This window comes from Enterobacter sp. FW301-JW81 (genome assembly GCF_058788735.1).
In genome coordinates this window covers 1-57,671 of record NZ_JBYTBA010000010.1, presented here as the reverse complement: position 1 = coordinate 57,671, position 57,671 = coordinate 1, and the positions used below count along the sequence as shown (strand labels likewise).

The window sequence follows — 57,671 nt, the reverse complement described above, 5'->3', positions numbered from 1 at the left end:
AGAACTCGTTTGAGCCGACGGTGTAGCTCTCCGCGCCGATGCCGAACAGCTTGCTCTCCACCGCGTCGATGTGGTGCGCCGGATCCAGTTTTTCGCTGATGGCCTCATCCAGCGCGGCCAGCAGGCGCTGACGCGGGGCCAGGCGGTCGACGGTGATGTCCTTCATGCCGTCCGGGATCCAGATGTTCATTACCGACGGCGTGCCAAGCTGCTCGCCAAACCAGGCCGAGACGCGGCGGCTGGCTTTTACGTGATCGATCCAGAACTGACGGATTTCGTCGTTGGCATGCGCGAGGGTAAAACCGTCCGCGCTCAGCGGGTGCGAGAAGCAGGAGGGGTTAAAGTCCAGGCCCAGCTTGTTGGCTTTCGCCCATTCAACCCAGTTTTTGAAGTGTTCCGGTTTGATCTCGTTACGCGCCACCGGTTCGTCGGACTCCAGATAGATCGCGTGCAGGTTCAGGCGTTTTGGCCCCGGGATCAGGCTCAGGGCCAGCTCCAGGTCGGCACGCAGTTCGGTAGCGTTGCGCGCTTTGCCCGGGTAGTTACCCGTCGCCTGAATGCCGCCCGTCAGAGAGCCGCCTGGGTTCTCGAAACCGGCGACGTCATCGCCCTGCCAGCAGTGCATGGAGACCGGCAAACGGTCGAGCTGGCGCAGCGCCGCTTCGACATCTACGCCGACGGCGGCGAAACGCTGTTTAGCCAGTTCCCAGGCTTGTTGAAGTTGAGTGGTCATGCGCAAAGCTCCTTAGTCAGTCGTTTTTGCTGAAACTGCGCCCGGTAGCGGGCAATTTCATGGCAGGGATTAGGGATGAAGGTGGTCAGGCGGGTATTCGCGGTGACCACCGAACGGAATTCGTCGACGTCTGCAAGTTCGTCCAGGGTCATTAGCTGAATACCGATGTTGCCGAGCGTCGAGGCCTCCACCGGACCCGCCACCACGGTGATACCGCAGGCATCGGCGCAGAGCTGGTTCAGCAGATGGTTCTGGCAGCCGCCGCCCACGATATGCAGCTGGCTGAACGGTTTGCCGCGAAGGCTCGCCAGCTCGCTCAGGACATCCGCGTAGAGCAGGGCGAGGCTGTCAAAAATGCAGCGCGCCAGCTCGGCAGGACTGGAGGGCACCGGCTGCCCGGCTTCGAAACAGGCGGCCTGGATTTCGGCGCTCATATTCACCGGGTTAATAAAGCGGTCGTCGTTCGGGTTGATCAGGAACGTACAGGCCTTCAGCTTTTCGGTTTCTGCGATAAGCGCAGGCAGGTCGGAAATGTGCTGCTCTTTCAGTATCCGCTGGAGCAGCCAGAGACCCATGATGTTCTTCAGCACACGGTAGCGTCCTTCGGCACCGCCTTCGTTAGTGATGTTCGCCGCCAGCGCGGCGTCGCTGGTGTACGGCGTTTTGCTCTCAAAGCCCATCAGCGACCAGGTGCCGGAAGAGAGGTAGGCCGCGTCTTTACTGGCCAGCGGGGATGCAATCACCGCGCTGGCGGTATCGTGACTGGCGACGGCAACCACCGGGATTTCATTCCCCTGCGGGCAAATCCAGTAACCGATCACATTTCCCGGATGGGTCGGCGCGCCGAACCAGGAAGGCGAGGCGCCCGTCCAGGCCAGCAGGTGTTCATCCCAGCTATCGGTGTTGATGTTGACCAGCTGCGTGGTGGTGGCGTTGGTGTATTCCCAGTTCATGTTGCCGGTCAACCTATAGCTTAAGTAGTCCGGGATCAGCAGCGCGTGCGCCACCTTTTTGACCAGCTCCGGCTGCTGCTTAACCAGCGCACGCAGCTGATACAGCGTGTTAAACGGCAGAAACTGTATGCCGCTGCGGCCATAGATATTGTCCTTGCCAAGCTGTGCGATGGCGTGCGCCATCAGCCCATCGGTGCGGCTGTCGCGATACGAGACGGGCAGGCCAATGCGTTCGCCATGGCTGTCGAGCAGAACGTAGTCCACACCCCAGGTATCAATACCGATGCTGTCGATGCGTATGCCGTTATTGCAGACGTTGTTCAGCCCGGTGCGGATCTCCGCTTCCAGGGCATCAATATCCCAGGTATCAAAACCGTCCTGTTTTTGCAGGCAATTGGCGAAACGGTGCATTTCGCGAAGCGTAAATGTGCGCTCGCTGCAGTCCCAGGTGGCGAGCATTACGCGGCCGCTGGATGCGCCTAAATCGACAGCCACACAATGGCGAAAAGTCATGGTCAGGTCCCTTCTTAAGTCATTGGTACTGAGTGTAAAAAAGGGAAAAAAAGACCACCTTCTCATCACTGACAGCACGAATCTCGCGCTGGCAAGAAAGCAAAGATGAACGTGAGGGAGTTCACAATTTCCAGTCATGGCGGGGTTTTAGGGCAATGTGACGCTGACCGCATTTCCCGATTTTTTCGTCTGTTTCTTGAAAAACGGACAGCTTTTGCGACGTTTGCTGTCAAAAATTTAAGGTGAGTACGGAAGGCCTTAATTACTATTTTGAGAACTTTTCTCATTGGTGGGAGCCGTTATGACCGTACTGCACAGCGTCGATTTTTTCCCGTCGGGAACGTCTCCGGTGGCGATTGAGCCACGGCTCCCGCAGGCTGCGTTTCCTGAACATCATCATGATTTTCATGAAATTGTGATTGTCGAGCATGGAACGGGCATTCATGTCTTCAACGGCCAGCCGTACACCATCAGCGGCGGTATGGTGTGCTTCGTGCGCGACCACGACAGGCATTTGTATGAACATACCGATAACCTGTGCCTCACCAACGTGCTCTATCGTTCGCCGGACGCGTTCCAGTTTCTGTCGGGGTTAAACAAGCTACTGCCCCAGGAGCAGGATGGACACTACCCGTCTCACTGGCGGGTGAATCAGTCCACGTTGCAGCAGGTGCGCCAGCTGGTGAATCAAATGGAGCAGAGCGAGGACGGGCAGGAGACCCATGCCATTGCCACCCGCGAGCTGCTGTTTATGCAGCTGCTGGTTCTGCTGCGTCGCAGCAGCCTGGTGGAAGGGCTGGCAAATAACGACGCGCGGCTGAACCAGTTGATGGCCTGGCTGGAGGACCATTTCGCTGAGGACGTATGCTGGGAAGCGCTGGCGGATGATTTTTCGCTGTCGTTACGCACGCTCCATCGTCAGCTGAAGCAGTACACCGGGCTCACGCCGCAGCGCTACCTCAACCGCCTGCGCCTGATCAAAGCGCGTCACCTTTTACGTCACACCGACGAAAGCGTCACGGATATCGCCTATCGCTGCGGTTTCGGCGACAGTAATCACTTTTCGACACTTTTTCGCCGCGAGTTTTGCTGGTCGCCGCGCGATATCCGTCAGGGGAAGGATGCTTCGCTCCAGTAACGCGAAGGCAATCACCGTTTTATTGCCGTAAAAAGGCTAATAATGCCCGGTTATTCACCGTAGAGGTTGTGGTGTGGCCGCTCAGTTAATTCTTCGCAAAGATGACTTTTTTGCCTCCGCGAGCCAGGCCGTCGCGGTGGCCGACCGCTATCCGCAAAATGTCTTTGCCGAGCATACCCACGAGTTTTGCGAGCTGGTGCTGGTGTGGCGCGGCAACGGCCTGCACATCCTTAACGACCGGCCCTACCGCATCACGCGTGGCGATCTGTTTTACATCCGTGCCGAAGACAAACACGCTTACGCCTCGGTTAACGATCTGGTGTTGCAGAACGTTATCTACTGCCCGGACAGGCTCAAACTGAATGTCGACTGGGCGGCCCATATCCCCGGTTTTCTCAATACCAGAGGCGAACCCCACTGGCGCTTAAGCAGCAACGGCATGGCTCAGGTGCGCCAGACGATCTCCCAGATGGAGCAGGAGAGCCAGAAGCACGATCCGGTGGCAAACCCGATGGCGGAACTGCTGTTCGCCCAGCTGGTCATGACTCTCAAACGCCATCGTTACGCTACCGATAACCCCTCCGCAACCGTCCAGGAAGCGCTGCTGGACAAGCTGATCGCCCGGCTTGCGGGCAGCCTGAACAAAAGTTTCGTGCTGGAAAAGTTCTGCGAGCAGGAGCAGTGCAGCGAGCGCGCGCTGCGCCAGCAGTTTCGCACCCAGACGGGGATGACGGTGAACCACTACCTGCGCCAGCTGCGCATCTGCCACGCCCAGTACCTGTTGCAGCATACTGAGCTGATGGTGAGCGAAGTGGCGATGCGCTGCGGATTTGAGGACAGTAATTACTTTTCGGTGGTGTTTAACCGCGAGGTGGGGATGACGCCGGTTCAGTGGCGTCATCGCAGTCGAAAGGCGGCGTAGTCAGTTCGCCATGCCGAGGCCGACAATATTCGCGGCAATGATGATCACCACGCAGCCCAGGCTTAGAACGCCCACCGGACGACGCCCGGCGTTATTCCACTCCTTCAGTACCAGCCCAACCAGTCCGCCACACAGCACGTAGAAGCTCATGTGCAGCATCCAGCTTATGTAGTCGTACTGCGGTGGAATGCTGGCGTGGCCCCAGGCGTAGAAAAAGAACTGCAGATACCACATGAGGCCGCCCAGTATCGACAGCAGCACATTGGTGATGATTAAAGATTTTGCCAGTGAGAAATCGGCTTTTACCGACAAATCCTTCACTTTTGCCAGACGAATGAAGCAGAAGCCGAGGTTGACCAGCGCGCCGCCGCCCATGATGACAACGTAGCTTGGCAGTGCCACGTACAGCGGGTCGACGCCCAGCGCGGCGGCCGCTTCGTGCATGGGCTTCGCGGCGTTCATGGCGAACGACATGCCCGCCGAGAAGATGCCGCACATCACTGCCAGCAGCAGCCCTTTCTTCAGATTAAAGTCTTCGGCTTTGATGCCCATCTTGCGCTCTTTCAACTGACCCGCGCGGGTGACGATACCCACGCCGATCACCGCGACGAGCACGCCCAGCAGCGTCATCTGCCCGCCTTTGGTGTTGATCAATACGTCAACATTGCCGTTAAGAATGGGCGTCATCAGCGTGCCAACGATCAGCGTAATGCCAATCGCGATGCCGATACCCATCGACATCCCGAGGTAGCGCATGGTCAGGCCGTAGTTGATATTGCCGATACCCCACATCGCGCCGAACAGAAACACCGGCAGCAGGGTGGAGGCATTGAAGGAGGTGAAGTAGCCCCAGAAATCCGGGAGCAGCATGGCGCTAATGGTCCACGGCAAAATCAGCCAGGACACGGTACCGCCAACCGACCACATGGTTTCCCACGACCACCCTTTCACCTTTTTGAACGGGGCATAGAAACAGGCTGCACTGGCCGCGCCTATTAAATGCCAGAAGATACCCATCGTAATCGCATGATTCATTTTTACGTCCTCATCGTTTTTATAGCCGGTGGCTTCCCCCCGACTTGATGAGTGTAAAAATTAGGCGGTTCAGGAACCTTCAGAAGGTTGCCGCACTTTTGTTCTGGATGGCAATCAGCACGTTAACCGGGTGAGCAGACTCACAATTTTGTGATTAGACAAAACCTGAATAACCTTATTAAAACTACGGCATTGATAATCATTTTCAATATCATTTAATTAACTATAATGAACCAACTGCTTACGCGGCATTAACAGCTGTGCCGCCCGACAATAATGGAGAGGATTATGAGTTATACACTGCCATCCCTGCCGTATGCCTATGACGCACTGGAACCGCATTTCGACAAGCAGACGATGGAAATCCATCACACTAAACACCACCAGACCTATGTAAACAACGCGAACGCCGCGCTGGAAAGCTTGCCAGAGTTCGCTAACTTGTCTGCTGAAGAGCTGATCACCAAACTGGACCAGCTGCCAGCGGACAAGAAAACCGTTCTGCGCAACAACGCTGGCGGTCACGCTAACCACAGCCTGTTCTGGAAAGGCCTGAAAACCGGTACCACTCTGCAGGGCGACCTGAAAGCGGCTATCGAGCGCGACTTCGGTTCCGTTGACAACTTCAAAGCGGAATTCGAAAAAGCCGCTGCAACCCGTTTCGGCTCAGGCTGGGCGTGGCTGGTACTGAAAGGTGACAAACTGGCGGTGGTTTCTACCGCTAACCAGGACTCCCCGCTGATGGGTGAAGCGATCTCTGGCGCATCCGGTTTCCCAATTCTGGGTCTGGACGTGTGGGAACACGCTTACTACCTGAAATTCCAGAACCGTCGCCCGGACTACATCAAAGCCTTCTGGGACGTGGTGAACTGGGACGAAGCAGCAGCGCGTTTCGCCGCTAAAAAATAAGGTTGCATTGACGCCTGTGAGAAGCGAGTCTGATGACTCGCTTTTTTTGTATCTGCAGAAAGGAGCAGCGATGCATTATCCGGTGAATGTATTTACAGGCAAGGTAAGGGAATACGACGGCAGCCGCCCGAGCGCCATCGCCAAAATTCAGGTCGACGGTGAGCTGACGCTAACCGACCTCGGGCTTGCCGGTGACGAGCAGGCCGAAAAGAAAATCCACGGCGGGCCAGAGCGCGCGCTGTGCCACTACCCGCGCGAACACTATCAGCACTGGAGAACCGAGTTCCCCGAGCAGGCTGATCTCTTCGTCGCCCCCGCGTTTGGCGAGAACCTCTCCACCGAAGGGCTGACCGAAAAGAACGTGTTTATTGGTGATATCTACCGCTGGGGCGATGCCCTGATTCAGGTGACGCAGCCGCGCTCCCCGTGCTTCAAGCTCAACTTCCATTTCGGCATTCAGGATATGTCCGAGCAGCTGCAAAGCACGGGTAAAACAGGCTGGCTGTACCGCGTGGTGCTGGTAGGGCAGGTATCAGCGGATGCACCGCTGGTGCTGGCATCGCGCCTGAGCGATGTCTCCGTGTATGAGGCCTGCGCGATTGCCTGGCATATGCCGTTCGACGACGAGCAGTATCACCGCCTGCTGTCGGCGGCTGGATTGTCGACAAGCTGGACGAGAACGATGCAGAAGCGGCGCTTAAGCGGCAAGATTGAGGATAATTCGCGGAGATTGTGGGGGAAATAGTCCCCGTAGAGAGTAGGCCGGGTAAGGCGAAGCCGCCACCCGGCATTTTTGCCCCTGCGCCTGTTATTGCCCGGTGGCGCTGCGCTTACCGGGCCTACAATACAGTGCCAGAGGGAAACTACGAACGCTTATACAGCGGCAGCCACAGCGTTAACCGCAATCCGCCCAGCGGGCTGTCGTCGGCTTTGACCCAGCCGCGGTGCTGCTGCATGGCGGTTTCAACAATCGCCAGACCCAGCCCCGTACCGCCAGACTCGCGGTCGCGCGCCTCGTCGGTGCGGTAGAACGGACGGAAAATCTGCTCGCGATCTTCCGGGCTTACGCCAGGACCGTCGTCATCGACAATGACCGTAATCCCGTCTTTATCCACCGAAAACGCCACTTCAATCTTCGTATGCGAGTAGCGCAGGGCGTTACGCACGATATTCTCCAGCGCGCTTTCCAGCGTGTTGGGGTTACCGTACAGCGGCCATGGCCCCGGCGGGAAGTTGACGGTGAACGATTTGCCCATCTGTTCCGCTTCGAACGCCGCGTTATCCAGCACTTCATGCCACAGATGATTGGCTTTCACCGTTTCGCTGACCAGCGCGTTTTTCTGCTGGTTGCGCGACATGACGAGCAGGTCGTTGATCATGCTGTCCAGGCGGTGAGCTTCCGTTTCAATACGCTCCAGCTCCTTGCTCTCACCGCTGCGGCGACGCAGTAGCGCGGTGCCGAGCTGTAAGCGCGTGAGCGGGGTGCGCAGCTCGTGCGAGATATCCGACAGCAGGCGTTGCTGCGCCGTCATCATGCGATCGAGCGCGCTCACCATCTGGTTAAAACTGGTCCCGGCGGCCAGGAACTCCTGCGGTCCGGCTTCCAGTTCAGGATGCTGTCGCAAGTTACCCTGAGCCACCTCGTCAGCGGCGTTTTTCAGCTTACGCGCCGGTTTTGCCAGGCTCCACGCCAGCCATAACAGCAGCGGCGAGCTGACCAGCATGGTAACAATCAGCAGCAGAAGCGGACGGTCAAACAGCAGGTTGATAAAATCGGACTGGGAGTTGCTCGCCGGGCGGATCAGGTAGAGCTGATAATTATCCTCCCCGTCCCTGACGGAGAAAGGCCCCACCATCTCTACGCGGCCATATTTCTTCTTCTGGGGGTGATCGGCGTTATCCGCCTGGCCAATGAAGTTGCGGATGATTTGCATCTCGTTGCGATCGGCCCCAATCACGCGGCCTTCGCTGGTGACCAGCAAAAGACGTTGCCCGGGCGGAGCCCATTTGTCGATAGCGCGAAACAGCCTGCGCCACCACATCAAATCGTTCGGCGGATCGTTTGCCAGCTCGGCTTCCACGTGCTGCTCGATCATCACGCCCTGACGTTGCTCGCTGTCGAGAAGCTCCGTCATCTGGCGTGAGTCGAGTTTTGGCAACATCAGTACGAGCATTAAAACCAGTGCCAGCGTCAGCCAGAAGATGGCGAAGATGCGGGCGGTTAAGCTTCCTATCATGAAGCGGAAACCATCAGATAACCGCGACCACGCAGGGTTTTAAACCATGGGTGACCGTCTTTACGCTCCGGCAGCTTACGGCGCAGGTTAGAGATGTGCATGTCGATGGCGCGGTCAAACGGGGTGAGGCGTTTGCCCAGCACTTCCTGACTTAAATGTTCACGCGATACCACCTGGCCGAGATGCTGCGCCAGCAGATAAAGCAGGGTGAACTCCGTGCCGGTGAGTTCCAGCGTCTGACCATCGAAGCTCGCTTCCTGGCGGCCCGGGTTCAGGCTCAGGGAGTCAACTTCAAGGGTGGGTGAGCTGTTGTCGGTATTTTGCTGCTGCTCGCTCCAGTGGGAACGTCGCAGGATAGCGCGAATACGGGCAACCAGTTCACGGTCGTTAAACGGCTTGGGTAAATAGTCATCCGCGCCCAGCTCAAGGCCAAGTACGCGGTCAAGTTCGCTGCCGCGCGCGGTCAGCATGATAACGGGAGTCTGGTGTGTCTGGCGAAGCTCTTTCAACGTATCGATACCGTTCTTCTTTGGCATCATCACGTCGAGCAAAAGTAAATCGATGCTGTCGTCAAGGAGACTCAGCGCCTGCTCGCCATCATGGGCAACCAGAACGTTGAAACCTTCCATGTCGAGCAACTCCTTTAAAAGGGATGTGAGCTCTCGGTCATCATCAACTAACAGGATTTTATTCATTGTTTAAATACCTCCGAGGCAGAAATTACGACATCAAGGCTGTCTAATCCATGACTTTACGTTGTTTTACACCCCCTGACGCATGTTTGCAGCCTGAATCGTAGACTGTCTCTCGTTGAATCGCGACACGAAAGATTTTGGGAGCAAGTGATGCGCAAAGTTACCGCTGCCGTCATGGCCTCAACGCTGGCGTTCAGTGCGTTTAGCCAGGCTGCTGTAGCTATCATCAGCGATAACGGTTCCTCAAAAGAGGACACAACGCAGCACAGTAGCCAAAGCCATATGTTTGACGGCATAAGTTTAACCGAACATCAGCGTCAACAGATGCGAGATCTGATGCAGAGGGCAAGACATGACCAGCCCCCTGTTAATGTTAGCGAAATGGAGACAATGCATCGCCTTGTCACCGCAGAAAATTTTGACGAAAGCGCAGTTCGCGCTCAGGCCGAAAAAATGGCACAGGAACAGATTGCTCGCCAGGTAGAGATGGCGAAGGTCCGCAACCAGATGTTCCACCTGCTAACGCCCGAGCAGCAAGCGGTTTTGAATACCAAACATCAGCAGCGAATGGACCAGCTGCGTGAGGTTGCACGGATGCAGCGAAGCTCAGAAACGACGTTTTTCAGTAGCAATAGCAGTACCCGTAGTAACCAGTAAACCCTGTTTTCCTTGCCATAGACACCATCCCTGTCTTCCCCCACATGATGTGGGGGTTTTTTTTGCCCCGCATTCTGATTTGTTAACCGTTTATTCATCCTAAGACTCCCCGTGCTTCCGTTATACTAGCGGCATGACATGACAGGAGCGTTTATGAATCAATCCTATGGAAGACTGGTAAGCCGGGCTGCGATGGCCGCGACGATAATGGCGTCGTGCTTGCTGGTCATCAAGGTTTTCGCATGGTGGTATACCGGCTCGGTCAGTATTCTGGCTGCGCTGGTGGACTCGCTGGTGGACATTGCCGCCTCGTTGACCAACCTGCTGGTGGTGCGTTACTCGCTGCAGCCGGCAGATGAAGAGCACACGTTTGGGCACGGTAAAGCGGAGTCGCTGGCCGCGCTGGCGCAAAGTATGTTCATTTCCGGTTCTGCGCTGTTCCTGTTTTTAACCGGCATTCAGCATCTCGTCTCGCCGACTCCGATGAAGGATCCCGGCGTGGGTGTGATTGTGACCATCGTTGCACTTATATGCACACTTGTTCTGGTAACGTTCCAGCGCTGGGTTGTTCGCAAAACGCAAAGTCAGGCCGTACGGGCGGATATGCTTCATTATCAATCTGATGTTATGATGAATGGGGCTATTCTTATTGCGCTCGGTCTGGCCTGGTATGGATGGCATCGGGCCGATGCGTTGTTTGCGTTAGGGATTGGTATCTATATTTTATATAGCGCCCTGAGGATGGGGTACGAAGCGGTGCAATCACTGCTTGACCGCGCCCTCCCGGACTCGGAACGCAATGAAATTTTTTCTATCGTGACCTCCTGGCCCGGCGTCAGCGGTGCACACGATCTTCGAACGCGGCAGTCAGGGCCGACCCGCTTTATTCAGATTCATATTGAAATGGAAGACAACCTGCCACTGGTTCAGGCTCACGTTATTGCTGAGCAGGTCGAGCAGGCGATTTTGCAGCGTTTTCCTGGTTCAGACGTCATCATTCACCAGGATCCCTGCTCGGTTGTACCCGGACATGTTGGGCTTTCGTAATTCGTTGTAAAAAAGTGAGCCAGGCCAGCATTTTGTGTATAAATTACCGCCATTTGGTCTGACCTGAATCAATTCAGCTGGAAGGGATTGATATACTATTTGCAGTATTCGTTGGTCGATAAGTTTCTTCCGGCAACAGATTTCAATTTTGCATTCCTAAGTTCAGAGGTAGTCATGATTAAGAAAATCGGTGTGTTGACAAGCGGCGGTGATGCGCCGGGCATGAACGCGGCAATCCGTGGTGTTGTCCGTGCAGCGCTGACGGAAGGCCTGGAAGTTTTTGGCGTTTATGACGGTTATCTGGGCCTGTATGAAGATCGTATGGTTCAGCTAGACCGCTACAGCGTGTCTGACATGATCAACCGTGGCGGTACTTTCCTCGGTTCTGCGCGCTTCCCGGAATTCCGTGATGAACACGTTCGTGAAGTGGCTATCGAAAACATGAAAAAACGCGGCCTGGATGCCCTGGTGGTTATCGGTGGTGACGGCTCCTATATGGGCGCAAAACGTCTGACCGAAATGGGCTTCCCGTGCATCGGCCTGCCAGGTACTATCGACAACGACATCAAAGGCACTGACTACACGATCGGCTTCTTTACTGCGCTGGGTACCGTTGTTGAAGCGATTGACCGTCTGCGTGACACCTCGTCTTCTCACCAGCGTATCTCCATCGTAGAAGTGATGGGCCGTTACTGCGGCGACCTGACTCTGGCGGCAGCCATTGCGGGCGGCTGTGAGTTTATCGTCGTGCCAGAAGTCGAATTTAGCCGTGAAGATCTGGTGGCTGAAATCAAAGCGGGCATCGCGAAAGGTAAAAAACACGCGATCGTGGCTATCACCGAGCACATCTGTGACGTTGACGAACTGGCGAAGTACATCGAAGCGGAAACCAAGCGCGAAACCCGCGCAACCGTTCTGGGTCACATCCAGCGTGGCGGTTCCCCTGGCCCTTATGACCGTATCCTGGCATCCCGTATGGGCGCGTACGCTATCGATCTGCTGCTGCAGGGCCACGGTGGCCGCTGCGTCGGTATTCAAAACGAAAAACTGGTTCACCATGACATCATCGACGCCATTGAAAACATGAAGCGTCCGTTTAAAGGTGACTGGCTGGACTGCGCTAAAAAACTGTACTGATCGGCGTTTGTATTGTGCCGGGTGGCGGCTTCGCCTTACCCGGCCTACAAAAGCACGGTTCGTAGGCCCGGTAAGCGAAGCGCCACCGGGCTTTTTTGTTCGCAGAGTTTGTCTTTTTATTCCTCAAAGTTATAGCCAATCTTTTTTTATTCTTTAATCCTCGATTCGCTTTCTGGCACGCTGCATTCATCAAAACACTACATAAGAGAGCTGGGCGATGAATAAATGGGGCGTGGGTTTTACATTATTGCTGGCATCGACCAGCGTTCTGGCTAAGGACATCCAGTTACTGAACGTGTCATACGACCCGACGCGTGAACTGTACGAGCAATACAACAAAGCGTTTGCGGCACACTGGAAGCAGGAAACCGGCGATAATGTCGTGGTTCGCCAGTCTCACGGTGGTTCTGGCAAGCAGGCGACCTCCGTCATCAACGGTATTGAAGCCGACGTGGTGACCCTGGCGCTGGCCTACGATGTTGACGCTATCGCCGAGCGTGGCCGCATCGACAAAAACTGGATCAAACGCCTGCCGGATAACTCCGCGCCATACACCTCGACCATTGTTTTCCTGGTGCGTAAAGGCAACCCGAAACAGATCCATGACTGGAACGACCTGATTAAACCAGGCGTGTCAGTTATCACGCCTAACCCGAAAAGCTCGGGTGGCGCTCGCTGGAACTACCTGGGCGCGTGGGGCTACGCGCTGCATCACAACAACGGTGACCAGGCCAAAGCGCAGGAATTCGTGAAAGCGCTGTATAAAAACGTTGAGGTGCTGGACTCCGGCGCGCGTGGCGCCACCAACACCTTCGTCGAGCGCGGGATTGGCGACGTGCTGATCGCATGGGAAAACGAAGCCCTGCTGGCCACCAACGAGCTGGGTAAAGACAAGTTTGAGATCGTCACACCAAGCGAATCGATTCTGGCTGAGCCGACCGTCTCTGTAGTCGATAAAGTGGTTGAGAAGAAAGACACCAAAGCGGTAGCTGAAGCGTACCTGAAGTATCTCTACTCGCCAGAAGGCCAGGAAATTGCGGCGAAGAACTTCTATCGCCCACGCGATCCGGCAGTTGCGAAGAAATACGAAAGCGTCTTCCCTAAACTGAAGCTCTTCACCATTGATGACGAGTTCGGCGGCTGGACGAAAGCGCAGAAAGAGCACTTCTCTAACGGCGGCACTTTCGACCAGATTAGCCAGCGCTAACCATTAGCCAATGATACGGTAACCCGGCGTGAGAAATCCGCCGGGTTTTTTATTTGGTCATCATTTTGCGTTACTCTTTTGCCTCTATTGAAAACAGGGAACGCGTTGTGAAAAAAATTATCGTATTGATCCTGATTGTCATCGCCCTTGCCGCTGGCGGCGTGTACTGGATGAAGGCGGGTAATCCGAATGCGTTGCGACATATCGTTCTCGACCAGTGTGTGCCGAATCAAATCCAGAACCGTAACCCGGCGCCGTGTGCGCAGGTGAAAACGGATGCAGGCTACGTGGTGTTTAAAGACCGCAACGGGCCGCTGCAGTATCTGCTGATGCCAACCTACCGCATCAACGGCACCGAAAGCCCGCTTTTGACCGATTCACATACGCCGAATTTTTTCTGGCTGGCCTGGCAGTCGCGAAGCTTTATGACGTTGAAGCGTGGCTCCGAGGTCCCTGACAGCGCCATTTCGCTGACGATCAACTCCCCGACGGGCCGTACGCAAAATCATTTTCATATTCATATCTCCTGCCTGCGCCCGGACGTGCGTGAGAAGCTCAATGCGGCTCAGGGAGAAATCACCACCCAGTGGCTACCGTTCCCGGGCGGGCTGGAAGGGCATGAGTATCTTGCTCGTCGGGTGACGGAGAATGAACTGGTCCAGCGCAGCCCGTTTATGATGCTGGCAGAAGAGCTGCCGGAAGCGCGCGACCATATGGGGCGTTTCGCACTGGCGATGGCGCAGCAGTCGGACGGCTCGTTTGTGTTGCTGGCAACCGAGCGCAACCTGCTGATGCTGAACCGCGCGTCGGCTGAGGAATTGCAGGATCATCAATGCGATATCCTGAAGTGACCCCACTATAAATAGCGTTTACTCGTCCTGCCTGTCGCCGTAGACTTGCTGAAAAATTCTACAGGAGACAGGTATGTCGCTCTGGTTAACGTATCCTCTGCTGCTGCCCTCGCTGATCGTTGGCGTTACCATCGTGCTGTGGGCGACGTCGCTATTGCCGGAATTTATCACCGCGCTGCTGTTCTTCACGGCGGCGATGACCGCGAAAATTGCCCCGCCGGAGACGGTCTTCGGCGGTTTTGCCTCGTCGGCCTTCTGGCTGGTCTTCAGCGGCTTTGTGCTCGGCGTGGCGATACGTAAAACCGGCCTGGCCGACAGGGCCGCCCGGGCGTTGTCCGCAAAGCTCACCGACTCCTGGGTATTGATGGTGGCGAGCGTGGTGCTGCTGAGCTACGCGCTGGCGTTTGTGATGCCGTCGAATATGGGACGTATTGCGCTGCTGATGCCGATTGTCGCGGCGATGGCAAAACGCGCCGGTATCGCCGACGGCTCCCGCGCCTGGTTTGGACTTGCGCTGGCCGTTGGGTTTGGCACCTTCCAGCTCTCTGCCACCATCCTGCCTGCTAACGTACCTAACCTGGTGATGAGCGGTGCGGCGGAAGGCTCGTACGGCATCCATTTGAACTATGTCCCGTATCTGCTGCTGCACACGCCGGTGCTGGGTATTCTCAAAGGCCTGATCCTGATCGGCCTGATCTGCTGGCTTTTTCCCGGCAGCCCAAGACCGCCGAAGGAACTAGCACCGTCTGAACCCATGGGCCGGGATGAAAAGCGTCTTGCCTGGCTGCTGGCGGTGGTGCTGGGAATGTGGGTGTCGGAGAGCTGGCACGGCATTGGGCCCGCGTGGACGGGGCTGGCGGCATCGGTCATCGTTATGCTGCCGCGCATTGGATTCATTACCGGAGAGGAGTTTTCTGCGGGGGTGAATATGCGTACCTGTATCTATGTTGCAGGTATTCTTGGGCTGGCGACTGTCGTGACGCAAACCGGTATCGGAACGGCGGTGGGTGAGGCGTTGCTCCGCATTATGCCGCTGGATGCAGACAGACCGTTCACCAGTTTCCTGGCGCTGACCGGTATCACCACAGCGCTCAACTTCATTATGACCGCCAACGGCGTTCCGGCGCTGTATACCACTCTGGCACAGAGTTTTTCGGATGCGACCGGCTTCCCGCTGCTGTCGGTGATCATGATCCAGGTGCTGGGCTATTCCACGCCGCTGCTGCCGTATCAGGCGTCGCCGATTGTTGTAGCGATGGGCTTAGGGAAGGTGCCTGCAAAGGCGGGGATGGTACTCTGTCTGGCGCTGGCGATTGCAACGTATCTGGTGCTGCTGCCGCTGGATTATTTGTGGTTTAGCGTTTTAGGTCGTTTGTAGCGATTTTGTAGGGCGGGTAAGCGCAAGCGCCACCCGCCACAACAGCATTACGCCTGCTTAGCCGCTTCTGCTGCTTTAACGATCACCGCGAAAGCGTCAGCTTTCAGGGATGCACCGCCAACCAGCGCGCCATCGATGTCTGGCTGGGTGAACAGCTCAGCAGCGTTGGAAGCGTTAACGGAACCGCCGTACTGGATGATGACCTGCTCAGCCACTTTCGCGTCTGCTTTAGCAATGTGATCGCGGATGAATTTGTGAACCGCCTGCGCCTGTGCTGGGGTTGCAGATTTGCCGGTACCGATCGCCCAGACTGGCTCGTATGCGATAACCGCGCCTTCGAACGCTGCCGCGCCCTGGGTTTTCAGCACCGCGTCGATCTGACGTGCGCACACTTCTTCGGTTTTGCCTGCTTCGTTTTCTGCTTCGGTTTCACCGATGCACAGAACCGGGATCAGACCCTGCTCTTTCAGCACGGCGAATTTCTTCGCGATGAACTCGTCGGATTCTTTGTGGTAGGTGCGACGCTCGGAGTGGCCGATGATGATGTATTTCGCGCCGATATCTTTCAGCATTTCAGCGGAGGTTTCACCGGTGAACGCGCCAGACAGGTTAACGTCAACGTTCTGCGCGCCCAGAATGATGTGGCTGCCGTCAGCGGCACGTTTAGCCAGATCCAGGTACATATCCGGCGGAGCGATAGCAACCGCGCAGCCGGTCACGCCAGCCAGCTCTTTACGCAGGTTCGCAACCAGTTCGTTTACCATGTGGCGGCTGCCGTTCAGTTTCCAGTTACCCATCACTAAAGGATGTCGCATTTCAATTCTCCACGCTAAATAAGCGAATTAAGGAATATGGCCACCCTGACGGGCAGCATGGTCTGTGAATCAGTATAGAGATTTTCCCTCGAAAGGCTTTGCTTTTTGTCATTAATTCGCCCCGCCAAGGGTGTCAGATAGTGCCAGCTTAATCGGTTCAACAGCGAAGGTCAGTCCTTTTTCGCCGTTGTCCGCCACAACATAGCGGATCGCGCCTTCGGTATCGGCGTAGTAACGCTTATTTTTACCGGCGGTAAGGAGCTTTTGCAGCTTCTGCTGGCTTTGTTTTTTCGTCAGCGAAGGGGTAAAAGCCTGCAATACTGCGCTCATGTACTCCATCGCCTTCGCCTTAGCGGCTTTCTGCTCCGGGCCTTGAATCGGCAGCCAGGTGATTTGCATGCTTTTGATTTTTAACGTACCGCGCTCCAGCGCCGTGGAGGCATACAAATTCTCGTTAATCTTGCTTGCCGCACGGGTCAGGGTAGGGGTATCGCGGGAGCCATCAATGGCGCGAAATTCATCCAGCGGCAGCGTTGGATTAACCTGATTGAAGGTTTCACGAAACTGGCTAATGGACTGATCGAACGACGGCGCGCCCGCCAGCAGATACGGCGCGGTGGTCGGGGCAGTGGTTTCGGCGGCGTGCAGGGGAACACCCGCGCTAAGCAGCGCTAAACACAGGAAAAGAGAACGTGCCGAACTTTTCATCAACATTGCCCCTGGCCGTAAGTGCTCATGATTAAAACGATATCTGGTCGGCTTGTCAAAAGGTCACAACTCCAGGGTAAAATGCGCGCTATACGATAATAAGGAACCTTACATGACCATACAGCAGTGGCTGTTTTCATTCAAAGGGCGTATTGGACGCCGTGATTTCTGGATCTGGATGGTGACGTGGGTTGTCGCCATGCTGCTTCTGTTTTTCGTTGCTTACAATGCCTGGCTGAGCACGCAAACGGCGGCCTTCGCGCTGGTCTGCCTGCTATGGCCAACGGCCGCCGTTGTGGTGAAACGTCTGCACGATCGCGGTCGTTCCGGCGCGTGGGCATTTCTGATTATTCTGGCGTGGATGCTGGTGGCAGGAAACTGGGCAATGCTTCCGTCCATCCTGCCGTGGGTCGTGGGCAGGCTACTGCCGTCGGTCATCTTCGTGATGATGATTGTCGATCTGGGCGCGTTTATCGGCACCCAGAGCGAAAACAAATACGGTAAAGATACCGTAGAGGTGAAGTACCGCTGATCACCAGTAGTGTTCGGCGGTCATATGGCCCGGCCGGCGGCGAAGATGTTTCGTCATCTGCCGGGTATCCTTCAGAAGCTGCTGCGTGTCCCGCACCATCTGCGGGTTGCCACACAGCATGACGTGGCTGGTTTCAGCGTTTAACGGCAATCCAACAGCCTCTTCCAGAGCGCCGCTCTCAATAAGCGCCGGCACGCGACCGGTAAGCGTTCCTGCTACGGTTTCACGGCTGACCACCGTCTGAATCTTTAACTTTCCGCCGTACTGCTGTTCCAGCGCCTGCATCTGCGGCAGGTAGCTCAGGTCTGCGGCGTAGCGCGCAGCGTGAACCAGCACGATGTTTTTAAAACGCTCCAGGTCTTTGCCATACTGCAAAATAGAGAGATAAGGGCCGATGGCCGTACCGGTTGCCAGCATCCAGAGCGTGTCACAATCTGGGATCTCTTCGAGCACAAAGAAGCCTGCTGCTTCGCTTACAATTTGCACATCGTCGCCGGGCTTAAGCGCGGCAAGGCGCGGGCTGAGTTTGCCGTCCGGAACGGTAACCAGATAGAACTCGAGGTCCGGGTTATCAGGTGCGTTTACGTAAGAGTAGGCGCGCTGCACGCGCTCGCCGTCGACGTCCAGCCCCAGCTTCGCAAATTGCCCGGCTTTAAACGGGTGGACGGGAGCATGTACGGTGAGACTAAATAGCGCATCGGTCCAGAACTGTATCTTTGTGACTTTACCTGTTACCCAGTCCGCCATGATCTTCTCCTGTGCTGTTTCTCTGTTCTATCTTCCGTACTTGTGGTGACAATTTCCAGCCCGTCAGGGCCGGAAAGCTCTATCGATCAAACGGTTTTACAGGATGTGCGTCTGCACGTCCGGGTCTTTACGGTCGAGATAGTGGATAGACTGGATGCGGCGAATAGTGCGCGATTTACCGCGGATCAGCAGCGTCTCGGTGGTGGCCATATTGCCCTTGCGGGTGATGCCGTCCAGCAGATCGCCTTTGGTGATGCCGGTGGCCGAGAAGACAACGTTATCGCTACGGGCCATCTCGTCCAGCGCGAGAACTTTATTGGCCTCAATACCCATCGCTTCGCAGCGTGCCAGCTCATTTTCCCCGATGCGGCGGTTCTCTTCGCTGTCGCCTTTCACCTCATGACGGGGCAGCAGACGGGCCTGCATATCGCCATCCAGCGCGCGGATCACGGCTGCTGATACCACACCTTCCGGCGCACCGCCGATGCCGTACAGCACATCCACTTCGCTGTCCGGCATGCAGGTCAAAATGGAGGCGGCAACGTCACCATCCGGAATGGCAAACACCCGCACGCCGAGCTTTTGCATCTGCGCGATGGTGGCGTCGTGGCGCGGTTTGGCCAGAATAGTCACGGTGAGTTCGCTAAGGGATTTGCCCAGGGCTTTGGCGATATTGCGCAGGTTCTCTTCCAGCGGCAGGCTGAGGTCGATTGCGCCCTTCGCGCCAGGACCAACAATCAGCTTTTCCATATACATATCCGGCGCGTTGAGGAAGCAGCCTTTATCGCCTACGGCCAGCACAGCGAGGGCATTGGCCTGACCCATCGCCGTCATTCGGGTGCCTTCGATCGGGTCGACGGCAATATCCACGGCATCGCCGTTGCCGGTACCGACTTTTTCACCGATATAGAGCATTGGCGCTTCGTCGATCTCGCCTTCGCCGATCACGATGGTGCCATCGATGTTGACCTGGTTAAGCACAATGCGCATGGCATGGACGGCGGCGCCGTCTGCGGTATTTTTGTCACCACGACCCAGCCATTTATAGCCTGCGAGGGCAGCTGCTTCGGTGACGCGGGAAAACTCGATAGCAAGTTCACGTTTCATGAGGTACTCGTGCAATCAAAAGGAATTGCACGAAGTTTATCACAGAGTGGGGAGGGGCGAGGGGCCCGGTGCGGTCCGGGCCCCTAACCCTGACCCTCTCCCCAGGGGAGAGGGAATATATGGTTACTCGTCGTGCTCTTCCCACGCCAGGGCGCGTTTCACCGCTTTCTTCCAGCCGCTGTAGCGGAAGTTGCGCTCGGTGGTTTCGATGCCAGGGCGGAATTCGCGTTCGATCACCGCTTTTTCCTGCAGCTCGTCCAGATTCTGCCAGAAGCCTACCGCCAGACCGGCAAGATACGCCGCACCCAGCGCCGTCACTTCGCGCACTTCAGGGCGCTCAACACGGGTGCCCAGAATGTCGGACTGGAACTGCATCAGGAAGTTGTTCGCGACCGCGCCGCCGTCCACGCGCAGGGCGTGCAGACGAATGCCGGAGTCAGCCTGCATCGCTTCCAGCACGTCGCGCGTCTGATAGGCGATAGATTCCAGAGTGGCGCGAATAATGTGGTTAGAGTTCACACCACGCGTCAGGCCGAAAATCGCGCCGCGTGCATACGGATCCCAGTACGGTGCGCCCAGACCGGTGAACGCAGGCACCACGTACACGCCGTTGGTGTCTTTCACTTTGGTCGCGAAGTATTCGGAGTCGAACGCATCGCTGATCAGCTTCATCTCGTCACGCAGCCACTGAATGGACGCACCGGCCATGAACACCGCACCTTCCAGGGCATAGTTCACTTCGCCGCGCGGGCCGCAGGCGATGGTGGTCAGCAGGCCGTTTTCTGATTTCACCGCTTTCTCGCCGGTGTTCATCAGCATAAAGCAGCCGGTGCCGTAGGTATTCTTCGCCATCCCTTCTTTGACGCACAGCTGGCCGAACAGCGCCGCCTGCTGGTCACCGGCGATGCCGGCGATAGGAATACGCGTACCGCCTTTACCCCCGATGTTGGTCTGGCCGTATACCTCTGAAGATTTGCGCACTTCAGGCAGCATCGCGCGTGGAATATCCAGCGCGTCCAGCATCTTGTCATCCCACTCCAGGGTGTTGATGTTGAACAGCATGGTACGCGAGGCGTTGGTGTAGTCGGTGACGTGAACGCGTCCCTGAGTCATCTTCCAGATAAGCCAGGTGTCAACGGTACCGAACAGCAGCTCGCCGCGCTTAGCACGCTCACGAGAACCTTCCACGTGGTCGAGGATCCACTTCACTTTGGTGCCGGAGAAATACGGGTCAATCACCAGGCCTGTTGCGCTACGGATATAATCTTCCATGCCCTCGCGCTTCAGTTTTTCGCAAATTTCTGAGGTACGGCGGCACTGCCAGACGATGGCGTTGTAAATAGGTTTACCGGTTTCGCGCTCCCAAACGACGGTGGTCTCTCGCTGGTTGGTAATACCAATGGCGGCAATTTCGTCGGAACTGATATCGGCCTTCGCCAGCACTTCGACCAGCGTGGAGCTTTGTGACGCCCAGATCTCCATCGGGTCGTGTTCTACCCAGCCTGGACGAGGATAAATTTGTTCAAATTCGCGCTGTGACACGCTGACGATGTTCGCGTCATGATCCATTACGACAGCGCGGGAGCTGGTAGTGCCCTGGTCGAGTGCAACGATATATTTTTTTTCGGTCATGGTATGTGTCCCGTAGTCAGATTACAGCGAAGCTTTTTGTTGTGCGGTAGAAGTCGTTTCCTTCTCCTCTTCCACACAGGTGTCGCACGGTAAGTGGCGACCAATTAATTTGCGATAGCCAAATGCACCCAGTGCCGCCCCTACGATTGGCCCGAAAAGCGGTACCAGGAAGTAAGGAATATCTTTGCCACCGGTGAAGGCCACGTCGCCCCATCCAGCAAAGAAGGCGAAGGTTTTTGGACCCAGGTCACGCGCCGGGTTCATCGCAAACCCTGTTAACGGGCCCATGGACGCACCAATGACGGCGATCAGCAGGCCAATCAGCAATGGCGCCAGCGGGCCACGCGGAATGCCGTTGCCATCATCGCCCAATGCCATAATGACGCCCATCAGAATAGCGGTAATCACCATTTCAACTGCGAACGCCTGCACAAAATTGATATGCGGGTTTGGATAGGTTGAGAAGATACCTGCCAGATCCAGACTTTCGACGCTGCCGCGCACCATATGATGCGTCTGTTCGAAGTCGATGAAAAGATTGTAATAAAGCCCGTAAACTAACGCCGCTGCGCAAAACGCGCCGGCAAACTGAGAAATAATGAAAGGAACAACTTTGCGTCCGTCGAAGCACGCGAACAGCCACAGTGCGATAGTCACCGCCGGGTTAAGATGTGCACCGGAAACCCCTGCAGTCAGGTAGATGGCCATCGCCACGCCCAGACCCCAGATGATACTGATTTCCCACTGACCAAAACTGGCACCCGCCACTTTCAGTGCAGCGACACAGCCCACTCCGAAGAATATCAGCAACCCGGTACCAAGGAACTCGGCAATGCACTGGCCTTTTAAGGTTGATGTCTGACTCATAATCGGAATCCTGAAGAGATTGATGTTTATTGTTAGCATGGCCGCCCGTGACAGCCACGATGTCCTGTAGACATAGTGTTAATTTATCGTTAACGAGCAAAAACGAGAAATATCGAAATCAAAATGTGTGGTCTGCGTCAATAAAATGAGCGTTTTCGCGCCATAAAGCACATTTTTGCATCAGCGCTGGAATGTGAGCTGAATCATTTCATTAACGAATGAGTTAACAATTTAGGGGTATATGACGCGAACGCACCAGGACCAGACCTAAAAGTGTTGCAAACCGCGATCTGCGCGGCGTGTCGCTGGACACAGAGCGCCGCGCTCCATACAATCGACGGTATATGTCGTGCGCGTTTATGTTAAAGCGTCGCCTTGCAATTCAGGAGAGGTAGCATCATGTCTTTAGAAGTGTTTGAGAAACTGGAATCGAAAGTACAGCAGGCGATTGACACCATCACCCTGCTGCAGATGGAAATTGAAGAACTGAAAGAGAAGAACAACAGCCTGGCGCAGGAAGTTCAGAACGCTCAGCACGGCCGCGAAGAACTGGAGCGCGAAAACAACCAGCTGCGCGAACAGCAGAACGGCTGGCAGGATCGTCTGCAGGCGCTGCTGGGACGTATGGAAGAAGTCTGATCCCCTCAGGGATGACTAAGTAGGCCGGGTAAGGCGAAGCCGCCACCCGGCTTTTTTATGGTTATTGCACGCTGATTTCAACCATAAAAAAGGCCGCCCGAGGCGGCCTTAACGCTACTTGTCCTGCGCTGTCACAGCATAAGCAATAAACCCACTCGGTTCATCACTCTTTACCACGAGTACGCTGGCGACAATGAACGCGATACATAAATAGCGTTTCATTATGCGGTCCCTGCAGCTAACCGCTCCACCGTTCACCACCGGTGATAAGTCAGTGGACACAAGTCCGGTTAAAGGTTGCTTTACGGTTGTGAATACACCTTTCCCTGGACCGATGCCCATGTGCGAGATGGCGGAAAGGGACGATGCATCATAATGAGCAACAGTAGCGTAGTTAAGGCCTTCAGAGGAAATTAGGAATTTATAAAGGGTCGACGGGGGTTACCAGAGGGATGAACCAGGGTAAGATAAAAATCCTGGTTAAAGGTTGCAAGATAACCCAACGGACCGCGAATCCTAAGGGACAAAAAAACCGCCACATTGCTGTTGGCGGTTTTTTTATGGTTCACGCTGACTGTTCTACTACTCAATATCCAGCGGATCTTCAGAAAGAATAATCCCGGTGTTATCGGCGTAGAGATGGTCCCCGGAGAAGAAGGTCACGCCGCCGAAGTTAACGCGCACGTCGCTTTCGCCGATGCCGTCACCCGCCGCCCCTACCGGTATGGCCGCGATGGCCTGAATCCCGATATCCAGTTCCTCCAGATCGTCCACCTGGCGCACGGAACCGTACACCACAAGGCCTTCCCACTCATTCTGAACGGCAATGCCGGCCAGTTCCGCATCAATTAATGCACGGCGCACGGAACCGCCGCCGTCGACTACAAGAACGCGGCCGCGGCCGTTCTGTTCGAGCAGATCGTACAGCAACCCGTTGTCCTCGAAACATTTCACCGTGACGATTTGACCGCCAAACGACGACCGTCCACCAAAGTTGGAGAACAGCGGTTCAACGACGTTGACATCTTCCTGATAGATGTCACAGAGCTCGGAGGTATCGTATTTCATAGGTTTAACGCTCGGTTGCTGCGAATGTGTTCAGTATATCGTGCGAAATGCGTTGTTGGCAAAATCATCAATTGTTAATTGATATTTGTCAGCTAACTGAGCGTCTGGCTTAAAACAATCCCGATGACGAACAACAGGTTAGTCAGCAGGGCGCCTTTTACCGTTCGCTCCAGCATCGGCGGCATGGCTGCCGGGCTGAGCTCACGCATCACAAAGCGGGCCTGTTTCACCAGCAGCGGCGCGGCAAGCACAAACAGCCACCCCCACAAACTCTGCAGGGAAATCAGGTTAAACAGCGCCAGGCAGACCAGCGCGCCAATGAGCAGGCAGGCATGGTAGCGACGCGCATTCACCGGACCCAGACGAACCGCCAGGGTGTTTTTGCCGTTCTCACGATCGCTGTCTATGTCGCGCAGGTTGTTGATGTTGAGCACCGCTGTCGCCAGCAGACCGCAGGCGGTCGCGGGCAGGAACAGGGCAGGGATCACCGTATGCGCCTGTAAGTACCAGCTGCCCATCACGCTCAGCCAGCCGAAGAACACCAGTACGGAAATATCCCCGAGTCCAATATAACCGTAGGGGCGCGTACCAACGGTGTAAGTGATGGCCGCGATAATGGCCAATAAACCCAACACCAGGAAGCCAATAAAATCGCTGGTGGTCTTAGACGCAACCGTCACCAGCGCCAGGCCGGACACGCAGATCAGCACCACGGTGATAATCAGCGCGCGTTTCATCTGCGCCTGGGTAATTACACCTTTCTGCATCCCGCGCAGCGGCCCTATACGATCGGGCTTGTCGCTGCCTTTCACCGCGTCGCCGTAGTCGTTGGCGAGATTGGAGAGGATTTGCAGCAGGCCTGCGGTAATCAATGCCAGCGTGGCGACCAGCGGATCAAAATAACCCTGCCACCAGGCAAGCGCCGTACCGACGATAATCGCGGCAAAGGCCAGAGGAAGGGTTTTAGGGCGCAGACTTTCGAGCCACGCCTGAGTACGGCTGATGTCAGTCATAAGTATTTAGCCAATAAAAATGGGGGCATTAGCCCCCATTAAACGTGATGAGAATCCAGTAACCGCGATTATAGGATAAAACGGCTCAGATCTTCATCTGCCACTAACGCATCCAGATGTTTACTCACATATTCTGCGTCAATGGTAACGGTTTGACCGTTCAGGTCGCTCGCATCATAAGAGATATCTTCCACCAGGCGTTCCAGCACGGTGTGCAGACGACGCGCACCGATGTTCTCGGTGGTTTCGTTCACCTGCCATGCGGCCTGAGCGATACGTTTGATGCCGTCTTCGGTGAACTCAAGGTTCACGCCTTCGGTCGCCATCAGCGCTTTGTACTGAACGGTAGCAGAGGCGTTTGGCTCGGTCAGGATACGTTCGAAATCTTCGGTTGTCAGCGCCTGCAGCTCAACGCGGATGGGCAGACGCCCCTGCAGCTCAGGGATCAGATCTGACGGGCTGGCAACCTGGAACGCGCCTGAAGCGATAAACAGAATGTGGTCCGTTTTCACCATGCCGTGCTTGGTAGAAACGGTGCAGCCTTCAACCAGCGGCAGCAGGTCGCGCTGAACGCCTTCACGGGAAACATCCGGGCCGGAGCTGTTGCCGCCGCGCTTACAAATTTTGTCGATTTCGTCAATAAACACGATGCCGTGCTGCTCAACCGCGTCGATAGCGTCCTGCTTCAGCTCTTCCGGGTTTACCAGCTTCGCCGCTTCTTCTTCAATCAGCAGCTTCATCGCGTCTTTGATTTTCAGCTTACGCGCTTTCTGCTTCTGGCCGCCCAGGTTCTGGAACATGGACTGCAGCTGGCTGGTCATCTCTTCCATTCCCGGAGGCGCCATGATTTCCACACCCATTGGCGCGGCAGCGAGATCGATCTCAATCTCTTTATCATCCAGCTGGCCTTCACGCAGCTTTTTGCGGAACGCCTGACGTGCGGCAGACGGTTCCGCCTGCTGCTCAGCCTGACCCCAGTTGTTTTTTGCTGGTGGGATCAGCACGTCGAGAATGCGCTCTTCGGCCATCTCTTCCGCGCGATAGCGGTTTTTCTCAATCGCCTGGACGCGCACCATTTTGATCGCCGAGTCGGTCAGATCGCGGATGATGGAGTCCACTTCTTTACCCACATAGCCCACTTCGGTGAACTTGGTGGCTTCAACTTTGATGAACGGTGCGTTAGCCAGTTTGGCCAGACGACGGGCAATTTCGGTTTTACCGACGCCGGTCGGGCCGATCATCAGAATGTTTTTCGGCGTGACTTCGTGGCGCAGCTCTTCGTCAAGCTGCATACGGCGCCAGCGGTTACGCAGAGCGATAGCCACGGAACGCTTCGCGTTATCCTGGCCGATAATGTGTTTGTTCAGTTCGCTGACAATTTCGCGTGGGGTCATTTCAGACATGGGAGATCCTTACGCTTTGGAGGTCAATTCTTCGATGGTGTGGTTGTGGTTGGTATAGATGCAGATATCACCTGCAATATCCAACGCCTTCACCGCGATATCACGCGCGTTCATGTCGGTGTTTTCCAACAGCGCGCGGGCTGCAGCCTGGGCATAAGGGCCGCCAGAGCCGATGGCAATCAGGTCATTTTCCGGCTGAATCACGTCACCGTTGCCGGTGATGATCAGCGATGCCGTTTCATCGGCTACCGCCAGCAGCGCTTCGAGCTTGCGCAGCATGCGGTCGGTACGCCAGTCTTTTGCCAGCTCAACGGCGGCTTTCACCAGATGACCCTGGTGCATTTCCAGTTTACGTTCAAACAGTTCAAACAGCGTGAAGGCATCAGCCGTGCCGCCTGCAAAACCGGCGATCACCTTGTCGTTGTAGAGACGACGCACTTTCTTCACGTTGCCTTTCATGACGGTATTACCCAGCGTGGCCTGGCCATCACCGGCGATTACCACATGGCCGTTACGGCGTACACTTACTATTGTTGTCACGAGCAGACCCCCTGGTTACAGAATCGGGAAACAGAAGCCCTGAGCCTGTGCTCAGGGCTGAATTAAATGATAGATGGGGGGGAATTTGGGGGTTTCAACCCCCGGAGGCGAGTCGAATACAGTTTGTGTGACCGGCAATTTTCAAACGAGAAATGGTGCCATCGGCATTTTCTTTGCCTTTGACCGGACCAATCACCACGCGATTCCAGCCGTTATTGGTGGTAATACGCGAATCAAACCCTTCAAAGGCCAGCTGTGCACGCACCGTTTCAGCCTGCTCGGCGCCTTTGAACGAACCGCACTGCACCATCCAGCGGCGTTCGTCTTTTTTCTCTGCCGTCTGCTTCGGCGCCTCGGTCTCTTTAGTGGCCGGCGCGGCCTGCTGCGTTTTCGGCTGCTGCGTGGCGGTATGCGCTGGCGTCTGCAGCAGATCCTGATACGGCTGAGCCGCTTGTTTTTGCGGCTGCGCTTTTGGCTGCTGCTGAACAGGCTGGGACTGCGCCGTTCGCGTCTGCTGCTGGTATGGCTGTTCCGTTACCCGCGGCTGTGCTTTTGGCTGCTGCACCGGCTGGGTTTGCGCCCACTGTTGTTGTTGCTGTTGCTTCTGTTGCTGCTGAATTTGCTGTTGCGCCTGACGTCGCTGCAGCGTTTGCTGGCGCTGTTCCGGCGTCTGCTCATTCCACGGCACTTCGTTCAGCTGCGTAGGCTGCTGGCGCATATCGGCCTGCATTTGTGCCAGCAGCTGACGCTGCTCATCCGTCAGCTGATTTGCATTCTGCACTTCACCACCTGCAGAAGGTTCGGTTGGCGCACGGACCCCAGGCTGACGGCTTTCCAGCTCTTTGATATAGCGCCAGCGCTCTTCAGGCTTCGGAGGTAGGCCATTTCCGGCCACTTTGCTGGCCTGAAGCGCCTCAGACTCTTCTTTTTTATGGTGCGTGATAAAGTACAGGCCACCAATAAAGGCGACGACTACAGCCGCAGCAATAGCGACCATTGCTGGCGAGACAGCAGGCAGGTTACGTTGCTTTTTCCTTGAGCTACTCTTTTTGCGTCGCGAAGGTGCCGGCTGGCCGCGACGTACATAATCTCGTTGTGCCACTATCGTTTCGCTGTATTTATTCGTTCGTCAGTCCGCCATGTTACTTAAGCGGCGGGGCTTTGACCAGATAAGGGTGTCCTAAAGACGTTTACTTTAAGTCAATGCCTGGGTAGAGCCGCGGACAATCAGTTCGCAGTCCAGCAACCGCGAACCGCTGCTAACTGTTTGACCGTGAAGCTGATCCAACAAAAGCAGCATCGCTTCACGGCCGATTTGATAGCGCGGCTGAGCGACCGTTGAGAGCGGTGGATCGCAAAATTCTGAAAGCGAAATATTATCGAATCCGATGATCGATAAATCTTTCGGGATCCGCAGGCCGCGGCGTTTGGCATACGATAATGCGCCTAGCGCCATCACGTCGCTGTGACAAAATACGGCGGTTGGCGGTTCAGGCAGGTCCAGAAGCTTTTCCAGCGCCTGTCCACCGGCTGCGAAGGTAAAGTCTCCGCGCGCAATGTAATGCGGATCGACCGTAGCGCCGGTACGGCGCAGCGCCTGAACGTATCCCTGCAGGCGGTAGTGACACAGCGGCATCTCTTCCGGCCCGGCAATGCAGCCTATACGCTTGTGCCCCAGCTCCTGGAGATAGTTTACGGCGTTGAACGCGGCGGTGAGGTTATCAATATGGACGGTCGGCAGCTCCAGCTCTGGCGCGAACTCGTTGGCCATTACCATAGGCGGTAAATTACGCTGCTCTTCGATGCTGGCATCAAACGGCAGGCGCGAGCCAAGCAGCAGCATGCCGTCGATCTGCTTGGTAATAATGAGGTCGATAAAGGTTTTTTCCTGCTGGTTCTGATGGGCACAATCGCCAATCAGCACCAGGTAGCCTTGCTCCGCGGCCGTCACTTCGATACCGCGAATGATCTCGCTGAAGAAGGGATCGCAGATGTCCGGCACAATTACCAGGATAGTGCGCGACTCATTGCGCTTCACGTTACGCCCCATCGCCTGCGGGAAGTAACCCACTTCCAGCGCTGCCTGCTCAACCTTGTTACGGGTCGCCTGGGAGACTTTGTCCGGGTTCATTAATGCGCGGGACACGGTTGCCGTAGAGACTTGTGCTTTCTCGGCAACGTCTTTCATGGTCGCTGTGGCAACCTCTTTCCTGGACTTCAACGTCTTCTCCTCGCCTGAACACCGAACTTCTGCCATTACCATTTTTACAGATAGTTAATGGAATCGGTTACAGAATTTTCATAAAAAGTGTGAGGAGCGTTAAATTTTTCGATCCGTCTTCAACCTTCGATGGGATCAACGTCCAGCACCCACTTCACTTTTCGCGCTTCGGGCAGGGTATTAATCAGTACCAGCGCGCCGCTGACGATGTGCTGAAGACGAACGCGAGAGGGGTGCTGAAGCAAAATTTGCCAGCGGAAGCGTCCGCCGCGCTTTGGTGCCAGCGCTGGCACCGGGCCCAAAATCCACAGCTGGTTATCCACCAGCGGGCTGGCCTGCAGGAGATTTCTCAGCTGCTGCAGGAAAAGCGGCGCCTGCTGGTTGTTATGATCTTCCGCGCGGATGATAACGTGGCTGGTCCACGGCGGCAGTTGCATCGTCTGTCGCTCGGCCAGCGCCTGCTCGGCAAAGGCGTCATAGCCTTTATGCAGCAGGGTTTGCAGCAGCGGGTGTTCCGGGTGGTGCGTTTGCAGCACAACTTCACCCTGTTTGCCGGCGCGTCCCGCACGTCCTGCCACCTGGGTATAAAGCTGAGCGAAGCGTTCGGCTGAGCGGAAATCCGCAGAGAACAGCGCGCCATCCACGTCCAGCAGAGCGACCAGCGTCACGTCCGGGAAGTGGTGCCCTTTGGCCAGCATCTGGGTGCCAATCAAAATGCGCGCCCCGCCGCGATGCACTTCCGCCAGCTGCTGTTCCAGCGCCCCTTTGCGGCTGGTGGTGTCCCTGTCGATTCGGGACAGGGGCACGTCGGGGAAGAAGGGCGCAAGGGCCTGTTCCAGCTGCTCCGTTCCCAGACCGACCGGCACAATATGCGTTGAACCACATGACGGGCACTGGCGCGGCACCGGGCGCTGGCTGTCGCAGTGGTGGCAGCGCAGATGACGCTGGGCCTGGTGGAAGGTGTAGTAATGGTCACAGCGCGGGCACTCGGCAATCCAGCCGCAGTCGTGGCACAGCAGGGCGGGCGCAAATCCGCGGCGGTTAAGGAACAGGATGACCTGGTTCCCCGCCTGCAAATGCTGGCGCATGCGGGTAATAAGCGCGGGCGCTAACCCCGCCTGAACCTGCTGACCTTTCAGATCCAGCACGTGCTGAATGGCCGGACGGGCATTCCCCGCCCGACGCGTCAGGCGAAGCATATGGTATTTACGCTGGCGCACGTTGTGCAGCGTTTCGAGCGCTGGCGTGGCGGAGCCGAGAATAATAGGAATTTGCTCGCTGTGGGCGCGATAAACAGCCAGATCGCGGGCGTGATAGCGCCAGCCTTCCTGCTGTTTATAGGAGCTGTCGTGCTCTTCGTCGATCACGATAACGCCAAGGTTTTTAAACGGCGTAAACAGCGACGAGCGGGTGCCGATCACAATCGCCGCTTCGCCGTTCTTCGCTTTCAGCCAGGCGCTGAGACGTTCGCTGTCGTTCAGGCCGGAGTGCAGTACCACAACGGGCGCGTTAAAGCGTTCGCGAAAGCGAGCGATGGTTTGCGGCGTCAGGCCAATTTCCGGCACCATCACCAGCGCCTGTTTGCCCTGTGCGAGCACGTTTTCCAGTACGCTCAGGTAGACTTCGGTCTTGCCTGAACCGGTGACCCCCGCCAGCAGCCAGGCAGAGAAATGATCGGAGGCGCTATGAATCGCGCCGACGGCGGTGGCCTGCTCGGTATTCAGACGCAGGCGATCCCCTGAAACGGAGAAACTCTCCCGCCAGTCGTAAAGGGCAGGTGCTTCGCTTGCCAGTTCGCTTAGCCCTTTCTTTCTTAAGGCCTGGAGCGCCGTTTCGCTGACCTCGAGCTCATCAACCTGATGGCGCCAGATTTTCCCCTGACGCAGGGCCGCCAGCGCCTGCTGCTGTTTCTGGGAGCGCTTCAGGCTGTTGATGTCGACCGCCTGACCCTGCTCGGTCGCAAACCAGTACCACATTGGCGCATGGCTGGCACTTTTGCCCTGGCGCAGCATGATCGGCAGGGCATGGAACAGGACGTCGCCAATCGGGTGATGATAATAATCCGCCGCCCACAGCAGCAGTCGCCAGGTGCTGGTGGAGTAAACCGGCTCGCTGTCCAGCACCTCAACGACCGACTTCAGTTCGTTAAGCGGCAGTTCGCTCTTATCGCTGATGGAGACAACAATCCCCACGCGCTGCTGTTTGCCAAACGGCACGGTCACGCGACAGCCCGCTTTGGCGCTCATGCTGTCAGGCAGCAGATAGTCAAAGGTGCGGGGAAGCGGAACGGGCAGGGCAACGTGAGCGACGGGCATCGAATCTTCCTGACTTGAAAAGTGGCGCGTTAGTATACACATTAGTGAAAGCGGCGTGCGGATCAGTTTGCATACGTTGGTCAAATTCTGTATGATTCGCCGCCTTTGGTGTACTTTACGCCAAAGAACTTACAATCAACATCGCGTGGTGTCTGGCGTTAGGGCTGGAAGAGCGACGCGGCCTTAACTGAGGTTCTCCCATGAAAAAAGATATTCACCCGAAATACGAAATGATTACTGCAAACTGTTCTTGCGGTAACTCTATCCAGATCCGCTCTACCGTGGGTCACGATCTGAACCTGGACGTGTGCGGCAAATGCCACCCGTTCTACACTGGTAAGCAGCGTGATGTTGCAACCGGTGGCCGTGTTGACCGCTTCAACAAGCGTTTCAGCATCCCGGGCGCTAAATAAGTTTCCCGAAAAAAAGGCACCGCAAGGTGCCTTTTTTGTATCCGCTTATCAGTATTCCCACGTCTCCGGGTCAATACCCAGTTCACGCATGATCACCTTCGCCTCTTCCGGGATTTCGTCACTACGCTCTTTGCGCAGATCGTCATCGTTTGGCAACGGTTGACCGGTAAACGCATGCAGAAACGCTTCGCACAGCAGTTCGCTGTTGGTTGCGTGGCGCAGGTTGTTCACCTGACGACGCGTACGTTCATCGGTGAGGATCTTCAACACCTTCAGAGGAATGGAAACCGTAATTTTCTTTACTTGCTCACTCTTCTTACCGTGCTCAGCGTATGGGCTGATATATTCGCCGCTCCATTCAGCCATGAGATACCTTTAATCCTCTCAGTCATTTATCTAAAGGTGCAAAACCTGTAACCACCCGTTTTGAACCGCAATCTTGCCTAGTTTACCGTAGAGACGATACCGTGGCACGGATATTGCCGCTGCAGCGTGCACTAAAGCATATAATTTTAACGGCTATTTGCGCATTGCTCAATCTATACGCAAAGAAGTTTAGATGTCCAGATGTATTGACGTCCATACTTTCAATGTTTACTCTGGTGCCTGACTTTTCACCTCATTCGCCAGGAAGCCCTCACCATGACGCGTAAACAGGCCACTATTGCAGTGCGTAGCGGATTAAATGATGACGAGCAGTACGGCTGCGTTGTCCCGCCGATTCATCTTTCCAGTACCTATAATTTCACCGGATTTAATGAACCCCGCGCGCATGATTACTCGCGTCGTGGCAACCCTACGCGTGACGTGACCCAGCGCGCGCTGGCGGAGCTGGAAGGTGGCGCAGGTGCAGTATTAACCAATACGGGAATGTCCGCCATTCACCTGGTGACTACAGTGTTCCTGAAGCCGGGTGACCTGCTGGTTGCGCCGCACGATTGCTACGGCGGCAGCTATCGTCTGTTTGATAGCCTGGCGAAACGCGGCTGCTATCGCGTGCTGTTTGTCGATCAAAACGACGAACAGGCGCTGAAACAGGCGCTGGCAGAGAAGCCGAAGCTGGTGCTGGTGGAAAGTCCAAGCAATCCATTGTTGCGCGTTGTCGATATTGCGAAAATTTGTCGTCTCGCAAGGGATGCGGGAGCGATAAGTGTAGTGGATAATACGTTCCTCAGTCCGGCCCTTCAGAACCCACTCGCACTGGGTGCCGATTTGGTATTGCATTCATGCACAAAATATCTGAACGGCCATTCTGACGTGGTCGCGGGCGTGGTGATTGCCAAAGATCCTGACGTTGTCACCGAACTGGCATGGTGGGCGAATAACATTGGCGTCACCGCCGGGGCCTTCGACAGCTATCTGCTGTTACGCGGCATTCGCACGCTGTCGCCGCGCATGGACGTGGCGCAGCGCAATGCCCAGGCGATTGTCGATTTCCTGAAAAAGCAGCCGCTGGTGAAGAAGCTCTATCACCCGTCGCTGCCTGAAAACCAGGGGCACGAGATTGCCGCGCGCCAGCAGAAGGGATTTGGCGCGATGTTAAGTTTTGAACTGGACGGTGACGAGCAAACGCTGCGTCGCTTCCTGAGCGGGCTGTCATTGTTTACGCTGGCGGAATCCTTAGGTGGGGTTGAAAGCTTGATCTCCCACGCCGCGACCATGACGCACGCAGGTATGGCACCCGAAGCACGTGCCGCCGCCGGTATTTCTGAGACGCTGCTGCGAATCTCAACCGGTATTGAAGATTCTGAAGATTTAATTGCCGATCTGGAAAATGGCTTCCGGGTCGCAGCCAAGGGGTAATCATGAGTGTGATAGCGCAGGCAGGGGCGAAGGGTCGTCAGCTGCACAAGTTTGGTGGTAGTAGTCTTGCTGATGTGAAATGTTACCTGCGCGTTGCAGGGATCATGACAGAGTATTCGCAGCCGGGGGACATGATGGTTGTCTCTGCGGCAGGCAGCACCACCAACCAGTTGATTAGCTGGCTCAAACTGAGCCAGACCGATCGCCTTTCTGCGCATCAGGTGCAACAGTCCTTACGTCGTTACCAGAGCGAGCTGATTGCCGGCCTGCTGCCTGCGGACGTGGCGGACGGGCTGATCAGCGCCTTTACCCATGACCTTGAGCGTCTGGCGGCTCTGCTGGACAGCGGAATTACCGATGCGGTGTATGCCGAAGTGGTGGGCCACGGTGAAGTGTGGTCCGCGCGCCTGATGGCCGCCGTTCTGCAACATCTGGGTGTCGACGCAGCCTGGCTCGACGCGCGCGATTTCCTGCGCGCCGAACGCGCCGCGCAGCCGCAGGTGGATGAAGGCTTGTCCTACCCGCTGCTGCAACAGCTGCTGGTGCAGCACCCGGGCAAACGCATTGTGGTGACCGGCTTTATCAGCCGCAGCAACGCGGGTGAAACCGTGCTGCTGGGCCGTAACGGCTCCGACTACTCGGCAACGCAAATTGGTGCCCTGGCGGGCGTGTCCCGCGTCACCATCTGGAGCGACGTGGCCGGTGTTTACAGCGCGGACCCGCGTAAAGTGAAGGATGCCTGCCTGCTGCCGCTGCTGCGCCTGGATGAAGCCAGCGAGCTGGCGCGTCTGGCCGCACCGGTGCTGCACGCGCGCACGCTGCAGCCGGTTTCCGGTAGCGATATCGACCTGCAACTGCGCTGTAGCTATACCCCGGATCAGGGCTCCACGCGCATTGAGCGCGTGCTGGCGTCCGGTACCGGGGCGCGTATTGTCACCAGCCACGACGACATCTGCCTGATTGAGTTCCAGGTCCCTGCGGGTCAGGACTTCAAACTGGCGCATAAAGACATCGACCTGGTATTAAAGCGTGCCCAGGTGCGTCCGCTGGCGGTTGGCGTGCATAACGATCGCCAGCTGCTGCAGTTCTGCTATACCGCTGAAGTGGCGGACAGCGCGCTGAAAATCCTGGATGAAGCGGGCCTGCCGGGCGAGCTTCGCCTGCGTCAGGGGCTGGCGCTGGTGGCAATGGTGGGTGCGGGCGTCACCCGTAATCCGCTGCACTGCCACCGCTTCTGGCAGCAGCTGAAAGGCCAGCCGGTCGAGTTTACCTGGCAGTCGGAAGAGGGCATCAGCCTGGTCGCCGTCCTGCGCAAAGGGCCAACCGAGAGCCTGATTCAGGGTCTGCATACCTCTCTGTTCCGCGCGGAAAAACGCATCGGACTGGTGCTGTTTGGTAAAGGCAATATCGGTTCCCGCTGGCTGGAGCTGTTTGCCCGCGAACAGGTCACGCTCTCGGCGCGTACCGGGTTTGAATTCATTCTCGCGGGCGTCGTGGACAGCCGCCGCAGCCTGCTGAACTACGAAGGACTGGACGCGAGCCGCGCGCTTGCCTTCTTCAATGATGAAGCCGTCGAGCAGGATGAAGAGTCGCTGTTCCTGTGGATGCGTGCGCACCCGTATGACGATCTGGTGGTGCTGGACGTCACCGCCAGTGAACAGCTTGCCGATCAGTATCTTGATTTCGCGAGCCACGGTTTCCACGTCATCAGCGCCAATAAGCTGGCGGGCGCCAGCAGCACCGATAAATACCGCCAGATCCACGACGCGTTTGAAAAAACAGGGCGCCACTGGCTGTACAACGCTACCGTTGGCGCGGGCCTGCCGGTGAACCATACGGTGCGCGACCTCATTGAGAGCGGCGACAGCATTCTGGCGCTGAGCGGTATTTTCTCCGGCACGCTCTCCTGGCTGTTCCTGCAGTTTGACGGCACCGTACCGTTTACTGACCTGGTGGATCAGGCATGGCAGCAGGGCTTAACGGAACCCGATCCGCGCGTTGACCTCTCAGGTAAAGACGTCATGCGTAAGCTGGTGATCCTGGCGCGTGAAGCCGGTTATGACATCGAACCGGATGCCGTCCGCGTCGAATCGCTGGTCCCTGCCGGCTGTGAAGAGGGTTCTGTGGACCATTTCTTTGAAAATGGTGAAGAGCTTAACGAGCAGATGGTGCAGCGTCTGGAAGCGGCTAATGAAATGGGGCTGGTACTGCGCTACGTGGCGCGTTTCGAGGCGAACGGAAAAGCGCGAGTCGGCGTCGAGGCGGTGCGTCCTGAACATCCGCTGGCGGCGCTGCTGCCGTGCGATAACGTTTTCGCCATCGAAAGCCGCTGGTATCGCGATAACCCGCTGGTGATCCGTGGTCCTGGCGCGGGGCGCGACGTCACAGCGGGGGCGATCCAGTCCGACATCAACCGTCTGGCTAAGCTACTGTAACCTCTGTATTTCCCTCTCCCTGTGGGAGAGGGTTAGGGTGAGGGCATCAGACCGCACTCACCCCCATCATGAATTCCCTTCATCTTCCCTGAGCAAACCTCACCGTTATTGTTGATTATTTATGTTGACGTCCCTCCGCTTTTCCGTCATTTTTACATCTGGACGTCTAAACGTATAGAAGTTCACAACACAACAAACAACGACACGCGATAGATAGAGGTAAGGTATGAGCTTTTTTCACGCCAACCAGCGGGAAGCACTGAATCAGAGCCTGGCTGAGGTAAACGGCCAGATTAACGTCTCTTTTGAATTTTTCCCGCCGCGCACCAGTGAAATGGAGCAAACCCTGTGGAGCTCTATCGATCGTCTCAGCAGCCTGAAACCGAAGTTTGTCTCCGTGACGTACGGGGCTAACTCCGGCGAGCGTGACCGTACGCACAGCATCATTAAAGGCATTAAAGATCGTACCGGCCTGGAAGCGGCGCCGCACCTCACCTGTATCGACGCCACTCGCGACGAGCTGCGCGCCATTGCCCAGGATTACTGGAACAACGGCATCCGCCATATTGTTGCGCTGCGCGGTGACCTGCCGCCGGGTAGCGGCAAGCCGGATATGTATGCAACCGATCTGGTCGCGCTGCTGAAGGATGTGGCCGACTTTGATATCTCCGTTGCCGCTTATCCTGAAGTTCATCCGGAAGCGAAAAGTGCCCAGGCCGATCTGCTTAACCTGAAGCGTAAAGTGGACGCCGGCGCGAACCGTGCCATTACCCAGTTCTTCTTTGATGTGGAAAGCTACCTGCGCTTTCGTGACCGCTGCGTCTCCGCGGGCATCGACGTTGAAATCATCCCGGGGATCCTGCCGGTCTCTAACTTCAAACAGGCAAAGAAATTTGCCGATATGACCAACGTGCGCATCCCGCTGTGGATGTCCAAAATGTACGAAGGGCTGGACGATGACCCGGAAACCCGCAAGCTGGTGGGGGCCAATATCGCGATGGACATGGTGAAGATCTTAAGCCGCGAAGGCGTGAAAGACTTCCACTTCTATACGCTGAACCGCGCGGAGATGAGTTACGCCATTTGTCATACGCTCGGCGTGCGCCCGGCGTAATGAGCATAAAGCCCTCAAAAATATGAGGGTTTTTTAGTCAGATAAAAAGTTAAAAGGTATTAGCTATCGAATCTGTGGATTAATTCAACTATATCTTATTGCTAGTGGTGTATATCGTAACGGTAACACTGTAAAAGGGAGCATAGCGATGAGCACGTCAGACGAGACCAATAAAGCGGCATCAGTCGGCAAATGCCCGTTCCACCAGGGCGGCGTCGATCACAGCGCGGGTGCAGGTACAGGCAGCCGTGACTGGTGGCCAAAACAACTCCGCATCGATCTTCTTAACCAACATTCCAACCGTTCTAACCCTCTGGGTGAAGACTTCGACTACCGCAAAGAATTTAGCAAACTCGATTACTCTGCCCTTAAAGGCGACCTCAAAGCACTTTTAACCGACTCTCAACCGTGGTGGCCAGCCGACTGGGGCAGCTATGCGGGCCTGTTTATCCGTATGGCCTGGCACGGCGCGGGTACCTATCGCTCCGTTGACGGGCGCGGTGGGGCAGGACGCGGTCAACAGCGCTTTGCGCCGCTGAACTCCTGGCCGGATAACGTTAGCCTCGATAAAGCGCGCCGTCTGCTGTGGCCCATCAAGAAAAAATACGGACAAAAAATCTCCTGGGCTGACCTGTTCATCCTCGCGGGTAACGTGGCGCTGGAGAACTCTGGCTTCCGCACCTTTGGTTTTGGTGCCGGGCGTGAAGACGTCTGGGAACCGGATCTCGACGTAAACTGGGGCGATGAAAAAGCCTGGCTGACCCATCGTGACCCGGAAGCGCTGGCGAAGCGCCCTCTGGCCGCCACCGAAATGGGGCTGATTTACGTTAACCCGGAAGGACCAAACGCCAGCGGTGAACCGCTGTCAGCGGCAGCGGCGATTCGCGCCACCTTCGGCAACATGGGCATGAACGACGAAGAAACCGTGGCGCTGATTGCCGGTGGTCACACCCTCGGCAAAACCCACGGCGCGGGTGAAGCCACCCACGTTGGCACCGACCCGGAAGCCTCACCGATTGAAGCGCAGGGCCTTGGCTGGGCCAGCACGCACGGCACGGGCGTTGGTGCTGACGCCATTACCTCCGGCCTGGAAGTTATCTGGTCCCAAACCCCGACCCAGTGGAGCAATTACTTCTTCGAGAACCTGTTCAAATTTGAATGGGTGCAGACCCGCAGCCCGGCAGGCGCGATTCAGTTTGAAGCCGTGGATGCACCGGAAATCATGCCTGACCCGTTCGACCCGTCGAAAAAACGTAAGCCAACGATGCTGGTTACCGACCTGACGCTGCGTTTTGACCCGGAATTCGAAAAGATTTCCCGCCGTTTCCTGAACGACCCGCAGGCCTTCAACGAAGCCTTCGCGCGCGCGTGGTTCAAACTGACCCACCGCGATATGGGACCTAAATCGCGTTACCTCGGTCCGGAAGTGCCGAAAGAAGATCTGATCTGGCAGGATCCGCTGCCGGAGGCGGTATTCAATCCGACCAAAGAGGACATTGAAAGCCTGAAGGCGGAAATTGCGGCATCCGGCCTGTCCGTCAGCGAGCTGGTTTCCGTTGCCTGGGCGTCAGCGTCAACCTTCCGCGGTGGCGATAAGCGTGGCGGCGCCAACGGTGCGCGTCTGGCGCTGGCCCCTCAGCGTGACTGGGACGTGAACGCCGCAGCGGTGCGCGCGCTGCCAGCTCTGGAAGCTATCCAGCGCACCACCAACAAAGCCTCCCTGGCCGATATCATCGTGCTGGCGGGCGTGGTAGGCGTAGAGCAAGCCGCGAAAGCTGCGGGCGTGTACGTCACCGTACCGTTCACGCCGGGCCGTGTGGATGCCCGTCAGGATCAAACGGATATCGAGATGTTTAACCTGCTCGAGCCGGTTGCCGATGGCTTCCGCAACTACCGTGCGCAGGTGGATGTGTCCACGACGGAATCTCTGCTGATTGATAAAGCCCAGCAGCTGACGCTGACCGCACCCGAGCTGACGGTGCTGATCGGTGGCCTGCGCGCGTTGGGGGCTAATTTCGACGGCAGTAAGAACGGTGTGTTCACTGACCGCGAAGGTGTGCTGAGCAATGATTTCTTCGTGAACCTGCTGGACATGAATACCCAGTGGAAGGCGACCGATGAATCAAATGAACTGTTTGCCGGAAGCGATCGCGCCAGCGGTGAAGTGAAATATACCGCCACCCGCGCCGATCTGGTCTTCGGTTCTAACGCCGTCCTGCGCGCGCTGGCGGAGGTTTATGCCAGTGATGATGCGCACGAGAAGTTCGTCCGCGACTTCGTTGCAGCATGGGCGAGGGTGATGGATCTGGACCGGTTTGACGTGAAGTAACCATTGTGCCGGGTGGCGGTTACGCCTTACCCGGCCTACGGGCAAAAAAATCCCCGTCGATGCGGGGATTTTTATTCATGCTATTTACTCCCACTCCTGCAAAAATCGCTGTCCGTACTGATCGGCCACCAGCAGCGCCGCATAGACCTGATCCGGCGTGACGCCGCCAGGCATATTATGGATGGTTTCTCCTTGTGCACAGGACGCTTCGGCAATCAGACGCATTTTGGCCGGAATGTCTTCTTTGATGTTCAGCTGCGCCAGCGTAATGGGCAGCCCAACGCTGTGGCAAAGCGCCGCGACGGTCTCTATTTCTTCTACCGGCGCATTTTCCAGCACCAGCTGCGTCAGCGTACCAAACGCCACTTTTTCGCCGTGATAGAAATGATGCGCGTCTGGCACGGCCGTCATACCGTTATGAATAGCATGCGCCGCGGCCAGCCCGCCGCTCTCAAAGCCGACGCCGCTGAGATAGGTGTTGGCTTCGATAATGCGTTCCAGCGCCGGTGTGACCACGTGCTGTTCCGCTGCCAGCATCGCTTTTTCCCCCTCTTCAACCAGCGTGTTGTAGCACAGCTCGGCGAGCGCTAATGCCGCCTGAGTGCATTTACCACCGGCCATGGTGGTTGCGCCGCTGCGCGAGCAGGCGCGTGCTTCAAACCAGGTCGCCAGCGCATCGCCAATCCCGGCGGCAAGCAGACGTGCAGGCGCACCCGCCACCACTTTCGTATCCACAATGACCATGTTCGGGTTGTGCGGCAGCATCAGGTAGCGATCGAACTCGCCGCTGTCCGTGTAGATAACGGAAAGGGCGCTGCACGGCGCATCGGTGGACGCGATCGTCGGCGCAATCGCGACGGGCACGTCCATGAAGTGGGCCAGCGCTTTAGCGGTATCCAGCGTTTTACCGCCCCCGATGCCCAGTACCGCCATGCAGTCGGCGCCGTCAGCGAGTTTTTTCAGTCGATCGATTTCATTTTGTGAACATTCGCCGCCAAACGGCGCGATTTCGGCATGCAGCTCTGCTTTTTTAAAGCTTTGTCGCAAGGTTTCTTCGGCAAAACCCAGTACAAACTTATCGCCGACGACCAGCCAGCGTTGTGCCAGGGGTTTCAGATAGTCGCCGAGACGGGTAAGCACATCAGCGCCCTGGATATATTTCCCCGGCGATTGAATGATACGGTCCATAACAGTTCTCCCTTACAGGTTGAGGTTACCAAACGCGTTTTTCCAGTCCTGCTCGAACTTCTCTATGGCTGACTCTACCGCTGGGGTGCCGAGCATTTGTTGCGCTACGTCTAAAGGAAGCGTGATTGCCTCACATCCCGCGAGCAGACAGTCCAGCGCCTGACGCGGTGTTTTGAAGCTGGCGGCCAGCACTTTGCTGTCCGGTGCGTGCAGCTCCAGCAGGGACTGCAGCTCCTGGACCATGCGGATGCCGTCACCGCCCTGAGCGTCGACGCGGTTGACATACGGCGCGACATATTGCGTCCCCGCCAGTGCGGCGAGTAAGCCCTGCGCAGCGCTGTAAACGGCGGTTCCCAGCGTGGTTATCCCCTCTTTTTTCAACTCTTTAATCGCGATAAGCCCCTGAGCGGTAACCGGGATTTTGACCACGATATCCGGTACGGCGTTACTCAGGCGCTTGGCTTCCGCCACCATACCTTCTGCATCGCGGCTCAGGGTTTGCGCAAACAGCGTGCCTTCCGGCCCGATGGCTTTTTGCAGGCGCGGCAGCACGTCCCAGATGGATTCGCGGCTGGCAGCGACGATGCTTGGGTTGGTGGTGACACCCGCAATAGGGAAGATGCGGGCCAGACGTTCTACTTCTGCCACGTTGGCGGTATCCAGGTACAGTTCCATTATTTTTCCTTAAGTCAGAAAGGTTAAATAAAGGATAAGGCCCGGCCAGGCGCGGCCGATACAGGTCAATTTTGCCAAATACTGGACAAATGTATTCTGCTTAACGAAGTGCGATGCCGATCACAGTGCTAGTTTTTGGCGATCAGCTGGCTGTGGTACTGGCGGCGATATTCGGAAGGGGAGCGTTCGGTGTGTTTGCGAAAGAGACGGCAGAAATAGTTGCTATCCATAAACCCGCACCGCGCCGCAATATCCTTAATTTTTAAATCGTATCTCTTGAGCAGCTGGCGAGCGTGTTCCAGACGCGTCTGCGTCAGGTATTCATTGAACCCGACGTTTCCGGTCTTCTGAAACAGGTGAGAGAGATAGTTAGGGGAAATATAAAACGCCTCGGCAACGGAATCCCGGGTCAGCGCTGAGGCATGATGTTCGTCAATAAAGCGACGAACGGCTTCGAAGAGCGCACGGCTGCGGCTATCAGTGTGGATCTCGCTGCCAAGCAGATCGCGGCAGTGGCTAAGTAGACTTAACACTACCAGCCTGGCCGTGTCCTGCTCGGTCGGCTGCATGTGCAGCTCGTTGAGCGTTTGCAGGAGAAACGCGCCCGTTCGGGGGCCTCGCCTGGCGACCTGCAGCTGTTGTAAAAGGACGTTGCTCCGATGGAGCTCAAGCGTCAGCTGCTGTTTACCGAAGCTTATTCTGAGAATGTTTGAAGAATGAAGCGGGACGTGCCCGGATGTGGAAAAGAATGCCTCGCAGCGGGTTTCCAGGATAACCGAGAGACAAGGTGATGTTCGGATGTTCTTCCCGGCAGGCGCGACAAAGTGCACCTGATACAGGGGTAATGCGCCGTTAATTAGCGCCGTCAGGATTTGCCTAACATCGTGGTGCATGACGTGGATACCGCGGTATTGCCGGGTGGCGCTAACGCTTACCCGGCCTACCTGTCGTAGGCCCGCGCAAGCGTAGCGCCGCCGGGCATAAAGCCTTAGCCGGTGTTACGCATACCCGCCGCAACGCCCGCAATCGTCACCATCAGCGCCTGTTCAACGCGAGGATCCGGCTCTTTCCCTTCTTCTTCCGCCAGGCGAGAACGGTGCAGCAGTTCTGCCTGCAGAACGTTCAGCGGGTCGGTGTAGATGTTGCGCAGCTGGATAGACTCGGCAATCCACGGCAGGTCTTCCATCAGGTGTGAGTCGTTGGCGATATCCAGCACCACTTTGATGTCGCCTTGCAGCAGTTCGCGCAGCTCTTTACCCAGCGCCCACAGCTCAGGTTTCACCAGACGCTGATCGTAGTATTCCGCCAGCCACAGGTCAGCTTTCGAGAAGACCATCTCAAGCATGCCCAGGCGGGTAGAGAAGAACGGCCAGTCGCGGCACATGGTTTCCAGTTCATTTTGCTTGCCGTCTTCCACCACTTTTTGCAGCGCCGCACCTGCACCCAGCCAGGCGGGCAGCATCAGGCGGTTCTGTGTCCAGGCGAAGATCCACGGGATCGCACGCAGAGACTCTACGCCACCGGTCGGGCGGCGTTTGGCCGGACGTGAGCCCAACGGCAGTTTACCCAGCTCCTGCTCAGGCGTTGCCGAGCGGAAGTAAGGCACGAAATCTTTGTTCTCTCGCACGTAGCCGCGGTACAGATCGCAGGAGATATCCGACAGCTCGTCCATGATGCGACACCAGGAGTCTTTCGGTTCCGGCGGCGGCAGCAGGTTCGCTTCCAGAATGGCGCTGGTATAAAGCGACAGGCTGCTGATGGTCACTTCCGGCAGGCCATACTTGAAGCGGATCATCTCGCCCTGCTCGGTAACGCGCAGGCCGCCTTTCAGGCTTCCCGGCGGCTGCGACAGCAGAGCCGCGTGAGCTGGCGCGCCGCCACGGCCAATTGAGCCACCGCGTCCGTGGAACAGGGTTAGCTCAATACCGGCTTTCTCGCAGGTTTTGATTAGTGCATCCTGCGCCTGATACTGCGCCCAGGATGCCGCCATTACGCCCGCATCTTTTGCGGAGTCGGAATAGCCAATCATTACCATCTGTTTGCCCTGAATAAAGCCGCGATACCAGTCGATGTTCAGCAGCTGGGTCATGACGTCGTTGGCATTGTTCAGGTCGTCGAGGGTCTCAAACAGCGGTGCGACTGGCAGGGCATAGTCGATACCGGCTTCTTTCAGCAGAAGGTGAACGCCCAGCACGTCGGACGGGGTTTTCGCCATGGAGATCACGTAGGCGGCCACCGATCCTTTCGGCGCGTCCACGATCGCTTTACAGGTGTTGAGCACCTCGCGGGTGTCGTTGCTTGGCTCCCAGTTGCGCGGCAGCAGAGGGCGCTTGGAGTTCAGCTCGCGGATCAGGAAGGCCTGTTTATCGGCTTCGGACCAGCTTTCATAATCGCCGATGCCGAGATAGCGGGTCAGCTCGCCCAGGGCTTCGGTATGGCGGGTACTTTCCTGACGCACGTCGATGCGCACCAGCGGCACGCCAAAACACTTCACGCGACGCAGTGTGTCGAGCAGTTCGCCGTTGGCGATGATGCCCATCCCGCAGGCCTGCAGCGATTTATAACAAGCGTAGAGCGGCTCCCAGAGCTGTTCGTTCTGGCTGAGCAGGCCTTCTGGTTTTGGCAGGCGCTGGCCTTTCAGACGCGCTTCCAGCCAGGCCTGAGTGGCCATCAGCTGACCGCGCAGTTTTTTCATAAGGAAACGGTACGGCTCGCTGGCGCCTTCTTCTCCGGCCAGCGCGCGTAGTTCCGGCGTCGCTTCAACCATCGACAGCTCGGAGATCAGCACCTGAATGTCCTTCAGGAACAGGTCAGTCGCTTTCCAGCGGCTCAGCAGCAGGACGTGACGGGTGATTTCGGCGGTGACGTTCGGGTTGCCGTCGCGGTCGCCGCCCATCCAGGAGGTGAAACGTACCGGAACAAAGTCGACCGGCAGGCGGTAGCCCAGGTTCTCTTCCAACTGCTCGTTCAGCTCGCGCAGGTAGTTAGGCACCCCTTCCCACAGGCTGTTTTCCACCACCGCAAAGCCCCATTTGGCTTCGTCGACCGGGCTTGGGCGGTGCTTACGAATTTCATCGGTGTGCCAGGACTGGGCAATCAGCTGGCGCAGACGGCGCATCAGCTGGTTGCGTTCGTAGTCGGCAATGTCTTTATTATCCAACTGCTTGAGGCAGTTGTTCACTTCCACCATTTTGTGGATCAGGGTGCGACGGGTGATCTCGGTTGGGTGAGCGGTCAGTACCAGCTCCAGCGAAAGAGACTCCACCGCTTTTTTGATGGTGGCTTCGTTGAGGTCTGGCTGGTCTTTCAGTTTACGAAGGGTGCGGGCAATGACTTCCGGGTTGCTGGCCGCTTCGCCGTTTGGCGAAATGCTGTGGTATTGCTCAGCGGTATTTGCCAGGTTCAGGAACTGGCTGAATGCGCGTGCAACAGGCAGCAGCTCGTCGTTAGAGAGATTCTGCAAGGTGGTGAGCAGCTCCTGGCGACTGGCCTCGTTACCTGAGCGGGAAGATTTAGACAGCTTGCGGATGGTTTCAACGCGGTCGAGGATGTTCTCCCCCAACGCGTCTTTGATGGTATCTCCAAGCACTTTGCCGAGCATACTGACATTACTACGCAACGCGGAATATTGTTCGTTCATAAAAACCCAGTCACCCCATCATTTTTGTTTATGCCCAATCGAAAATCTTTTGGACATTATTTTGTCATCTCCCTTTATAAAGCCACGTAAAACCCCCGTCGTCAATTGCTGCGAAAACGGTTCAGCAAACGAATAAATGTGGGCAATTTACGAAATTTAATTCGCTTCGCGTCAGATAAGAGATGCTTATGGGAATGTGACGGAGATCATGCGATTTGTTGCCCTCACCCTAACCCTCTCCCACAGGGAGAGGGGACTCTTCGGTGCGGTTTTAATGCCAGCAGAAGTGATGCACAACCTGGGTAATCAGTTCACGGGTGGGCTTGATGAAGCGGGTTTCCAGATACTCGTCCGGCTGGTGCGCCTGGTTGATCGAACCGGGGCCAAGGACCAGCGTCGGACAAAGCGTCTGAATAAACGGCGCTTCGGTGCAGTAGTTCACCACGTCGGTTTTCTCGCCGAGCAGCTTTTCCACCACTTCGACCAGCTGATGATCCGGCGGGCATTCGTAACCCGGGATCGGTGGGTGCAGTTCGGAGACCGTCAGACGGCCCGGCCAGCGCTCGCTCACCGGGGCCAGCGCTTCATTCAGCAGGCCGTCGAGATCGCTCAGCGTCATGCCCGGCAGCGGGCGGATATCCATGTGCAGTTCGCAGCAGGCGCAGATACGGTTGGAGGCATCGCCGCCGTGCAGGCTGCCGAGGTTCAGGGTCGGATACGGCACGGTGAACGCGTCGTAGTGGTAACGCTCTTTCAGGTCGTCGCGCAGGGTCATGATACGGCCGATGGCGTCATGCATCAGCTCAATGGCGTTGACGCCGCGTGCCGGATCGCTGGAGTGGCCGGACTGGCCCAGGACGCGCACGGCGGTAGAGATATGGCCTTTATGCGCGCGAATCGGCTGCAGAGACGTTGGCTCGCCGATGATGGCGCAATCCGGGCGAATCGACGTATTTTCAGAGAAGTAGCGCGCGCCCGCCATGCTGGTCTCTTCATCGGCAGTCGCCAGGATGTAGAGCGGCTTTTTCAGCTTTGTCACGTCCACATCGCGCAGGGCGTCGAGAATAAAGGCGAAGAAGCCTTTCATGTCGGCGGTGCCCAGACCGTAAAGCTTGTTGTCATGCTCGGTCAGGGTGAACGGGTCGCGCGTCCAGCGGCCATCGTCAAACGGCACGGTGTCGGTATGACCGGCAAGCAGCAGGCCGCCCGCACCGGTTCCGGTGCTGGCCAGCAGGTTAAATTTGTGGCGTGTTCCGGGGACGGGCTGAACCTCAACGTTAAACCCAAGATCGCTGAACCAACCCGCCAGCAGATTGATTAAAGACTCATTGCTCTGATCCAGCGCTTCTTCCGTTGCGCTGATGGACGGTGTGGCAATCAGGGCGCGGTAAATCTCGATAAATGGTGGTAAGTTCATTTTCATTGTTGACACACCTTAGGTCGTGATAGTATCAATATTCATGCAATAAATGTGAATAAAAATACATTATCGTTGAGCATAAAGGAACCCGATGTTGAATACGCTGATTGTAGGCGCTAGCGGTTATGCGGGCGCAGAGCTTGTAAGCTACGTAAATCGTCACCCTCATATGACCATAACCGCTTTGACTGTGTCAGCGCAAAGCAATGATGCGGGAAAGTTAATTTCCGATTTGCATCCGCAGCTTAAGGGCATGGTTGATCTGCCTTTGCAGCCTATGTCTGACATCAGCGAGTTCACCGACGGCATCGACGTGGTGTTTTTAGCTACCGCGCACGAGGTCAGTCACGACCTGGCGCCGCAGTTCCTGGCTGCCGGCTGCGTGGTGTTCGACCTCTCAGGCGCGTTCCGTGTTAACGACGGCGCGTTTTACGAAAAATATTACGGCTTCACCCATCAGCATCCGGAGCTGCTTGAAAAAGCGGTGTACGGCCTGGCGGAGTGGAGCGCTGACAAACTGAAAGAAGCGGATCTGATTGCTGTCCCGGGCTGCTACCCGACGGCGGCACAGCTTTCGCTGAAACCACTGATCGACGCCGGGCTGCTGGATCTGAACCAGTGGCCGGTGATCAACGCCACCAGCGGCGTGAGCGGAGCAGGGCGCAAGGCCGCCATCTCCAACAGCTTCTGCGAAGTGAGCCTTCAGCCGTATGGCGTGTTTAATCATCGCCATCATCCTGAAATCACCACCCATCTGGGCGCGGACGTGATTTTCACGCCGCATCTGGGCAGCTTCCCGCGTGGGATCCTCGAAACCATTACCTGCCGCCTGAAGCCTGGCGTGACCAAAGAGCAGGTGAGCGAGGCCTTCACGCAGGCGTACGCGGATAAACCGCTGGTGCGTCTGTACGACAAAGGCGTGCCGGCGCTGAAAAACGTGGTCGGCCTGCCATTCTGCGATATCGGCTTTGCCGTGCAGGGCGAGCACCTGATTGTGGTGGCCGCAGAAGATAACTTACTCAAAGGCGCTGCCGCACAGGCAATGCAGTGTGCAAATATTCGTTTCGGTTTCCCGGAAACGCAGGCTCTTATTTAAGGTGTGATGATGAACCCATTAATTATCAAACTCGGTGGTGTACTGCTGGACAGCGAAGAAGCGCTGGAGCGTCTGTTTACCGCGCTGGTTAACTATCGCGAATCACATCAACGTCCGCTGGTGATTGTCCACGGCGGCGGCTGCGTGGTGGATGAGCTGATGAAAGGGCTCAACCTGCCGGTGAAAAAGAAAAACGGCCTGCGCGTGACGCCTGCCGACCAGATTGACATCATCACCGGGGCGCTGGCGGGTACGGCGAATAAAACCCTGTTGTCCTGGGCGAAGAAACACCACATCGCGTCCGTTGGCCTCTATCTGGGCGATGGCGACAGCGTAAAAGTGACCCAGCTCGACGAAGAGCTCGGCCATGTTGGACTGGCGCAGCCGGGTTCGCCTAAGCTGATTAACACGCTCCTGGAAGGTGGTTTCCTGCCGGTGGTGAGCTCTATCGGCGTAACCGAAGAGGGCGCGCTGATGAACGTCAACGCTGACCAGGCGGCGACTGCCCTGGCGGCAACGCTGGGTGCGGATCTGATCCTGCTCTCCGACGTGAGCGGCATTCTGGACGGTAAAGGTCAGCGCATTGCTGAAATGACCGCGGAAAAAGCCGAGCAGCTGATTGCTCAGGGCATTATCACCGACGGCATGATCGTCAAAGTGAATGCGGCGCTGGATGCCGCACGCGCGCTTGGCCGCCCGGTTGATATCGCCTCATGGCGTCACGCGGAGCAGCTCCCGGCGCTGTTTAACGGCACGCCGATTGGCACGCGTATTTTAGCCTAAGTTTTTATTGAATGACCGTAGGCCGGGTAGGCGCAGCGCCACCCGGCGGAACTAACGAATAAAGGAAGCATGTTATGGCACTTTGGGGTGGGCGTTTTACACAGGCAGCGGATCAGCGGTTCAAGCAGTTCAACGACTCTTTGCGCTTCGACTACCGCCTGGCCGAACAGGATATCGTCGGCTCTGTGGCCTGGTCCAAAGCGCTGGTGACGGTGGGCGTGCTGACCGCAGACGAACAATTGCAGCTGGAAGAAGCGCTGAACAATCTGCTGGAAGAGGTGCGTCTTAACCCGCAGCAGATCCTCGAAAGCGATGCTGAAGATATTCACAGCTGGGTGGAAGGCAAGCTGATCGACAAAGTCGGTCAGCTGGGTAAAAAGCTGCACACCGGCCGTAGCCGTAACGACCAGGTCGCCACCGACCTGAAGCTATGGTGTAAAGATACCGTTGGCGAACTGCTGACGGCCAACCGTCAATTGCAGAGCGCGCTGGTGGAGACCGCACAGAACAACCAGGACGCGGTGATGCCGGGTTATACCCATCTGCAGCGCGCGCAGCCCGTGACTTTTGCGCACTGGTGTCTGGCCTACGTTGAGATGCTGGCGCGTGACGAAAGCCGCCTGCAGGATACCCTGAAGCGTCTGGACGTGAGCCCGCTGGGCAGCGGTGCGCTGGCCGGTACGGCGTATGAAATCGACCGCGAACAGCTGGCAGGCTGGCTGGGCTTTGCCTCCGCCACCCGTAACAGCCTGGACAGCGTCTCTGACCGCGACCACGTGCTGGAGCTGCTCTCAAACGCGTCTATCGGCATGGTCCACCTGTCGCGCTTTGCTGAAGACCTGATCTTCTTTAACTCTGGCGAAGCCGGTTTCGTCGAGCTGTCCGATCGCGTGACCTCCGGCTCTTCCCTGATGCCGCAGAAGAAAAATCCGGATGCGTTGGAGCTGATCCGCGGGAAGTGTGGCCGCGTACAGGGCGCGCTGACCGGCATGATGATGACACTGAAAGGGCTGCCGCTGGCGTACAACAAAGACATGCAGGAAGACAAAGAAGGGTTGTTCGACGCGCTCGACACCTGGCTGGACTGTCTGCATATGGGCGCGCTGGTGCTGGACGGCATTCAGGTGAAACGTCCGCGCTGCCAGGAAGCGGCGCAGCAGGGCTATGCGAACTCTACCGAACTGGCGGATTATCTGGTAGCGAAAGGCGTACCGTTCCGAGAAGCGCACCATATTGTAGGTGAAGCGGTGGTTGAAGCCATTCGTCAGGGTAAACCGCTGGAGGATCTGGCGCTTGCCGACCTGCAGAAATTCAGCTCGGTTATCGGGGATGATGTGTATCCGATTCTGGCGCTGCAGTCTTGTCTGGACAAGCGTGCGGCGAAAGGCGGCGTGTCGCCGAAGCAGGTGGCGCAGGCGATTGCGGATGCGAAGAGCCGGTTGGTTTGATTTGGTTTGAACAGTGCGGGCTGGTGCCCTCACCCTGGCCCTCTCCCACAGGGAGAGGGAGAAAAACAGAGCCTGGCTTAGTGCCAGGCTTTTTTATTTACGCAAAAAAAAAGCGGACCACGGGGTCCGCAAAAGTTCACGTTGGCTTTAGTTGTTCGAGTTTTGAGAGAAACTCGCTGACGGTGCGGGGACGTCAAGGGTCAAACACGTGCCGCCTCGTCTATGTGGCGTATTATTCAACAGAATGCTTGATAGGGATAATCGTTCGTTGCTATGCTATCTATCGCCATGAACTATCGTGGCGACGGAGGATGAATAATGAATATTCGTGATCTTGAATACCTGGTAGCGTTAGCCGAGCATCGTCACTTTCGCCGCGCGGCAGATTCCTGCCACGTCAGCCAGCCCACGCTGAGCGGTCAGATCCGCAAGCTGGAAGACGAACTGGGCGTGATGCTGCTGGAGCGCACCAGTCGTAAGGTTCTGTTCACACAGGCAGGTCTGCTGCTGGTGGATCAGGCGCGCACCGTGCTGCGCGAGGTCAAAGTGCTCAAGGAAATGGCAAGCCAGCAGGGGGAGGCGATGTCCGGCCCGCTGCATATCGGCCTGATCCCAACCGTTGGCCCGTACCTGTTGCCGCACATCATCCCGATGCTGCACCAGACGTTTCCGAAACTCGAAATGTACCTGCATGAAGCGCAAACGCATCAGCTGCTGGCGCAGTTAGATAGCGGCAAGCTCGACTGCGCCATTCTGGCGCTGGTGAAAGAGAGCGAAGCCTTTATTGAAGTGCCGCTGTTCGATGAGCCGATGATGCTGGCGATCTATGAAGATCACCCGTGGGCGAACCGCGATCGCGTGCCGATGGCCGATCTGGCCGGTGAAAAGCTGCTGATGCTGGAAGATGGCCACTGCCTGCGCGATCAGGCGATGGGCTTCTGCTTCGAAGCGGGTGCGGATGAGGATACCCATTTCCGCGCAACCAGCCTGGAAACGCTGCGTAATATGGTCGCGGCGGGAAGCGGAATTACGCTGCTGCCTGCGCTGGCCGTGCCGCGCGAGCGTAAGCGTGATGGCGTGGTCTATCTGCCGTGCATTAAGCCGGAGCCGCGTCGCACCATTGGCCTCGTTTATCGTCCGGGTTCACCGCTGCGCAGCCGCTATGAGCAGCTGGCAGAGGCCATCCGTGGTTCGATGGATGGCCATTTTGACAGCGCGTTAAAACAGGCGGTTTAAGCCGTTCAGCGCAGCTACCCGGTAGGCTTCCGCCATGGTCGGGTAGTTAAAGGTGGTGTTAACGAAGTACTCGATGGTGTTACCACCGCCTTTCTGCTCCATGATTGCCTGGCCGATATGAATGATTTCCGCGGCGCGTTCACCAAAGCAGTGAATCCCGAGGATCTCTTTCGTCTCGCGATGGAACAGGATCTTCAGCGTACCCACGCTCATCCCCACGATTTGCGCCCGCGCCAGATGTTTAAACTGCGCACGTCCCACCTCGTAAGGCACCTTCATTGCCGTCAGCTGCTGCTCGGTTTTCCCGACAGAACTGATTTCCGGGATGGTATAAATGCCCGTCGGGATATCTTCAATAAGATGCGCCGTTGCTTCGCCTTTCACCAGCGCCTGAGCGGCAATACGGCCCTGATCGTAAGCGGCTGAGGCCAGGCTCGGGTAGCCAATCACGTCGCCGACCGCGTAAACGTGCGGCAGCGCGGTCTGGTACATGCTGTTGACCTTCAGCTGACCGCGGCTGTCGGTCTCAAGCCCGATATTTTCCAGCTGCAGCGAATCGGTGTTGCCGGTACGGCCGTTGGCATACAACAGGCAGTCGGCTTTCAGCTTCTTACCGGACTTCAGGTGCATGATCACGCCGTCGTCGCAGCCTTCAATCTTCTCGTACTCTTCGTTGTGGCGAATCACCACGCCGCTGTTCCAGAAATGGTAGGAGAGGGAGTCTGACATCTCCTGATCGAGGAATGCCAGCAGGCGGTCGCGGGTGTTAATCAGGTCAACTTTGACCTCCATTCCGCGAAAGATTGACGCATATTCACAGCCAATCACGCCGGCGCCATAGATGATCACATGGCGTGGCTCATGGTGCAGGCTGAGGATGGAGTCGCTGTCGTAGACGCGCGGATGTGAGAAGTCCACGTCGGCCGGATGGTACGGGCGCGAACCGCAGGCAATCACAAATTTTTCAGCGGTGAGGGTTTCAACGGAACCGTCGTGGCATTCGAGCGCCAGCGTGTGTTCATCCACAAAATGCGCGTTGCCCTGCAAAATTTCACAGTGGTTACGCTCATAAAACCCCTGACGCATACGCGTCTGCTGGTTAATGACGGTATCCGCGTGATTCAGGATGTCAGCAAAGGATGAACGAAGAAGTCGGGAGTGGTCGCTGTAAAGAGGGTTCTGGTTAAATTCGATAATGCGGCTAACGGCGTGGCGGAGGGCTTTGGAAGGGATGGTGCCCCAGTGGGTGCAACCGCCGCCGACATTATGGTAGCGCTCAATGACCGCTACTCTGGCTCCCTGTTTCACCAGACCCATAGCAGCACCTTCGCCGCCGGGGCCGGAACCAATAACTATTGCGTCGTAATCGTAGGAATGTGGCATGGCAAGGCTTACCTGTTCTTATACATAAAAGCAACAGAATCATAACATCATTGCCGGAGTAACCCAATTATCGTTGTGCTTTTTTCCGGCAGTGGAGCACAAACCGTACGTAAACAATCATTCACAAAGCTGAACAAACAGATTAATTTTATTCTCTGGTATAGTGCCATCAGGCCTTTGGAAGGATTCAATTATTGTGATGGGCGTTAGAGCACAACAAAAAGAGAAAACCCGGCGTTCGCTGGTGGAAGCCGCATTCAGTCAACTGAGTGCTGAGCGGAGTTTTGCCAGTTTGAGCCTGCGCGAAGTCGCACGCGAGGCCGGGATTGCGCCAACGTCTTTCTATCGTCATTTCCGTGATGTGGATGAACTGGGCCTGACCATGGTCGATGAAAGCGGCCTGATGCTGCGCCAGCTGATGCGCCAGGCGCGTCAGCGAATTGCAAAAGGAGGCAGCGTGATCCGCACCTCCGTCTCGACCTTTATGGAATTTATCGGCAATAACCCCAACGCATTTCGTCTGCTTCTGCGCGAACGTTCGGGCACATCGGCGGCGTTTCGTGCCGCCGTCGCGCGTGAAATTCAGCACTTCATCGCGGAACTTGCCGACTATCTGGAACTCGAAAACCATATGCCGCGTGCGTTTACTGAAGCACAGGCGGAGGCGATGGTGACGATTGTTTTCAGCGCGGGTGCCGAAGCGCTGGATGTCAGCATTGAACAACGCAAACAGCTCGAAGAGCGACTGGTATTGCAGCTCAGGATGATCTCCAAAGGCGCGTACTACTGGTATCGCCGTGAACAAGAGAAACTGGCACATCAAACCGAAGAGTGAAGGTGAGTAATGAAACAGTCAGGTCAGGATAAAGGGACGCTGTTGCTGGCATTGATCGCTGGCTTATCCATTAACGGTACGTTTGCCGCTATTTTTAGCTCAATCGTTCCGTTTTCGATTTTCCCGCTTATTGCGCTGGTGCTGACGGTTTACTGCCTGCATCAACGTTACCTGAACCGCACCATGCCGGTGGGGTTACCGGGATTGGCCGCAGCCTGCTTTATTCTGGGTGTCTTGCTGTATAGCACTGTAGTGCGCGCGGAGTATCCGGATATCGGCTCTAACTTCCTGCCTGCGGTACTGTCTGTGGCGCTGGTGTTCTGGATTGGCTCGCGCATGCGTAACCGCAAAAGCCAGTTATCAGAGTAGAGGGTTTTGTCATTGTAGGCCGGATAAGCGAAGCGCCATCCGGCTTTTTGGCAGGTGGCGCTTCGCTTACCTGCCCTACAGGGCCTGGATCATTTTGCCGTGAGCAGTACACCGCACTCCATATGGTGCGTATACGGGAACTGATCGAACAGTGCCAGGCGTTCAACCTTGTGCGTCTGGCCTAACGTTTCCAGATTCTTGCACAGCGTCTCCGGATTACAGGAGATGTACAAAATACGCGGGTACGCCTGCACCATCTTCTCGGTTTCGCTGTCCAGGCCACTGCGCGGCGGGTCGACAAAAATCGTCTCACACTGGTAGCTTTTCAAATCGATCCCTTCCAGTCGGTTAAACGCCCGCACGCCGTTCATGGCCTGGGTAAACTCTTCAGCGGCCATACGAATGATCTGCACGTTATCGATATGGTTGGCGGCAATGTTGTACTGCGCGGCGGCCACCGACGGCTTGGCGATTTCCGTGGCCAGCACGCGATCGAAGTTACGCGCCAGCGCCAGCGAGAAGTTGCCGTTACCGCAGTAGAGTTCAAGCAGGTCGCCCGTTGACCCTTCCGTTGCCTTCAGCGCCCACTCCAGCATTTGCACGTTCATCGCGGCGTTCGGCTGGGTGAAGCTGTTCTCGACCTGACGATACACCATCTCTTTACCCGCTACTGGCAGGCGCTCGTCGATGTAGTCCTGGTCGAGCATGATTTTGGTTTTTGTTGCGCGGCCAATCAGGTGAACGTTGATGTTCTGCGCACGCAGCGCATCGCGCAGCGCTTCCGCCTGCTCGCGCCACTCGTCGTTCAGCGCTTTGTGATACAGCAGGGAAACAATCGCCTGGTTGCTTTGCGTGGTTAGATAGTCAATCTGGAATAGCTTGTGGCGCAGCACAGGGTTATTGCGCACGCCTTCCATCATCAGCGTCATGAGCTGGTTGATTAATTCACTTGCCGCCGGGAAGCTGTCCACGCGGATGCGGGATTTCGTCTGCTGATCGAAAATGATGTGATACAGGTCATCCCCGTCATGCCAGATGCGGAATTCGGCACGCATGCGGTAATGGCTGACAGGGGAGCGGAACACCTCGGGAACGGGCGCGTTGAACGGCGTCATCATACTTTGCAGGCGGACAACTTTCTCTGCCAGCTGCGCGTCGTACTGTTCTGTCGGGAGGTGTTCGGGGGTCATGATGCGTCCTGAGTGATAAAGAATTACGCGGGGATTGTAGGCATTGTTCAGGGGATGTCCAGATTTAATGGCTAATAGCTGTCTGGACATCTATACGTGTCTAATTGTAGCATTCTGTTTCCGGTCTCATGAGAGTGAAAAGGGAATCCAGTGTAAATCTGGAGCTGACGCGCAGCGGTAAAGACTGGCGGGATGAGCGTTGTAGACACTGTGAAAATGGGAAGTCTTCATCCGTATAACGCCACCTAGCCCGAAGACCTGCCGGGATCACGTCGCATTTGGTTTCATCATCGCGTGCTATAGATGAGGCCTGCGGCATCCTTCTTATATTGTGGATGCTTTAACAATGATTAAAAAAGTATCGCTGTTGACGGCCTTGTCCGTCACGGCATTTTCGGGCTGGGCGCAGGATAGCGCAGACTCGTTGGTGGTGACGGCAAATCGTTTTGAACAACCTGAAAAATCTATTCTGGCGGCAACCTCCGTTGTCACACGTGCCGATATTGACCGCTGGCAGTCAACCTCGGTTCTGGATGTCATGCGCCGCCTGCCGGGTGTGGATACCGCACAAAACGGCGGAATGGGACAGTCTTCTTCACTCTTTATTCGTGGCACAAACTCCAGCCATGTGCTTATCCTCGTCGACGGGATCCGCCTTAATCAGGCGGGCGTTACGGGATCGTCCGATCTCAGCCAGTTCCCTATCGCGCTGGTGCAGCGTATCGAATACATTCGTGGCCCGCGTTCGGCGGTGTATGGCTCCGATGCGATTGGTGGCGTGGTGAATATCATTACCACCCGCGCCAAGGACGGTACGACTCTGAATGCAGGCGTAGGCTCGCACGGTTACCAAAATTATGGCGGCAGTACTCAGCAGACGCTGGGTGACGCCACGCGCGTGACGCTGGCAGGGGATTACACGTATACCAAAGGCTTTGACGTGGTGGCGGACGGTAACAACGGCGGCGTTCCGCAAACCGATCGTGACGGCTACATGAATAAAACCATCTACGGTGCGCTGGAGCATGCGTTCTCCGAACAATGGAGCGGCTTCGTTCGCGGGTATGGCTACAGCAACCGTACTGCCTATGACGCTTATTACAGTCCAAACGCGCTGGTTGATACCCGCCAGCTATATAGCCAGACCTGGGATGCCGGACTGCGCTTCAACGAAGATATCTTCCATTCGCAATTGCTTTCCAGTTACAGCCACAGTAAGGATTTTAACTACGATCCGCATCTTGGTCGTTATGATTCCACGGCGACGCTGGATGAAATCAAACAGTACAACGTTCAGTGGACAAACTCTGTGGACGTGGGCCACGGTAATATCGGCGCGGGTATCGACTGGCAGAAGCAGAGTACAGAACCTAACACCAACTATGTGTCGAATGCCTACGACATTCGCAACACGGGCGTCTACCTGACCGGGTTGCAGCAGTTTGGTGACGTCACTCTGGAAGGGGCGGTTCGCAGCGACGACAACTCTCAGTTTGGACGTCATGGCACCTGGCAGAGTAGTGCGAGCTGGGAGTTTATTGACGGTTATCGTTTCATTGCTTCTTATGGCACGGCCTATAAAGCACCGAATCAGGGGCAACTCTACGGAATTTACGGTAATGACCGTCTTGATCCTGAAGAGAGCAAGCAGTGGGAAGGCGCGTTTGAAGGCCTGACGGCAGGCGTGAGCTGGCGGATATCCGGCTATCGTAATGACGTTGATAATCTTATCGACTTCAACAATAACCTCCAGGAGTATTACAACGTCGGCAAAGCGCGTATTAAAGGTATCGAAGCTACCGCGTCGTTTGATACGGGCCCGGTCATGCATACTGTGGGTTATGACTATGTTGATGCACGCAATGCGGCAACCAACCAGCTACTGGATCGTCGCGCTAAGCAGCAGGTGAAGTATCAGCTTGATACGCAACTTTATGATTTTGACTGGAGCCTGACTTATCACTATCTGGGAACGCGGTACGATACCGACTTCGGTACCTGGCCGAGTCAGAAGGTGAAAATGGGCGGCGTTAGCCTGTGGGATGTCGCAGTTTCGTATCCTGTCACCTCACACCTCACAGTTCGTGGTAAAATAGCCAACCTGTTCGATAAAGATTACGAGACAGTTTATGGCTACCAAACTGCAGGACGGGAATACACCTTGTCTGGCAGCTACACCTTCTAATCCGCGTCCCACCGTGCTGGTGTTTGATTCCGGCGTCGGTGGGCTTTCGGTCTATGATGAGATTCGGCATCTCCTGCCGGATCTCCATTACATCTACGCCTTCGATAACGTCGCTTTTCCCTATGGGGAAAAGAGCGAAGACTTTATTGTTGAGCGTGTGGTTGAAATCGTCACTGCGGTACAAAAGCGCTATCCCCTTGCGTTGGCCGTCATCGCCTGTAATACGGCGAGCACCGTCTCCCTTCCTGCCCTGCGTGAAAAATTCCCGTTCCCGGTTGTGGGCGTTGTTCCGGCAATAAAGCCCGCTGCCCGCCTGACGGCGAACGGTATTGTGGGTTTGCTGGCAACGCGGGGTACGGTAAAGCGTCCTTATACCCGCGAGCTGATCGACCGTTTTGCTAACGAATGCCAGATTGCGATGCTCGGCTCGGCCGAGCTGGTGGAGATGGCCGAAGCGAAGCTGCATGGAAAGGCGGTATCACTCGACGAGTTGCGTCGTATTCTTCGTCCATGGCTGCGGATGCCGGAACCACCGGATACCGTTGTGCTGGGCTGCACCCACTTCCCGCTATTACAGGAAGAACTGTTAGAGGTTCTGCCGGAGGGGACGCGCCTGGTAGATTCGGGGGCGGCTATCGCCCGTCGTACGGCCTGGCTGCTGGAACACGAAGCGCCGGATGCAAAATCTGCCGATGAGAATATCGCTTTTTGTATGGCAATCACCAAAGAGACCGAGCAACTTTTACCCGTTTTACGCCGTTATGGCTTTGAAACGCTCGAAAAACTAGCGCTGTAGCACGGTTTTGAGCAAAAAAGAGACGGTTGAACGTTTTTTTTAAAAGAGGGGTTGTCAACGTCTGAGAACTCCCTATAATGCGCCTCCACTGACACGGAACAACGGCTTGCAGGCCGCCGGGTTAGCGGGGTTCAGAGATGAACGCCAACAGAGAAAAGCGAAAATAATCACTTGACTCTGAATGAGGAAAACGTAATATACGGGACCTCGCAACGGTGAGCTGAAAGCCGCGTTGCAACTGCTCTTTAACAATTTATCAGACAATCTGTGTGGGCACTCAAAGTGACATGGATTCTTAATGTCTTCGGACAATA

General features: G+C 56.4%; 51 protein-coding genes and 1 riboswitch (1 of these 52 running past the window's edge). Of the genes, 25 read left to right on the top strand and 26 right to left on the bottom strand.

The window, feature by feature from the left end:
* Positions 1-733, bottom strand: partial view of an L-rhamnose isomerase gene (gene rhaA / locus AC3WOK_RS22560; protein ID WP_059311784.1) — the 5' portion only. The gene continues 527 nt to the left of window position 1, outside the view; only the first 733 of its 1,260 coding nucleotides appear in the window; its start codon is at positions 731-733; its stop codon lies beyond the left edge, outside the window.
* Positions 730-2,199, bottom strand: a complete 1,470-nt coding sequence (gene rhaB / locus AC3WOK_RS22555; protein ID WP_492355136.1) for a rhamnulokinase — start codon at positions 2,197-2,199, stop codon at positions 730-732. The genes rhaA and rhaB overlap by 4 nt, the downstream gene beginning before the upstream one ends.
* A gap of 301 nt (positions 2,200-2,500) precedes the next feature.
* Here rhaB and rhaS point away from each other — a divergent pair, with 301 nt between their 5' ends.
* Complete coding sequence (rhaS, locus tag AC3WOK_RS22550) at positions 2,501-3,337, top strand: HTH-type transcriptional activator RhaS (protein WP_492355135.1); 837 nt, start codon at positions 2,501-2,503, stop codon at positions 3,335-3,337.
* 73 nt (positions 3,338-3,410) lie between these two features.
* Positions 3,411-4,259 (top strand): HTH-type transcriptional activator RhaR, encoded by an 849-nt coding sequence (gene rhaR, locus AC3WOK_RS22545; protein ID WP_492355134.1) that lies wholly within the window; start codon positions 3,411-3,413, stop codon positions 4,257-4,259.
* Here the strand turns inward: rhaR and rhaT are convergent, their stop codons facing one another.
* The gene (gene rhaT / locus AC3WOK_RS22540; RefSeq protein WP_492355133.1) at positions 4,260-5,294 is read right to left on the bottom strand and encodes an L-rhamnose/proton symporter RhaT; all 1,035 of its coding nucleotides are present in this window, start codon (positions 5,292-5,294) and stop codon (positions 4,260-4,262) included.
* Positions 5,295-5,582: 288 nt separating this feature from the next.
* Between rhaT and sodA the strand changes: the two genes are divergently transcribed.
* On the top strand, positions 5,583-6,203 hold the full coding sequence (gene sodA, locus AC3WOK_RS22535; RefSeq protein ID WP_004203668.1) for a superoxide dismutase [Mn]: 621 nt from the start codon (positions 5,583-5,585) through the stop codon (positions 6,201-6,203).
* A 70-nt stretch (positions 6,204-6,273) separates the two neighbouring features.
* On the top strand, positions 6,274-6,948 hold the full coding sequence (gene yiiM / locus AC3WOK_RS22530; protein WP_492355132.1) for a 6-hydroxyaminopurine reductase: 675 nt from the start codon (positions 6,274-6,276) through the stop codon (positions 6,946-6,948).
* A 118-nt stretch (positions 6,949-7,066) separates the two neighbouring features.
* On the opposite strand, the gene cpxA is transcribed toward yiiM, so the two are convergent.
* Both cpxA and cpxR read right to left on the bottom strand, forming a co-directional pair.
* Entirely contained in the window at positions 7,067-8,440 is a 1,374-nt protein-coding gene (gene cpxA / locus AC3WOK_RS22525; protein ID WP_023309731.1) for an envelope stress sensor histidine kinase CpxA, read from the bottom strand.
* On the bottom strand, positions 8,437-9,135 hold the full coding sequence (cpxR, locus tag AC3WOK_RS22520) for an envelope stress response regulator transcription factor CpxR (RefSeq protein WP_006179159.1): 699 nt from the start codon (positions 9,133-9,135) through the stop codon (positions 8,437-8,439). The genes cpxA and cpxR overlap by 4 nt, the downstream gene beginning before the upstream one ends.
* Before the next feature lie 150 nt (positions 9,136-9,285).
* Between cpxR and cpxP the strand changes: the two genes are divergently transcribed.
* The 6 genes from cpxP to AC3WOK_RS22490 all read left to right on the top strand — a co-directional run bounded on the left by cpxP (position 9,286) and on the right by AC3WOK_RS22490 (position 15,412).
* Entirely contained in the window at positions 9,286-9,792 is a 507-nt protein-coding gene (gene cpxP, locus AC3WOK_RS22515; protein ID WP_059311790.1) for a cell-envelope stress modulator CpxP, read from the top strand.
* Positions 9,793-9,945: 153 nt separating this feature from the next.
* Positions 9,946-10,839, top strand: coding sequence for a CDF family cation-efflux transporter FieF (fieF, locus tag AC3WOK_RS22510; protein WP_047345514.1), 894 nt, complete (start codon positions 9,946-9,948; stop codon positions 10,837-10,839).
* 174 nt (positions 10,840-11,013) lie between these two features.
* Positions 11,014-11,976 (top strand): 6-phosphofructokinase, encoded by a 963-nt coding sequence (pfkA, locus tag AC3WOK_RS22505; protein WP_023309696.1) that lies wholly within the window; start codon positions 11,014-11,016, stop codon positions 11,974-11,976.
* A 217-nt stretch (positions 11,977-12,193) separates the two neighbouring features.
* A complete protein-coding gene (locus AC3WOK_RS22500) occupies positions 12,194-13,183 on the top strand; it encodes a sulfate ABC transporter substrate-binding protein (RefSeq protein ID WP_023333864.1) in 990 nt (329 codons plus the stop codon).
* Positions 13,184-13,290: 107 nt separating this feature from the next.
* A complete protein-coding gene (locus AC3WOK_RS22495; protein WP_492355131.1) occupies positions 13,291-14,034 on the top strand; it encodes a CDP-diacylglycerol diphosphatase in 744 nt (247 codons plus the stop codon).
* A gap of 73 nt (positions 14,035-14,107) precedes the next feature.
* Positions 14,108-15,412 carry an SLC13 family permease gene (locus tag AC3WOK_RS22490; RefSeq protein WP_492355130.1) on the top strand — a complete coding sequence of 435 codons (1,305 nt, stop codon included), beginning with the start codon at positions 14,108-14,110 and terminating at the stop codon, positions 15,410-15,412.
* A gap of 47 nt (positions 15,413-15,459) precedes the next feature.
* On the opposite strand, the gene tpiA is transcribed toward AC3WOK_RS22490, so the two are convergent.
* A complete protein-coding gene (gene tpiA / locus AC3WOK_RS22485; protein WP_003862019.1) occupies positions 15,460-16,227 on the bottom strand; it encodes a triose-phosphate isomerase in 768 nt (255 codons plus the stop codon).
* 111 nt (positions 16,228-16,338) lie between these two features.
* On the bottom strand, positions 16,339-16,935 hold the full coding sequence (locus AC3WOK_RS22480; RefSeq protein WP_059311792.1) for a DUF1454 family protein: 597 nt from the start codon (positions 16,933-16,935) through the stop codon (positions 16,339-16,341).
* A 112-nt stretch (positions 16,936-17,047) separates the two neighbouring features.
* Between AC3WOK_RS22480 and AC3WOK_RS22475 the strand changes: the two genes are divergently transcribed.
* Entirely contained in the window at positions 17,048-17,467 is a 420-nt protein-coding gene (locus AC3WOK_RS22475; protein ID WP_023293600.1) for a DUF805 domain-containing protein, read from the top strand.
* On the opposite strand, the gene fpr is transcribed toward AC3WOK_RS22475, so the two are convergent.
* From fpr to AC3WOK_RS22455, 4 genes are all read right to left on the bottom strand, one after another.
* Positions 17,468-18,214, bottom strand: coding sequence for a ferredoxin--NADP(+) reductase (gene fpr / locus AC3WOK_RS22470; protein ID WP_047345511.1), 747 nt, complete (start codon positions 18,212-18,214; stop codon positions 17,468-17,470). It lies immediately after the preceding gene.
* Between the two features lie 96 nt (positions 18,215-18,310).
* Positions 18,311-19,321: a class II fructose-bisphosphatase gene (glpX, locus tag AC3WOK_RS22465; protein ID WP_059311794.1), complete on the bottom strand. Its 1,011-nt coding sequence runs from the start codon at positions 19,319-19,321 to the stop codon at positions 18,311-18,313.
* A 123-nt stretch (positions 19,322-19,444) separates the two neighbouring features.
* The gene (gene glpK, locus AC3WOK_RS22460) at positions 19,445-20,953 is read right to left on the bottom strand and encodes a glycerol kinase GlpK (RefSeq protein WP_047345509.1); all 1,509 of its coding nucleotides are present in this window, start codon (positions 20,951-20,953) and stop codon (positions 19,445-19,447) included.
* Positions 20,954-20,974: 21 nt separating this feature from the next.
* Complete coding sequence (locus tag AC3WOK_RS22455; RefSeq protein ID WP_010436934.1) at positions 20,975-21,820, bottom strand: MIP/aquaporin family protein; 846 nt, start codon at positions 21,818-21,820, stop codon at positions 20,975-20,977.
* A gap of 399 nt (positions 21,821-22,219) precedes the next feature.
* Between AC3WOK_RS22455 and zapB the strand changes: the two genes are divergently transcribed.
* Positions 22,220-22,459, top strand: coding sequence for a septal ring assembly protein ZapB (gene zapB / locus AC3WOK_RS22450; protein ID WP_010436935.1), 240 nt, complete (start codon positions 22,220-22,222; stop codon positions 22,457-22,459).
* Between the two features lie 582 nt (positions 22,460-23,041).
* Here the strand turns inward: zapB and rraA are convergent.
* From rraA to priA, 7 genes are all read right to left on the bottom strand, one after another.
* Positions 23,042-23,527 (bottom strand): ribonuclease E activity regulator RraA, encoded by a 486-nt coding sequence (rraA, locus tag AC3WOK_RS22445; protein WP_025758826.1) that lies wholly within the window; start codon positions 23,525-23,527, stop codon positions 23,042-23,044.
* Positions 23,528-23,619: 92 nt separating this feature from the next.
* Entirely contained in the window at positions 23,620-24,540 is a 921-nt protein-coding gene (gene menA, locus AC3WOK_RS22440) for a 1,4-dihydroxy-2-naphthoate polyprenyltransferase (RefSeq protein ID WP_492355129.1), read from the bottom strand.
* Positions 24,541-24,608: 68 nt separating this feature from the next.
* A complete protein-coding gene (hslU, locus tag AC3WOK_RS22435; protein WP_023309685.1) occupies positions 24,609-25,943 on the bottom strand; it encodes an ATP-dependent protease ATPase subunit HslU in 1,335 nt (444 codons plus the stop codon).
* A gap of 9 nt (positions 25,944-25,952) precedes the next feature.
* Complete coding sequence (hslV, locus tag AC3WOK_RS22430) at positions 25,953-26,483, bottom strand: ATP-dependent protease subunit HslV (RefSeq protein ID WP_008501802.1); 531 nt, start codon at positions 26,481-26,483, stop codon at positions 25,953-25,955.
* 94 nt (positions 26,484-26,577) lie between these two features.
* Positions 26,578-27,585 carry a cell division protein FtsN gene (ftsN, locus tag AC3WOK_RS22425; protein WP_492355128.1) on the bottom strand — a complete coding sequence of 336 codons (1,008 nt, stop codon included), beginning with the start codon at positions 27,583-27,585 and terminating at the stop codon, positions 26,578-26,580.
* Between the two features lie 93 nt (positions 27,586-27,678).
* Positions 27,679-28,704 carry a DNA-binding transcriptional regulator CytR gene (gene cytR, locus AC3WOK_RS22420; RefSeq protein ID WP_059311797.1) on the bottom strand — a complete coding sequence of 342 codons (1,026 nt, stop codon included), beginning with the start codon at positions 28,702-28,704 and terminating at the stop codon, positions 27,679-27,681.
* 119 nt (positions 28,705-28,823) lie between these two features.
* A complete protein-coding gene (priA, locus tag AC3WOK_RS22415) occupies positions 28,824-31,019 on the bottom strand; it encodes a primosomal protein N' (RefSeq protein ID WP_492355127.1) in 2,196 nt (731 codons plus the stop codon).
* A 200-nt stretch (positions 31,020-31,219) separates the two neighbouring features.
* Here priA and rpmE point away from each other — a divergent pair, with 200 nt between their 5' ends.
* Entirely contained in the window at positions 31,220-31,432 is a 213-nt protein-coding gene (gene rpmE, locus AC3WOK_RS22410; RefSeq protein ID WP_003862040.1) for a 50S ribosomal protein L31, read from the top strand.
* A gap of 48 nt (positions 31,433-31,480) precedes the next feature.
* Here rpmE and metJ read toward each other — a convergent pair whose 3' ends face one another.
* A complete protein-coding gene (gene metJ / locus AC3WOK_RS22405; RefSeq protein ID WP_003862042.1) occupies positions 31,481-31,798 on the bottom strand; it encodes a met regulon transcriptional regulator MetJ in 318 nt (105 codons plus the stop codon).
* A gap of 276 nt (positions 31,799-32,074) precedes the next feature.
* Here metJ and metB point away from each other — a divergent pair, with 276 nt between their 5' ends.
* The 4 genes from metB (at position 32,075) to katG (ending at position 39,113) form a co-directional block, all read left to right on the top strand.
* Positions 32,075-33,235, top strand: a complete 1,161-nt coding sequence (gene metB, locus AC3WOK_RS22400; protein WP_059312365.1) for a cystathionine gamma-synthase — start codon at positions 32,075-32,077, stop codon at positions 33,233-33,235.
* A gap of 2 nt (positions 33,236-33,237) precedes the next feature.
* The gene (locus AC3WOK_RS22395) at positions 33,238-35,670 is read left to right on the top strand and encodes a bifunctional aspartate kinase/homoserine dehydrogenase II (RefSeq protein WP_047345503.1); all 2,433 of its coding nucleotides are present in this window, start codon (positions 33,238-33,240) and stop codon (positions 35,668-35,670) included.
* Positions 35,671-35,896: 226 nt separating this feature from the next.
* On the top strand, positions 35,897-36,784 hold the full coding sequence (metF, locus tag AC3WOK_RS22390) for a methylenetetrahydrofolate reductase (protein WP_059312366.1): 888 nt from the start codon (positions 35,897-35,899) through the stop codon (positions 36,782-36,784).
* Positions 36,785-36,932: 148 nt separating this feature from the next.
* A complete protein-coding gene (katG, locus tag AC3WOK_RS22385) occupies positions 36,933-39,113 on the top strand; it encodes a catalase/peroxidase HPI (protein WP_063429678.1) in 2,181 nt (726 codons plus the stop codon).
* A gap of 84 nt (positions 39,114-39,197) precedes the next feature.
* Here the strand turns inward: katG and gldA are convergent, their stop codons facing one another.
* The 5 genes from gldA to argE all read right to left on the bottom strand — a co-directional run bounded on the left by gldA (position 39,198) and on the right by argE (position 46,039).
* A complete protein-coding gene (gene gldA, locus AC3WOK_RS22380; RefSeq protein WP_059312368.1) occupies positions 39,198-40,301 on the bottom strand; it encodes a bifunctional L-1,2-propanediol dehydrogenase/glycerol dehydrogenase in 1,104 nt (367 codons plus the stop codon).
* Positions 40,302-40,313: 12 nt separating this feature from the next.
* Positions 40,314-40,976, bottom strand: coding sequence for a fructose-6-phosphate aldolase (gene fsa / locus AC3WOK_RS22375; protein WP_447856534.1), 663 nt, complete (start codon positions 40,974-40,976; stop codon positions 40,314-40,316).
* Between the two features lie 128 nt (positions 40,977-41,104).
* On the bottom strand, positions 41,105-41,869 hold the full coding sequence (locus AC3WOK_RS22370; RefSeq protein ID WP_063958108.1) for a helix-turn-helix transcriptional regulator: 765 nt from the start codon (positions 41,867-41,869) through the stop codon (positions 41,105-41,107).
* A 95-nt stretch (positions 41,870-41,964) separates the two neighbouring features.
* A complete protein-coding gene (ppc, locus tag AC3WOK_RS22365; RefSeq protein WP_047345498.1) occupies positions 41,965-44,616 on the bottom strand; it encodes a phosphoenolpyruvate carboxylase in 2,652 nt (883 codons plus the stop codon).
* Positions 44,617-44,887: 271 nt separating this feature from the next.
* Complete coding sequence (argE, locus tag AC3WOK_RS22360) at positions 44,888-46,039, bottom strand: acetylornithine deacetylase (RefSeq protein WP_023309677.1); 1,152 nt, start codon at positions 46,037-46,039, stop codon at positions 44,888-44,890.
* An 88-nt stretch (positions 46,040-46,127) separates the two neighbouring features.
* Between argE and argC the strand changes: the two genes are divergently transcribed.
* The 4 genes from argC to oxyR all read left to right on the top strand — a co-directional run bounded on the left by argC (position 46,128) and on the right by oxyR (position 50,599).
* Complete coding sequence (gene argC, locus AC3WOK_RS22355; protein WP_492355126.1) at positions 46,128-47,132, top strand: N-acetyl-gamma-glutamyl-phosphate reductase; 1,005 nt, start codon at positions 46,128-46,130, stop codon at positions 47,130-47,132.
* A 6-nt stretch (positions 47,133-47,138) separates the two neighbouring features.
* Positions 47,139-47,915, top strand: a complete 777-nt coding sequence (gene argB, locus AC3WOK_RS22350; protein WP_123138617.1) for an acetylglutamate kinase — start codon at positions 47,139-47,141, stop codon at positions 47,913-47,915.
* Between the two features lie 74 nt (positions 47,916-47,989).
* Positions 47,990-49,363 (top strand): argininosuccinate lyase, encoded by a 1,374-nt coding sequence (argH, locus tag AC3WOK_RS22345; RefSeq protein ID WP_492355125.1) that lies wholly within the window; start codon positions 47,990-47,992, stop codon positions 49,361-49,363.
* Positions 49,364-49,681: 318 nt separating this feature from the next.
* A complete protein-coding gene (gene oxyR / locus AC3WOK_RS22340; RefSeq protein ID WP_023309664.1) occupies positions 49,682-50,599 on the top strand; it encodes a DNA-binding transcriptional regulator OxyR in 918 nt (305 codons plus the stop codon).
* On the opposite strand, the gene sthA is transcribed toward oxyR, so the two are convergent.
* A complete protein-coding gene (sthA, locus tag AC3WOK_RS22335; protein ID WP_063958106.1) occupies positions 50,582-51,982 on the bottom strand; it encodes a Si-specific NAD(P)(+) transhydrogenase in 1,401 nt (466 codons plus the stop codon). The two genes, oxyR and sthA, sit on opposite strands and share 18 nt — an antisense overlap.
* 196 nt (positions 51,983-52,178) lie before the next feature.
* Between sthA and fabR the strand changes: the two genes are divergently transcribed.
* Entirely contained in the window at positions 52,179-52,817 is a 639-nt protein-coding gene (gene fabR / locus AC3WOK_RS22330) for an HTH-type transcriptional repressor FabR (protein ID WP_008501784.1), read from the top strand.
* Positions 52,818-52,826: 9 nt separating this feature from the next.
* Entirely contained in the window at positions 52,827-53,186 is a 360-nt protein-coding gene (locus AC3WOK_RS22325; protein ID WP_047345491.1) for a YijD family membrane protein, read from the top strand.
* An 89-nt stretch (positions 53,187-53,275) separates the two neighbouring features.
* Here AC3WOK_RS22325 and trmA read toward each other — a convergent pair whose 3' ends face one another.
* Complete coding sequence (gene trmA / locus AC3WOK_RS22320) at positions 53,276-54,376, bottom strand: tRNA (uridine(54)-C5)-methyltransferase TrmA (protein WP_047345490.1); 1,101 nt, start codon at positions 54,374-54,376, stop codon at positions 53,276-53,278.
* Between the two features lie 104 nt (positions 54,377-54,480).
* A riboswitch (cobalamin riboswitch) is annotated at positions 54,481-54,656 on the top strand.
* Between the two features lie 66 nt (positions 54,657-54,722).
* Between trmA and btuB the strand changes: the two genes are divergently transcribed.
* A complete protein-coding gene (gene btuB / locus AC3WOK_RS22315) occupies positions 54,723-56,561 on the top strand; it encodes a TonB-dependent vitamin B12 receptor BtuB (RefSeq protein WP_492355124.1) in 1,839 nt (612 codons plus the stop codon).
* The gene (gene murI, locus AC3WOK_RS22310) at positions 56,506-57,357 is read left to right on the top strand and encodes a glutamate racemase (protein WP_447856524.1); all 852 of its coding nucleotides are present in this window, start codon (positions 56,506-56,508) and stop codon (positions 57,355-57,357) included. The genes btuB and murI overlap by 56 nt, the downstream gene beginning before the upstream one ends.
* Positions 57,358-57,671: the final 314 nt, after the last annotated feature.

Coding starts and splice junctions, on each gene's coding strand:
- rhaB (WP_492355136.1), bottom strand. CDS start 2,199: ATGACTTTTCGCCATTGTGTGGCTGTCGATTTAGGCGCATCCAGCGGC.
- rhaS (WP_492355135.1), top strand. CDS start 2,501: ATGACCGTACTGCACAGCGTCGATTTTTTCCCGTCGGGAACGTCTCCG.
- rhaT (WP_492355133.1), bottom strand. CDS start 5,294: ATGAATCATGCGATTACGATGGGTATCTTCTGGCATTTAATAGGCGCG.
- sodA (WP_004203668.1), top strand. CDS start 5,583: ATGAGTTATACACTGCCATCCCTGCCGTATGCCTATGACGCACTGGAA.
- yiiM (WP_492355132.1), top strand. CDS start 6,274: ATGCATTATCCGGTGAATGTATTTACAGGCAAGGTAAGGGAATACGAC.
- cpxA (WP_023309731.1), bottom strand. CDS start 8,440: ATGATAGGAAGCTTAACCGCCCGCATCTTCGCCATCTTCTGGCTGACG.
- cpxR (WP_006179159.1), bottom strand. CDS start 9,135: ATGAATAAAATCCTGTTAGTTGATGATGACCGAGAGCTCACATCCCTT.
- cpxP (WP_059311790.1), top strand. CDS start 9,286: ATGCGCAAAGTTACCGCTGCCGTCATGGCCTCAACGCTGGCGTTCAGT.
- fieF (WP_047345514.1), top strand. CDS start 9,946: ATGAATCAATCCTATGGAAGACTGGTAAGCCGGGCTGCGATGGCCGCG.
- pfkA (WP_023309696.1), top strand. CDS start 11,014: ATGATTAAGAAAATCGGTGTGTTGACAAGCGGCGGTGATGCGCCGGGC.
- AC3WOK_RS22500 (WP_023333864.1), top strand. CDS start 12,194: ATGAATAAATGGGGCGTGGGTTTTACATTATTGCTGGCATCGACCAGC.
- AC3WOK_RS22490 (WP_492355130.1), top strand. CDS start 14,108: ATGTCGCTCTGGTTAACGTATCCTCTGCTGCTGCCCTCGCTGATCGTT.
- tpiA (WP_003862019.1), bottom strand. CDS start 16,227: ATGCGACATCCTTTAGTGATGGGTAACTGGAAACTGAACGGCAGCCGC.
- AC3WOK_RS22480 (WP_059311792.1), bottom strand. CDS start 16,935: ATGAAAAGTTCGGCACGTTCTCTTTTCCTGTGTTTAGCGCTGCTTAGC.
- AC3WOK_RS22475 (WP_023293600.1), top strand. CDS start 17,048: ATGACCATACAGCAGTGGCTGTTTTCATTCAAAGGGCGTATTGGACGC.
- fpr (WP_047345511.1), bottom strand. CDS start 18,214: ATGGCGGACTGGGTAACAGGTAAAGTCACAAAGATACAGTTCTGGACC.
- glpX (WP_059311794.1), bottom strand. CDS start 19,321: ATGAAACGTGAACTTGCTATCGAGTTTTCCCGCGTCACCGAAGCAGCT.
- glpK (WP_047345509.1), bottom strand. CDS start 20,953: ATGACCGAAAAAAAATATATCGTTGCACTCGACCAGGGCACTACCAGC.
- AC3WOK_RS22455 (WP_010436934.1), bottom strand. CDS start 21,820: ATGAGTCAGACATCAACCTTAAAAGGCCAGTGCATTGCCGAGTTCCTT.
- zapB (WP_010436935.1), top strand. CDS start 22,220: ATGTCTTTAGAAGTGTTTGAGAAACTGGAATCGAAAGTACAGCAGGCG.
- rraA (WP_025758826.1), bottom strand. CDS start 23,527: ATGAAATACGATACCTCCGAGCTCTGTGACATCTATCAGGAAGATGTC.
- menA (WP_492355129.1), bottom strand. CDS start 24,540: ATGACTGACATCAGCCGTACTCAGGCGTGGCTCGAAAGTCTGCGCCCT.
- hslU (WP_023309685.1), bottom strand. CDS start 25,943: ATGTCTGAAATGACCCCACGCGAAATTGTCAGCGAACTGAACAAACAC.
- priA (WP_492355127.1), bottom strand. CDS start 31,019: ATGCCCGTCGCTCACGTTGCCCTGCCCGTTCCGCTTCCCCGCACCTTT.
- rpmE (WP_003862040.1), top strand. CDS start 31,220: ATGAAAAAAGATATTCACCCGAAATACGAAATGATTACTGCAAACTGT.
- metJ (WP_003862042.1), bottom strand. CDS start 31,798: ATGGCTGAATGGAGCGGCGAATATATCAGCCCATACGCTGAGCACGGT.
- metB (WP_059312365.1), top strand. CDS start 32,075: ATGACGCGTAAACAGGCCACTATTGCAGTGCGTAGCGGATTAAATGAT.
- AC3WOK_RS22395 (WP_047345503.1), top strand. CDS start 33,238: ATGAGTGTGATAGCGCAGGCAGGGGCGAAGGGTCGTCAGCTGCACAAG.
- metF (WP_059312366.1), top strand. CDS start 35,897: ATGAGCTTTTTTCACGCCAACCAGCGGGAAGCACTGAATCAGAGCCTG.
- katG (WP_063429678.1), top strand. CDS start 36,933: ATGAGCACGTCAGACGAGACCAATAAAGCGGCATCAGTCGGCAAATGC.
- gldA (WP_059312368.1), bottom strand. CDS start 40,301: ATGGACCGTATCATTCAATCGCCGGGGAAATATATCCAGGGCGCTGAT.
- fsa (WP_447856534.1), bottom strand. CDS start 40,976: ATGGAACTGTACCTGGATACCGCCAACGTGGCAGAAGTAGAACGTCTG.
- AC3WOK_RS22370 (WP_063958108.1), bottom strand. CDS start 41,869: ATGCACCACGATGTTAGGCAAATCCTGACGGCGCTAATTAACGGCGCA.
- ppc (WP_047345498.1), bottom strand. CDS start 44,616: ATGAACGAACAATATTCCGCGTTGCGTAGTAATGTCAGTATGCTCGGC.
- argE (WP_023309677.1), bottom strand. CDS start 46,039: ATGAAAATGAACTTACCACCATTTATCGAGATTTACCGCGCCCTGATT.
- argC (WP_492355126.1), top strand. CDS start 46,128: ATGTTGAATACGCTGATTGTAGGCGCTAGCGGTTATGCGGGCGCAGAG.
- argB (WP_123138617.1), top strand. CDS start 47,139: ATGATGAACCCATTAATTATCAAACTCGGTGGTGTACTGCTGGACAGC.
- argH (WP_492355125.1), top strand. CDS start 47,990: ATGGCACTTTGGGGTGGGCGTTTTACACAGGCAGCGGATCAGCGGTTC.
- oxyR (WP_023309664.1), top strand. CDS start 49,682: ATGAATATTCGTGATCTTGAATACCTGGTAGCGTTAGCCGAGCATCGT.
- sthA (WP_063958106.1), bottom strand. CDS start 51,982: ATGCCACATTCCTACGATTACGACGCAATAGTTATTGGTTCCGGCCCC.
- AC3WOK_RS22325 (WP_047345491.1), top strand. CDS start 52,827: ATGAAACAGTCAGGTCAGGATAAAGGGACGCTGTTGCTGGCATTGATC.
- trmA (WP_047345490.1), bottom strand. CDS start 54,376: ATGACCCCCGAACACCTCCCGACAGAACAGTACGACGCGCAGCTGGCA.
- btuB (WP_492355124.1), top strand. CDS start 54,723: ATGATTAAAAAAGTATCGCTGTTGACGGCCTTGTCCGTCACGGCATTT.
- murI (WP_447856524.1), top strand. CDS start 56,506: ATGGCTACCAAACTGCAGGACGGGAATACACCTTGTCTGGCAGCTACA.